This is a genomic window from Dactylosporangium sucinum (assembly GCF_014647515.1).
Taxonomy (GTDB): Bacteria; Actinomycetota; Actinomycetes; order Mycobacteriales; family Micromonosporaceae; genus Dactylosporangium; species Dactylosporangium sucinum.
In genome coordinates, this window is record NZ_BMPI01000026.1 from 8,585 (window position 1) to 60,842 (window position 52,258).

Annotated in this window: 52 protein-coding genes; 27 read left to right on the forward strand and 25 right to left on the reverse strand. The window is 73.5% G+C overall.

Annotated elements, in window-relative coordinates:
• Positions 1-311: 311 nt before the first annotated feature.
• Positions 312-929: a TIGR03085 family metal-binding protein gene (locus tag IEZ31_RS25375; protein ID WP_190252477.1), complete on the reverse strand. Its 618-nt coding sequence runs from the start codon at positions 927-929 to the stop codon at positions 312-314.
• Between the two features lie 125 nt (positions 930-1,054).
• On the opposite strand from IEZ31_RS25375, the gene IEZ31_RS25380 reads away from it, so the two are divergent.
• From IEZ31_RS25380 to IEZ31_RS25390, 3 genes are all read left to right on the forward strand, one after another.
• Positions 1,055-2,929 (forward strand): ABC transporter ATP-binding protein, encoded by a 1,875-nt coding sequence (locus IEZ31_RS25380; RefSeq protein WP_229835847.1) that lies wholly within the window; start codon positions 1,055-1,057, stop codon positions 2,927-2,929.
• Entirely contained in the window at positions 2,926-4,716 is a 1,791-nt protein-coding gene (locus IEZ31_RS25385) for an ABC transporter ATP-binding protein (protein WP_229835832.1), read from the forward strand. Before IEZ31_RS25380 ends, IEZ31_RS25385 begins: the two co-directional genes overlap by 4 nt.
• 783 nt (positions 4,717-5,499) lie before the next feature.
• Positions 5,500-5,940: a hypothetical protein gene (locus IEZ31_RS25390; RefSeq protein ID WP_190252478.1), complete on the forward strand. Its 441-nt coding sequence runs from the start codon at positions 5,500-5,502 to the stop codon at positions 5,938-5,940.
• Here IEZ31_RS25390 and IEZ31_RS25395 read toward each other — a convergent pair.
• The 4 genes from IEZ31_RS25395 to IEZ31_RS25410 form a co-directional block, all read right to left on the reverse strand.
• The gene (locus IEZ31_RS25395; protein WP_190252479.1) at positions 5,937-6,527 is read right to left on the reverse strand and encodes a TetR/AcrR family transcriptional regulator; all 591 of its coding nucleotides are present in this window, start codon (positions 6,525-6,527) and stop codon (positions 5,937-5,939) included. The two genes, IEZ31_RS25390 and IEZ31_RS25395, sit on opposite strands and share 4 nt — an antisense overlap.
• A 22-nt stretch (positions 6,528-6,549) precedes the next feature.
• The gene (locus IEZ31_RS25400) at positions 6,550-7,287 is read right to left on the reverse strand and encodes an ABC transporter permease (RefSeq protein WP_190252480.1); all 738 of its coding nucleotides are present in this window, start codon (positions 7,285-7,287) and stop codon (positions 6,550-6,552) included.
• Between the two features lie 2 nt (positions 7,288-7,289).
• Complete coding sequence (locus IEZ31_RS25405; RefSeq protein WP_190252481.1) at positions 7,290-8,030, reverse strand: ABC transporter ATP-binding protein; 741 nt, start codon at positions 8,028-8,030, stop codon at positions 7,290-7,292.
• A 246-nt stretch (positions 8,031-8,276) separates the two neighbouring features.
• Positions 8,277-10,511: a hypothetical protein gene (locus tag IEZ31_RS25410; RefSeq protein ID WP_190252482.1), complete on the reverse strand. Its 2,235-nt coding sequence runs from the start codon at positions 10,509-10,511 to the stop codon at positions 8,277-8,279.
• A gap of 271 nt (positions 10,512-10,782) precedes the next feature.
• Here IEZ31_RS25410 and hisI point away from each other — a divergent pair, with 271 nt between their 5' ends.
• The 4 genes from hisI to ligD are packed head-to-tail and all read left to right on the forward strand — an operon-like array spanning position 10,783 to position 14,503.
• Positions 10,783-11,154 (forward strand): phosphoribosyl-AMP cyclohydrolase, encoded by a 372-nt coding sequence (gene hisI / locus IEZ31_RS25415; protein ID WP_190252483.1) that lies wholly within the window; start codon positions 10,783-10,785, stop codon positions 11,152-11,154.
• Entirely contained in the window at positions 11,151-12,686 is a 1,536-nt protein-coding gene (locus IEZ31_RS25420; protein WP_190252484.1) for an anthranilate synthase component I, read from the forward strand. Before hisI ends, IEZ31_RS25420 begins: the two co-directional genes overlap by 4 nt.
• Complete coding sequence (locus IEZ31_RS25425; protein WP_190252485.1) at positions 12,683-13,228, forward strand: Trp biosynthesis-associated membrane protein; 546 nt, start codon at positions 12,683-12,685, stop codon at positions 13,226-13,228. Before IEZ31_RS25420 ends, IEZ31_RS25425 begins: the two co-directional genes overlap by 4 nt.
• Before the next feature lie 9 nt (positions 13,229-13,237).
• Positions 13,238-14,503, forward strand: coding sequence for a non-homologous end-joining DNA ligase (gene ligD, locus IEZ31_RS25430; RefSeq protein WP_190252486.1), 1,266 nt, complete (start codon positions 13,238-13,240; stop codon positions 14,501-14,503).
• Here ligD and IEZ31_RS25435 read toward each other — a convergent pair.
• On the reverse strand, positions 14,494-15,600 hold the full coding sequence (locus tag IEZ31_RS25435) for a serpin family protein (RefSeq protein WP_190252487.1): 1,107 nt from the start codon (positions 15,598-15,600) through the stop codon (positions 14,494-14,496). The genes ligD and IEZ31_RS25435 overlap by 10 nt on opposite strands.
• Positions 15,601-15,773: 173 nt before the next feature.
• On the opposite strand from IEZ31_RS25435, the gene trpC reads away from it, so the two are divergent.
• The 4 genes from trpC (at position 15,774) to IEZ31_RS25455 (ending at position 19,980) form a co-directional block, all read left to right on the forward strand.
• Complete coding sequence (gene trpC, locus IEZ31_RS25440; protein ID WP_190252594.1) at positions 15,774-16,577, forward strand: indole-3-glycerol phosphate synthase TrpC; 804 nt, start codon at positions 15,774-15,776, stop codon at positions 16,575-16,577.
• The gene (gene trpB / locus IEZ31_RS25445; protein ID WP_190252488.1) at positions 16,574-17,794 is read left to right on the forward strand and encodes a tryptophan synthase subunit beta; all 1,221 of its coding nucleotides are present in this window, start codon (positions 16,574-16,576) and stop codon (positions 17,792-17,794) included. Before trpC ends, trpB begins: the two co-directional genes overlap by 4 nt.
• Positions 17,791-18,585 carry a tryptophan synthase subunit alpha gene (trpA, locus tag IEZ31_RS25450; protein ID WP_190252489.1) on the forward strand — a complete coding sequence of 265 codons (795 nt, stop codon included), beginning with the start codon at positions 17,791-17,793 and terminating at the stop codon, positions 18,583-18,585. Before trpB ends, trpA begins: the two co-directional genes overlap by 4 nt.
• A gap of 138 nt (positions 18,586-18,723) precedes the next feature.
• On the forward strand, positions 18,724-19,980 hold the full coding sequence (locus IEZ31_RS25455) for an outer membrane protein assembly factor BamB family protein (protein ID WP_190252490.1): 1,257 nt from the start codon (positions 18,724-18,726) through the stop codon (positions 19,978-19,980).
• A gap of 361 nt (positions 19,981-20,341) precedes the next feature.
• Here the strand turns inward: IEZ31_RS25455 and IEZ31_RS25460 are convergent, their stop codons facing one another.
• Both IEZ31_RS25460 and IEZ31_RS25465 read right to left on the reverse strand, forming a co-directional pair.
• Complete coding sequence (locus IEZ31_RS25460; RefSeq protein WP_190252491.1) at positions 20,342-20,995, reverse strand: SGNH/GDSL hydrolase family protein; 654 nt, start codon at positions 20,993-20,995, stop codon at positions 20,342-20,344.
• 45 nt (positions 20,996-21,040) lie between these two features.
• The gene (locus tag IEZ31_RS25465; RefSeq protein ID WP_190252492.1) at positions 21,041-21,529 is read right to left on the reverse strand and encodes an NUDIX hydrolase; all 489 of its coding nucleotides are present in this window, start codon (positions 21,527-21,529) and stop codon (positions 21,041-21,043) included.
• 124 nt (positions 21,530-21,653) lie between these two features.
• Between IEZ31_RS25465 and lgt the strand changes: the two genes are divergently transcribed.
• Together lgt and IEZ31_RS25475 are read left to right on the forward strand one after the other, a co-directional pair.
• Complete coding sequence (gene lgt, locus IEZ31_RS25470) at positions 21,654-22,697, forward strand: prolipoprotein diacylglyceryl transferase (protein ID WP_190252493.1); 1,044 nt, start codon at positions 21,654-21,656, stop codon at positions 22,695-22,697.
• Positions 22,697-23,866 carry an FAD-dependent oxidoreductase gene (locus IEZ31_RS25475; protein ID WP_190252494.1) on the forward strand — a complete coding sequence of 390 codons (1,170 nt, stop codon included), beginning with the start codon at positions 22,697-22,699 and terminating at the stop codon, positions 23,864-23,866. The genes lgt and IEZ31_RS25475 overlap by 1 nt, the downstream gene beginning before the upstream one ends.
• On the opposite strand, the gene bsaP is transcribed toward IEZ31_RS25475, so the two are convergent.
• Together bsaP and bioB are read right to left on the reverse strand one after the other, a co-directional pair.
• Positions 23,856-24,035, reverse strand: coding sequence for a biotin synthase auxiliary protein BsaP (bsaP, locus tag IEZ31_RS25480; protein WP_190252495.1), 180 nt, complete (start codon positions 24,033-24,035; stop codon positions 23,856-23,858). The genes IEZ31_RS25475 and bsaP overlap by 11 nt on opposite strands.
• Complete coding sequence (gene bioB / locus IEZ31_RS25485) at positions 24,032-25,015, reverse strand: biotin synthase BioB (protein WP_190252496.1); 984 nt, start codon at positions 25,013-25,015, stop codon at positions 24,032-24,034. Before bioB ends, bsaP begins: the two co-directional genes overlap by 4 nt.
• Positions 25,016-25,120: 105 nt before the next feature.
• Between bioB and IEZ31_RS25490 the strand changes: the two genes are divergently transcribed.
• From IEZ31_RS25490 to IEZ31_RS25500, 3 genes are read left to right on the forward strand one after another with little or no spacing between them, the layout of a single operon-like run.
• Positions 25,121-26,269, forward strand: coding sequence for an 8-amino-7-oxononanoate synthase (locus IEZ31_RS25490; protein ID WP_190252497.1), 1,149 nt, complete (start codon positions 25,121-25,123; stop codon positions 26,267-26,269).
• Positions 26,266-27,009: a dethiobiotin synthase gene (bioD, locus tag IEZ31_RS25495; protein ID WP_229835833.1), complete on the forward strand. Its 744-nt coding sequence runs from the start codon at positions 26,266-26,268 to the stop codon at positions 27,007-27,009. The genes IEZ31_RS25490 and bioD overlap by 4 nt, the downstream gene beginning before the upstream one ends.
• A 39-nt stretch (positions 27,010-27,048) precedes the next feature.
• On the forward strand, positions 27,049-27,447 hold the full coding sequence (locus tag IEZ31_RS25500; RefSeq protein ID WP_190252498.1) for a PIN domain-containing protein: 399 nt from the start codon (positions 27,049-27,051) through the stop codon (positions 27,445-27,447).
• 121 nt (positions 27,448-27,568) lie between these two features.
• Here IEZ31_RS25500 and IEZ31_RS25505 read toward each other — a convergent pair whose 3' ends face one another.
• The 4 genes from IEZ31_RS25505 to pdxR are packed head-to-tail and all read right to left on the reverse strand — an operon-like array spanning position 27,569 to position 31,248.
• Positions 27,569-28,243, reverse strand: coding sequence for a sensor histidine kinase (locus IEZ31_RS25505; protein WP_190252499.1), 675 nt, complete (start codon positions 28,241-28,243; stop codon positions 27,569-27,571).
• Positions 28,244-28,285: 42 nt separating this feature from the next.
• Complete coding sequence (locus tag IEZ31_RS25510; protein WP_229835834.1) at positions 28,286-28,918, reverse strand: dTMP kinase; 633 nt, start codon at positions 28,916-28,918, stop codon at positions 28,286-28,288.
• 42 nt (positions 28,919-28,960) lie between these two features.
• On the reverse strand, positions 28,961-29,803 hold the full coding sequence (locus IEZ31_RS25515) for a L,D-transpeptidase (RefSeq protein ID WP_190252500.1): 843 nt from the start codon (positions 29,801-29,803) through the stop codon (positions 28,961-28,963).
• A gap of 35 nt (positions 29,804-29,838) precedes the next feature.
• Positions 29,839-31,248, reverse strand: a complete 1,410-nt coding sequence (pdxR, locus tag IEZ31_RS25520; RefSeq protein WP_190252501.1) for a MocR-like pyridoxine biosynthesis transcription factor PdxR — start codon at positions 31,246-31,248, stop codon at positions 29,839-29,841.
• Positions 31,249-31,320: 72 nt separating this feature from the next.
• Here pdxR and IEZ31_RS25525 point away from each other — a divergent pair, with 72 nt between their 5' ends.
• Complete coding sequence (locus tag IEZ31_RS25525) at positions 31,321-32,655, forward strand: APC family permease (protein ID WP_229835835.1); 1,335 nt, start codon at positions 31,321-31,323, stop codon at positions 32,653-32,655.
• On the opposite strand, the gene IEZ31_RS25530 is transcribed toward IEZ31_RS25525, so the two are convergent.
• From IEZ31_RS25530 to IEZ31_RS25550, 5 genes are all read right to left on the reverse strand, one after another.
• Positions 32,544-32,987 (reverse strand): DUF5709 domain-containing protein, encoded by a 444-nt coding sequence (locus tag IEZ31_RS25530; RefSeq protein ID WP_190252503.1) that lies wholly within the window; start codon positions 32,985-32,987, stop codon positions 32,544-32,546. The genes IEZ31_RS25525 and IEZ31_RS25530 overlap by 112 nt on opposite strands.
• A 69-nt stretch (positions 32,988-33,056) precedes the next feature.
• Positions 33,057-34,415 carry a GH1 family beta-glucosidase gene (locus IEZ31_RS25535; protein ID WP_190252504.1) on the reverse strand — a complete coding sequence of 453 codons (1,359 nt, stop codon included), beginning with the start codon at positions 34,413-34,415 and terminating at the stop codon, positions 33,057-33,059.
• Between the two features lie 25 nt (positions 34,416-34,440).
• Positions 34,441-35,280 (reverse strand): carbohydrate ABC transporter permease, encoded by an 840-nt coding sequence (locus IEZ31_RS25540; protein WP_190252505.1) that lies wholly within the window; start codon positions 35,278-35,280, stop codon positions 34,441-34,443.
• On the reverse strand, positions 35,273-36,277 hold the full coding sequence (locus IEZ31_RS25545) for a carbohydrate ABC transporter permease (protein WP_190252506.1): 1,005 nt from the start codon (positions 36,275-36,277) through the stop codon (positions 35,273-35,275). The genes IEZ31_RS25540 and IEZ31_RS25545 overlap by 8 nt, the downstream gene beginning before the upstream one ends.
• A 4-nt stretch (positions 36,278-36,281) precedes the next feature.
• Positions 36,282-37,568 carry an ABC transporter substrate-binding protein gene (locus tag IEZ31_RS25550; protein ID WP_190252507.1) on the reverse strand — a complete coding sequence of 429 codons (1,287 nt, stop codon included), beginning with the start codon at positions 37,566-37,568 and terminating at the stop codon, positions 36,282-36,284.
• Positions 37,569-37,640: 72 nt separating this feature from the next.
• Here IEZ31_RS25550 and IEZ31_RS25555 point away from each other — a divergent pair, with 72 nt between their 5' ends.
• From IEZ31_RS25555 to IEZ31_RS25575, 5 genes are all read left to right on the forward strand, one after another.
• Positions 37,641-38,933, forward strand: a complete 1,293-nt coding sequence (locus IEZ31_RS25555; protein ID WP_229835836.1) for an ROK family transcriptional regulator — start codon at positions 37,641-37,643, stop codon at positions 38,931-38,933.
• Positions 38,934-39,806: 873 nt separating this feature from the next.
• Positions 39,807-42,470: a pectate lyase-like domain-containing protein gene (locus IEZ31_RS25560; RefSeq protein WP_373294686.1), complete on the forward strand. Its 2,664-nt coding sequence runs from the start codon at positions 39,807-39,809 to the stop codon at positions 42,468-42,470.
• Between the two features lie 266 nt (positions 42,471-42,736).
• Positions 42,737-43,345 carry an ArsR/SmtB family transcription factor gene (locus IEZ31_RS25565; RefSeq protein WP_190252508.1) on the forward strand — a complete coding sequence of 203 codons (609 nt, stop codon included), beginning with the start codon at positions 42,737-42,739 and terminating at the stop codon, positions 43,343-43,345.
• Positions 43,342-44,082 (forward strand): SRPBCC family protein, encoded by a 741-nt coding sequence (locus IEZ31_RS25570; RefSeq protein ID WP_190252509.1) that lies wholly within the window; start codon positions 43,342-43,344, stop codon positions 44,080-44,082. The genes IEZ31_RS25565 and IEZ31_RS25570 overlap by 4 nt, the downstream gene beginning before the upstream one ends.
• Before the next feature lie 19 nt (positions 44,083-44,101).
• Positions 44,102-44,749 (forward strand): pentapeptide repeat-containing protein, encoded by a 648-nt coding sequence (locus tag IEZ31_RS25575; RefSeq protein WP_190252510.1) that lies wholly within the window; start codon positions 44,102-44,104, stop codon positions 44,747-44,749.
• Here IEZ31_RS25575 and IEZ31_RS25580 read toward each other — a convergent pair.
• Positions 44,717-45,166, reverse strand: coding sequence for a YdeI/OmpD-associated family protein (locus IEZ31_RS25580; RefSeq protein ID WP_190252511.1), 450 nt, complete (start codon positions 45,164-45,166; stop codon positions 44,717-44,719). The genes IEZ31_RS25575 and IEZ31_RS25580 overlap by 33 nt on opposite strands.
• Positions 45,163-46,284, reverse strand: a complete 1,122-nt coding sequence (locus IEZ31_RS25585) for a geranylgeranyl reductase family protein (protein WP_190252599.1) — start codon at positions 46,282-46,284, stop codon at positions 45,163-45,165. The genes IEZ31_RS25580 and IEZ31_RS25585 overlap by 4 nt, the downstream gene beginning before the upstream one ends.
• A gap of 91 nt (positions 46,285-46,375) precedes the next feature.
• On the opposite strand from IEZ31_RS25585, the gene IEZ31_RS25590 reads away from it, so the two are divergent.
• Positions 46,376-46,864 (forward strand): beta-class carbonic anhydrase, encoded by a 489-nt coding sequence (locus IEZ31_RS25590; RefSeq protein ID WP_190252512.1) that lies wholly within the window; start codon positions 46,376-46,378, stop codon positions 46,862-46,864.
• Complete coding sequence (locus tag IEZ31_RS25595; protein ID WP_308429441.1) at positions 46,789-47,598, forward strand: SDR family NAD(P)-dependent oxidoreductase; 810 nt, start codon at positions 46,789-46,791, stop codon at positions 47,596-47,598. The genes IEZ31_RS25590 and IEZ31_RS25595 overlap by 76 nt, the downstream gene beginning before the upstream one ends.
• 39 nt (positions 47,599-47,637) lie before the next feature.
• On the opposite strand, the gene IEZ31_RS25600 is transcribed toward IEZ31_RS25595, so the two are convergent.
• A complete protein-coding gene (locus IEZ31_RS25600) occupies positions 47,638-48,399 on the reverse strand; it encodes an NAD(P)H-binding protein (RefSeq protein ID WP_190252513.1) in 762 nt (253 codons plus the stop codon).
• 76 nt (positions 48,400-48,475) lie between these two features.
• Between IEZ31_RS25600 and IEZ31_RS25605 the strand changes: the two genes are divergently transcribed.
• Together IEZ31_RS25605 and IEZ31_RS25610 are read left to right on the forward strand one after the other, a co-directional pair.
• Positions 48,476-48,898 (forward strand): winged helix-turn-helix transcriptional regulator, encoded by a 423-nt coding sequence (locus IEZ31_RS25605; RefSeq protein ID WP_190252514.1) that lies wholly within the window; start codon positions 48,476-48,478, stop codon positions 48,896-48,898.
• A gap of 18 nt (positions 48,899-48,916) precedes the next feature.
• The gene (locus IEZ31_RS25610) at positions 48,917-49,504 is read left to right on the forward strand and encodes a hypothetical protein (protein WP_190252515.1); all 588 of its coding nucleotides are present in this window, start codon (positions 48,917-48,919) and stop codon (positions 49,502-49,504) included.
• A 7-nt stretch (positions 49,505-49,511) separates the two neighbouring features.
• Here the strand turns inward: IEZ31_RS25610 and IEZ31_RS25615 are convergent, their stop codons facing one another.
• A complete protein-coding gene (locus IEZ31_RS25615; protein ID WP_190252516.1) occupies positions 49,512-49,943 on the reverse strand; it encodes a hypothetical protein in 432 nt (143 codons plus the stop codon).
• 120 nt (positions 49,944-50,063) lie between these two features.
• Positions 50,064-50,891, reverse strand: coding sequence for an isocitrate lyase/PEP mutase family protein (locus IEZ31_RS25620; protein WP_190252517.1), 828 nt, complete (start codon positions 50,889-50,891; stop codon positions 50,064-50,066).
• A gap of 67 nt (positions 50,892-50,958) precedes the next feature.
• On the opposite strand from IEZ31_RS25620, the gene IEZ31_RS25625 reads away from it, so the two are divergent.
• Positions 50,959-51,891, forward strand: coding sequence for a helix-turn-helix domain-containing protein (locus tag IEZ31_RS25625; protein WP_229835837.1), 933 nt, complete (start codon positions 50,959-50,961; stop codon positions 51,889-51,891).
• A 52-nt stretch (positions 51,892-51,943) separates the two neighbouring features.
• On the opposite strand, the gene IEZ31_RS25630 is transcribed toward IEZ31_RS25625, so the two are convergent.
• The coding region (locus IEZ31_RS25630; protein WP_190252519.1) for a hypothetical protein at positions 51,944-52,258 on the reverse strand (315 nt) is incomplete at its 5' end.

Consider the following 52,258-nt stretch of genomic DNA (forward strand, 5'->3'; position numbering starts at 1 on the left):
CCTGCCGCCAGGTGAGCCAGACGGGGTCGCCGGCGTCACCGGGGGCGGGGCTGCCGAAGGCGGGTTTGTCGGGGGTCTCGGCCACGCGGTGCAGGAACATGTCCGGGATCGAGCGGTACGGCAGTTCGAGCCGTTGCTGGGTCTGGGTCATGTCGGTCGGCCTCCGAGCCAGGCTTGGACGAGCACGTGACTGCGGTCACGTGCTGTCGGTTACCAGACGGTAAACCGTCGATCCCGTTACCGGCTAGACCCGAAACCGAAACGTGTTCTCCTTGTCTAGAACCAGTTTTGAGACTCAGCCGTCGCCGTCCTCACAGTCCGAGGCGCGCGGTCCGGAGGCGTTCGCCGGTCTCTGCCGGGCCGTCGATCTCGACCCGGGCGTGCTCCTGGCGGCCCGTGAAGAAGAGGAGCAGTTCGCCGGGGGTGCCGGTGACGGTGACCTCGGGACCGCCGCGACCGACCCGGGTCCCCTCATGGCCGGGAATGTCGACGATGATCGTGGCCGGGAAGCGGCGGGCGCTGAGCCGGGCCGACCCCTTGGCGCGGCCGGCGAGTGCGGCTTCGTAGGAATCCGGTAGGTCGCGTGGGGTCCAGCCGGGCCGGGCGCGGCGGACGTCCTCGTGGTGGATGAAGTACTCGACGATGTTCATCGCCTCGTCGACCGGCTTGATCCAGGCCGGCGGCGTGCGGACCCTGCCGACGAGCGCGGTGTAGTCGGTCTTCGCGAGTCGTTCCTGGACGCGCCGGGTGTGGCCGGCCAGAGGCCTGAGCAGGATGCCCGCGGCGGCGTCCGGGCGGCGCTCCCGCAGCACGAGGTGCGCGGCGAGGTCACGGGTGGCCCAGCCGGCGCAGAGCGTGGGCGCGTCGGGGCCGGCGGCGAGGAGCGAGTCGGCGAGCGCCGCGCGCTCGGCGCGGGCGAAGGCGGTCATGTGCGTAACGCTATCGCTGCGGCTGCCGCGCTCGGTTCGGCGGCGAAAACTTGTCGGTGGGTCTCTGTAAGGTTGCCGTGCGGCGTTGACGACTTACCCGGGGGGCGGACGTGACCAGTGGCAAGGTGCTCCTGAAAGGACTGCGGGTCCTGGGGCACGCCATCCGTGACGAGCCTCACATGTTCGCGATCTCGGTCGTGGGCAGCGTGCTGTTCAGCCTGCTGACGATCGCGACGGCCTTCGTCTCCGGCGCCGTCGTCGGCCGGGTCGCGGTCCCCGCCATCGACGCCCGCCACGTCGTCTCCGGATCCCTCGCGCTCGGCGCCTCCGCCGTCCTCGCGGTCAGCCTCGGCAAGATCGTCGGCATCGTCGCCCGGCGCCTCGGGGCCGGGGCGATGCAGTTCAACCTCCAGGCGCGCTACCGGCGGGCGGTGACCCGGCGCTACCTGCGCCTGCCGCTCGCCTGGCACCAGCGGCACCCCACCGGCACCCTGTTGTCCAACGCGAACGCCGACGTCGAGTCCGCGTGGTATCCGATCGCACCGTTCCCGTTCGCGGTCGGCACGGTCGTCATGCTGGTCGCGGCCGTCGTGTCGCTCTTCGTCACCGACTGGGCCATGGCCCTCGTCGGCGTCGCCATCTTCCCGGCGCTGCTCGGCGCCAACGTCGCCTACTCGCGGCGGATGGCGCCGCGCGTGGCCACCGCCCAGCAGCTGCGGGCCGACGTCAGCGCCGTCGCGCACGAGAGCTTCGACGGCGCCCTGGTCGTCAAGACCATGGGGCGCGAGGCGGCGGAGACCGAGCGGTTCGCCGCGAAGGCCGCCGAGCTGCGCGACGCCACGATCCGGGTCGGCCGGGTGCGGGCGATGTTCGACCCGGTCCTCGACGCGCTGCCGAGCATCGGCACGCTCGTCGTGCTCGTCGTCGGCGCGTGGCGGTTCCGGTCCGGCGCGGTCGGCGTCTCCGAGGTCGTCAGCGTGACGTTCCTCTTCACCGTGCTCGCCTTCCCGGTCCGGGCGATCGGCTGGGTGCTCGCCGAGCTGCCCCGCAGCGTCGTCGGCTGGGAGCGGATCCGGCACGTCCTCGACGCCGAGGGCGACACCGTCTACGGCGCGACCGAGCTCACCGACGCGCAGAAGCCGGCGGCGCTGCGCTTCGACGACGTCCACTTCGCCTACCGTGACCCCGACGGCGACCGGGCCTCCGACGTGCTCAGCGGCGTCACGTTCGACGTCCCGGCCGGGCGCACGGTCGCCCTCGTCGGGCCGACCGGGTCCGGCAAGTCGACGATCGCCGCGCTGGCCGCCCGGCTCGTCGACGCCGACACCGGGTCGGTGTCGCTCGACGGCGTCGACGTGCGCGAGCTGACCCAGGAGTCGCTGGTGCGCACGTCGGCGCTCGTCGCGCAGGTGCCGTTCGTGTTCGACGACACGGTCCGCGGCAACATCACGCTCGACCGGGCCGGCGTCGACGACGACGCGGCCTGGGCGGCGCTGCGCCTCGCGCAGGCCGACGGGTTCGTCGAGAAGCTCGCCGACGGGCTCGGCACCACGGTCGGCGAGCGCGGCACGTCGCTGTCCGGCGGCCAGCGGCAGCGGCTCACGATCGCGCGGGCCCTCGCGGGCGCGCCGCGGCTGCTCGTCCTCGACGACGCCACGAGCGCGGTCGACCCGCGCGTCGAGGCGGCGATCCTGGCCGCACTGCGGCGCGACGACGCCCAGCAGGCGTCGATCCTCGTCGTCGCCTACCGGCGGGCCACCATCGCCCTCGCCGACGAGGTCGTCTACCTGGAGCGCGGCCGGGTGGTCGCGCGCGGCACCCACCAGGAGCTGCTGGCGACCGCCCCCGGCTACGCCGAGCTGGTGACCGCCTACGAGAAGGCCGAGGCCGAGCGGGAGCGCGACGGCACGTTCGACGAGGGCGAGCGCGCCTCCGGCGGCGGCCTCGCTTCCACCGAGGACGGCGAGCGCGTGCTCGACGAGGGGAGCGTGACCGCGTGACGACCGCCGTGCCCACCGGGCCGATCGACGCCCCGGCGACCCGGCTGGGCGTGCTGCGCCGCGGCCTCGCCCTGTCGCCCGAGCTGTTCACCGGCCTGGCCGGCACCCTCGGCCTGGCCGTGCTGGCCACCGCCGGGCGGGTCGCCGTGCCGGTCGCCATCCAGCAGGGCATCGACAAGGGCCTGCTCGCGGACGGCGGCCCCGACCTCGGCGTGATCACCCTCGTCGTGACGGTCACCGCCGGCGTGCTGCTGCTGACGATGGTCTGTGCCTACCTGATGAACGTGCGGCTGTTCACGGTCAGCGAGACCGCGCTGGCCGGCATCCGCGTGCGCACGTTCCGGCACATCCACGATCTCTCGATGCTGCACCAGCAGTCCGAGCGGCGCGGCGCGCTCGTCTCGCGGGTCACCGGCGACGTCGACCAGATCAGCCAGTTTCTGCAGTTCGGCGGCCTGCTGTTCATCCTCAGCGTCGGCCAGCTCACCGTCACCACGGCGGTCATGCTGATGTATTCCTGGCAGCTCACGCTCGTCGTCATCGCCGCCTTCGCGCCGCTCATCGTCGTCGTCCGGATCTTCCAGCGCCGCCTCAGCGTCATGTACCTCCACGTGCGCGAGAGCGTCGGCGCCATGCTCGGCGTCATCGCCGAGAGCGTCGTCGGCGCGCCGGTCGTGCGGGCCTACGGCATCCAGCGCCGCACCGCCGACCGCCTCGACGCGGCCATCGACCGCAACCGGCGCATGCAGTTCCGCGCCCAGAAGAACAACGTGACCAGCATGGGCTTCGGCGAGCTCGCCGCCGGCCTGGCCCTCGCCGGCGTGATCGTCGCCGGCACGATCCTGGGCGCCGGCGAGCAGCTGACCGCCGGCCAGCTCACCGCGTTCCTGTTCCTGGCCACGCTGTTCGTCCAGCCGGTCCAGGTGGCGACCGAGGTGCTCAACGAGGCGCAGAACGCGATCGCCGGCTGGCGCCGCGTCCTCGACGTCATCGAGACCGAGCCCGACGTGGCCGACCCTTCCGGCGCCGGCCGCGACCTGCCCGACGGCCCGATCGACGTCACGTTCGAGCACGTCCACTTCGCCTATCCGGGCGGCCCCGAGGTCCTCACCGACGTCGACCTGACCGTGCGGGCCCGCACCCGCGTCGCCGTCGTCGGCGAGACGGGCAGCGGCAAGACCACGTTCGCGAAGCTCCTCACCCGCCTGATGGACCCGACGACCGGCCGCGTCCTGCTCTCCGGCGTCCCGCTGCCGGAGGTGCGCTTCGACTCCCTGCGCCGCCGCGTCGTCATGGTCCCCCAGGACGGCTTCCTCTTCGACGCCACGGTCGCCGACAACGTCCGCTTCGCCCGCCCCGACCTGAGCGACGTCGACCTCGAGCTGGCGTTCACCGAGCTGGGCCTCATCGACTGGGTCGAGTCCCTCGCCGACGGCCTGCACACCGAGGTGGGCGAGCGTGGCGAGGCCCTGTCCGTGGGCGAGCGCCAGCTGGTCGCGCTGGCCCGCGCCTACGTCGCCGACCCCGACCTGCTGGTCCTCGACGAGGCCACGAGCGCCGTGGACCCGGCCACGGAGGTCCGCCTGCAACGCACCCTGGACGCGGTCACGCGCGGCCGCACCACGATCGCGATCGCCCACCGCCTGTCCACGGCCCAGTCCGCCGACGAGGTCATCGTGGTCGACCGCGGCCACGTCGTCCAACGCGGCCCGCACGCCACCCTGGTCTCCGAATCCGACTCCATCTACGCCCGGTTGTACGCAAGCTGGCTCGAACAAACCCGCTGACCCGCCCACCTCACCCCGCCACCGGCGTCGCCCCCCACACGCCGGCGCCGATGCACACCGTGCGGCCGCGGCTCACGCACCGTGCGACTCACGCCCGGGGGCCTGCGCGGGGTTGCCGTGTGGGGGTTTGCGCGGGGTTGCCTTGCGTGGGGCTTGCGCGGGTCCGGACGGGTTGACCTGGTCGGCCGCTTGTCGTCAATGCGGTCGCGCCTGGCTGCCCCTCCGTGCCTCAGCGTCGTTGTGCCTTCGTTCCGCCGGCTCTCTGGTCTCCGCGCCGCCGGCTTTCCGCGTGTCCATGCCGCCGGGTCTAGGCTCTGCACCGCCGGCTCTCCGCCCGCCGCGCCGCCGGCTCGCCGCCCTCCGCCTCCGCGCCGCCGGCTCTCCGCCTCCGCCTCCGCCTCCGCGCCGCCGGCTCTCCGCCTCCGCCTCCGCCTCCGCCTCCGCGCCGCCGGCTCTCCGCCTCCGCGTCTCCGCGTCTCCGCGTCTCCGCGTCTCCGCGTCTCCGCGTCTCCGCGTCTCCGCGCCTTCGGGTTCCCGCGCCTTCGGGTTCCCGTGCTGCCCTCCGCGCGCCCGAAATTTCGGATATTTACGGCCTGCGTGCCGCCGGGTTCGGTGGGCGGTCGGGGTGCCTTCATGATCCAGGGAGAGTTCTGGCTGTCGGGGCAGCCAGATGTTGCCATCGATCATGGCGCCGCCCGGGTGAGGAGGAGCGGCGACAACGGGTGGTCGAGTTGTCACCCTTCCCGGGTGGTTCAGCCGTGTCGATGGCCTACCCTCGGAGGCATGGTTGCCGGGGGGCGCCGGCTCGTGCCGATGCAGGTGCGGGTCGCGGTGACGGGGTTCAACGCTATCGGTGGGGTCATGCTCACGCTGACGCTCGCCGCCATCGGGGTGCTGCTGTCGGGGATGCAGGTCGACCCGGCCCGGCAAGGGGGCACCGCCTACCTCGACTTCGTCCTCTTCTTCAACGCGATCCTGTTCCTGTTCCCGCTCGCGGTCGTGCTGGTGTTCCTCGGCGTGCGGATCAAGCGGGGGGAGCACTGGGCCTGGCTGGCGAGCCTCGTCTTCTGGGCGTTCGTCGGGACGATGGCGCCGCTGCTGACCTGGCTGCTGCCCGCGCCGCTGCTGTTCGCCGTGGTGCCGGCCGGGTGTGCCGGCGGGCTGCTCGCGCTGCTGCTGACGCCGCAGGCGCGGACGCACTGCGCCGACGTGGACCTCGACTAGGGAAGCGGGCCTTCGAGGTACCGCTGGATCGTCGGGCCCACGTTCAGCACGAGCTCGTCGGCGGGCATGGTGGCGATCGGTTCCAGCTTCAGGAGGTACCGCGTCATGGCCAGGCCGACCATCTGCGAGGCGACCAGCCCGGCGCGGATGGGGGCCTCGGCCGGGTCGAGGCGCAGCTGGGTCGTGGCGCGGCGGAGGATCTGCGTGACCAGGAGCTCGCGCAGCATGCGGGCCGACCAGTCGTGCTGCAGCGCGCTGCGGACCAGGGCGGCGGCCGCGGAGCCGGCGGGGGAGTCCCACACGCCGACGAAGCCGCGGACGAGGCGCTCGCCGACGCCGTCGAGGCCCGGCTCGAAGATCTTCGGCAGGAGTTCGCCCGGGTCGATCGGCGCCTCCATCGCGGCCAGGAACAGCTTGTCCTTCGCGCCGAAATAGTGGTGCACCAGCGCCGGGTCGACCCCGGCGCTGGTCGCGATCTGTCGGATGGACGCTCCGTCGTACCCGCGTTCGGCGAAGGCCGCGCGGGCAGCGGCCAGGATGGCCATGCGCGTGTCCTGGTTGCCGGGGCGTCGACCGGTGCGGGCCATGACTCTCTTTCAGCCGTGGGACTCAGGCGGTACGGCGGCGCAGCGTCGCCGCCCCGAGCAAGAGTGCCACGACCACGCAGCCGACAATGATGCCCAGGTCGCGCCACATGATCCCGGTCGGTTCCGTGTTCTGGCCCAGCTCGGTGAGGGCCTGCACGGCGTACGACATCGGCAGGACGTCGCTGATCGCCTGCATCCAGCCGGCCATCTGATCGCGGGGCTGCAGCAGCCCGCACAGCAGGACCTGCGGCAGGACCACGGCCGGCATGAACTGCACGGCCTGGAACTCGCTGTTGGCGAACGCGCTCACCAGCAGGCCGAGGGCCATGCCGAGCACCGCGTTGCCGACCGCGAGCACGCCGACGAGCCAGGCCGGGCCGAGGGTGTCCAGGCCGAGCAGCCAGAACGCCAGGGCGGACACGATGGTCGCCTGGACGGCGGCGGCGACGGCGAACGCGACGCCGTACCCGAGCAGGATGTCGACCTTGCCGATCGGCGTCGTGAGCAGCCGCTCCAGGGTGCCGCTGGTCCGCTCGCGCAGCATCGCCACGCTCGTCAGCAGGAACATGATCACGAGCGGGAACACGCCGAGCATGATGAGCCCGACGCGGTCGAACATCAGCGGGTTGTTGTCGTAGAGGTACCGCAACAGTGTCAGCAGTACCGTGGGAACGACCAGGATCATCGCGATGGTGCGCCGGTCGTGGCGCAGCTGCCGGAGGATTCGGCCGGCGGTCGAGAACGTGAGCCGCAGCGACATCGTCAGGCCACCTTTTCCTTCTCGGTTCCCTGCTGCTCGGACTCCTGGACCAGGCGCAGGAACGCCTCGTCCAGGTCGTCGGTGCCGGCCCTCGCTCGTACCGCGGCCGGAGTGTCGTCGGCGATCAGCAGGCCCTCGCGGATCAGCAGCAGCCGGTCGCAGCGCCCGGCCTCGTCCATCACGTGGCTGGAGACGAGCAGCGTCGAACCCTGCCGCGCGAGCTCGTGGAACCGCTGCCAGAGCTCGTTGCGCAGGACCGGGTCCTGCCCGACGGTCGGCTCGTCGAGGACGAGCAGCCTGGGCTTGCTGACGATCGCGCAGGCCAGCGAGGCCCGGGCGCGCTGGCCGCCGGAGAGCTGCCCGACGAGCTGGTTCTTGGCCTCGGCGAGCCCGACGTCACGCACGGCTTCATCTGCGGCGTTCGATCCCAGTCCGTACAGCGACGCGAAGTAGCGCGCGTTCTCGCGCACGGTGAGGTCTGCGTACACGCTCGGTGCCTGCGTGAGGTAGCCGACCTTGTCGCGCAGCGGCTTCGAGCCGGCGGGGTGGCCCAGCACGGTCACCGTGCCGCTGACGGTCTTCTGCACGCCGACGACGGCGCGCATGAACGTGGTCTTGCCGCTGCCGCTGGGGCCGAGCAGACCGGTGACGCTGCCGCTGGGGACGCTGCAGGTGAAGTCGTGCAGCACCCGCCGCTTGCCGCGTGCGATCACGAGGTGCTCGACCTCGATCGCATTGCTCATGGCTGGTTCGCCTTCTTCCGGGTTCGCTTCTCGTGGTGGCTGAGCCTGTGCGGACTTTCCGGTGCGGGTGGTGCCGCTGTGGCTTGCTGCTGTGGCCGCTCGCTGTGGCGGGGACTCTTGCCGCGGCCCGAAACTCAACGCCTGATGAACTCAACGGTAGATGAAATCTTGGACCAGCGTCAATGCGCAGACGCGACAGGGGGCGGACCGATCCGGTCCGCCCCCTGAGGCTGTGGCTGATGACGACTAGAGCGCGAGGACACGCTCCAGGAAGTCCTTGTACTGCCGGAGCGCCACCCGCAGCGACTCGGTGTCCGGGTGCTTCGACGTCTTCCGCGGGTCGAGCGCGTGCTGCTGCTCCTGCAGCTTCTCCGCGAGCGTCTCGATCGCGTCACTGACGACCGCGGACGCCTTGGCGACCGCCTTGACCGGGTCGTCGACAAACTTCGACTCGGCCTTCATCAGCCGAGACCGGAACTTGTCGGCCCGCTTCTGCTTCCAGAGCACGATCCGCTGCTCGACAACATCCCCGGGCCGAAGCGGCGCCGCAGCCGCAGCCGCGGCCAACTCGGTCTCCTCGTCCTCGTCGTCGTCGGCCTCGGCGACAGCCTCGTCCTCGTCCTCTTCTTCCTCGTCCTCATCGGACTCAGCTTCGGCGGCGGGCTCGTCGTCCTCGTCGTCGTCCTCTTCCTCGTCGGATTCGGCCTCAGCGACGGGCTCCTCGTCGTCCTCGTCCTCTTCGCCGTCCTCGTCCTCAGCCTCGTCGGCTTCGGCAGCGGGCTCCTCGGCCTCGTCCTCGTCCTCGGCGTCGTCCGCCTCGGCCGCAGGCTCCTCAGCGTCCTCGTCCTCGGCGTCGTCGTCCGAGGCCTCCTCGGCGCTGTCGGCCTCGCCGGTCAGTTCCTCGACGTCGGCAACGAGGTTGACCTCGTCGGCCGCAACCTCCTCGGCCACGTCCTCGGCAGCCACCTCCGCCGCCGCGTCCTCGACCTCAGCAGCATCCTCGTCGTCCTCGTCGCCAGCCTCGGCGGCCGGCTCGTCGCCCTCGCCCTCGGCAGCAACTTCCTCGACCTCAGCAGCGTCCTCGTCGCCCGCGTCCTCGTCGGCGGCAGCCTCCTCAGCCTCGGCGGCGGGCTCGTCGGCCTCCCCGGCCTCCGCCTCCTCAGCCTCGGCAGCGGGCTCGGCAGCCTCGTCGTCCGCCTCGGCGGCAGCCTCGTCAGCCTCGGCGGCCGGCTCGTCGCCCTCGCCCTCGGCGGCGACTTCCTCGACCTCAGCGGCCTCCTCGGCCTCAGCCTCAGCGGCAGGCTCCTCAGCGTCCTCGTCGGCGGCCGGCTCTTCGTCGCCCTCAGCCTCGGCGGCCACCTCTTCGGCAACGGCCTCCTCGGACTCCCCGCCCTCGGCCTCAGCGTCGTCGGCCTCGGCGGCGGGCTCGTCGGCCGCCGAGTCCTCCTCCGCGGCAGCTTCCTCGACCGCGACGGCCTCGGCCTCGCCGGCCTCCTCCGCCTCGGCTTCAGCGGCGGCCTCCCCGGCCTCGGCGGCCGGCTCCTCGTCGCCCTCGGCCTCAGCAGCCGGCTCCTCAGTGGCTTCCTCCGCGCCAGCCTCCTCGGCCTCCGCCTCAGCGGCCGGCTCCTCCGCCTCCTCGGCGGCGTCCTCGGCCTCGGCGGCCGGCTCAGCCTCGTCGGCTTCCGCGGCGGCCTCCTCGACGGCGGCTTCCGCGGCGGCGGGCTCCTCCCCAGCCTCGGCCTCGGCGGCGGGCTCGGCGTCGGCCTCAGTGGCGACCGGCTCGGCCTCGGTGTCCTCGGCGGCGGTCTCCTCGACCGCGGCGGGTTCGGCGTCGGCGTCCCCAGCGGCCGCGTCCTCGGCGACCGGCTCAGTCTCGGCGGCGGCTTCCTCGGCCACGGCCTCCTCGGCAACGGCCTCGTCAGCCGCCGCCTCCTCGGTCTCGACGGCCTCGGCCTCGGTGGCGTCCTCCGCGGCAGCTTCCGCGGCCTCGACGGCCTCGGCCTCCGTGGTCTCGACAGCCTCAGCCTCGGCGGCCTCGGCCCCAGCGGCGTCGTCGGCCGCGGCCTCCTCGGTCTCGACGGCCGCGGGTTCGTCGGAGGTGGACTCGGCGGCCGGTTCGGCCTCGGAAGCGTCCTCGACCGCAGCGCCGGTCTCGGGGTCGGTCTCGGCCGGGGCCTCGCCGACGATGGCGGAGATGTCGTCCGGGACCGCGACCGTGATCGCGTCGGTGTCGGCGAGGGGCTCGCCGGCCGCCGGAGCGACCTCGACGGCCTCGGCCGTGTCCGTGGCCTCCGCGGGCTCGGCCACGGCGGTGGTCTCGGCGGTGGTCTCGACGGCCGGCTCGGACGCCGCCGCCGGCGGCGGGGAGTCGACCGGCTGGCGCTGCTCCGGCACGACGGCCTCGGCGGGGGTGTTCTCCGGGGCGGTTGCCTCCGGGGAGGGACCGGACTGGTTGTTGGGCGGGGTGAAGTTGGGATGCATCGGGGCGGGTCCTCCGTCCGCTCGGTCTGAGCGGGGCTGCCACCCGCTCAGACTGCTGGTTCGCTCAGCGCTGGGGTCGCGGACGCCGGGAGGCCGAACGGCGCCCGGTCCAACGCCGCGACACCGACGGCAAGCGGGACCCCGGGCGGTACGGGCGTAGGGTCAGCCGACGGCAGGCGGGGAAGGGTGGGCGACCGCAGATCTTCCGTGCGGCGCACCCCGAAGGTACTCCCTCAACACCACCAGCCATAGACCCCAAACCGCCGAGTCTGTGCGGTGCGGGAGAATTGCCACTGTGTCGTCGAACCTTGATCCAGAAGTCGCCAACCGTTTACGCCGGAACGAGGCCGGGCTGGTGCCCGCGATCGTCCAGGAGCACGGCACCGGGCAGGTGCTGATGCTGGCGTGGATGGACGACGAGGCGCTGCACCGGACCCTGACGACGGGCCGGGCGACGTACTGGTCGCGCAGCCGCAACGAGTACTGGGTGAAGGGCGAGACGTCGGGCCACGCCCAGCACGTCAGGGCGGTGGCGGTCGACTGCGACGGCGACACGGTCCTGGTGACGGTCGAGCAGGTCGGCGCGGCCTGCCACACCGGCAACCACACCTGCTTCTACTCCCCGCTGGAGGTGACCTCATGACGACCGGTGCCGTCGCCCCCGACGAGGCGACCTTCCGTGAGCTGGCCCGCACCCGCCGGGTCGTCCCCGTCACCCGCCGGCTCCTCGCCGACGGCGAGACCCCCGTCGGCGTGTACCGCAAGCTCGCCGGCGGCCCCGGCACGTTCCTGCTCGAGTCCGCCGAGCAGGGCGCCGGCGCGGCCGGGGCGGTCTGGTCGCGGTACAGCTTCGTGGGCGTGCGCAGCCTGGCGACCCTCGTCGAGCGCGACGGTCGCGCCCACTGGCTCGGCACCCCGCCGGCCGGGCTGCCCGCCGACGGCACCCCGACCGACGTGCTCGCCGCCACCGTCGCCGCGCTGACCGCCGACGACAGCGACCTGCGCGACCTCGACCTGCCGCCGCTGTCCGGCGGTCTCGTCGGCTTCCTGTCGTATGACGCCGTCCGGCGCTTCGAGCAGCTGCCCGAGCTGGCGATCGACGACCTGGGCCACCCCGAGCTCGGCATGATGCTCGCGACCGACCTCGTCGCCCTCGACCACTTCGAGGGCGCGGCCCTGCTCATCGCCAACGCGGTGCTGCCGGCCGCCGGGGCCGACGACGCCGCCGTCACCGCCGCATACCACCAGGCCATCGGCCGGCTCGACGCGATGACCACGGCATTGTCCCGGCCCACGCCGCCGCTCGTGTCCACTGTGGACAGAGTGCCGCTCGGCGACGTGGTCAGCCGGACCCCGGCGGGGGAGTACCCCAAGGCGGTCGAGGCCGCCAAGGAGGCCATCCGCGCCGGCGAGTGCTTCCAGATCGTCGTCGCCCAGCGCTTCGAGCGGCCCACCGACGCCGACCCCCTCGACGTGTACCGCGTGCTGCGCACCACCAACCCCAGCCCGTACATGTACCTGCTGCGCTTCGACGGCTTCGACGTCGTCGGCTCGTCGCCGGAGGTGCACGTCAAGGTCGACGGCCGCCGGGCCCTGCTGCACCCGATCGCCGGCACCCGCTGGCGCGGCGCCACCCCCGAGGAGGACGCGGCCCTGGCGGCCGACCTACTCGCCGACCCGAAGGAGCGGGCCGAGCACGTCATGCTCGTCGACCTGGCCCGCAACGACCTCGGGCGGGTCTGCCGACCCGGCACCGTCGAGGTGCCCGAGTTCATGACGGTCGAGCGATACAGCCACGTCATGCACATCGTGTCGACCGTCGTCGGCGAGCTGCACGACGACCGCACCGCCTTCGACACCCTCGCCGCCACGTTCCCGGCCGGCACCCTGTCCGGGGCCCCGAAGGTGCGCGCGATGGAGATCATCGAGGAGCTGGAGCCGACCCGGCGGGGCCTGTACGGCGGGGTCGTCGGGTACTTCGGCTTCGGCGGCGACATGGACACCGCCATCGCCATCCGCACCGCCCTGATCCGCGACCGCGTCGCATACGTGCAGGCGGGCGCCGGGATCGTCGCCGACTCCGACCCGGCCGCCGAGGAGACCGAGACCCGCAACAAGGCCGCCGCCGTCCTGGCCGCGATCGCGACCGCCGAGACGCTGAGGCCGGCGCGGTGAGGCTCGACGGCCGGCGTGGCCTGACCGTCGTCGCGCTCGCGTGCGGGGCCGCCGCGGCCGTGGTGCTGCTCGCCGCGACCCGCGGCTGGCAGGAGGTCGTCACCGAGCGGGTCGCCCCGCTGCCGCCGGCCACGACCCACCGCACCGGCACCGACCTGGCGCCCTGGCTGCCCGCCCTCGGCGCGGTCGCCCTGGCCGGCGCCGGCGCCCTGCTGGCCACCCGCGGCGCCGCCCGGCTCGTCGTCGGCGGGCTGCTGAGCGTCGCCGGTGCCGGCATCGCTGCCGCCGCGCTGCTGACCCTCGGCGACGGGGTCACCGTCGCCTGGCCGGTGCTGTCGGCGCTCGCCGGGATCGTCGTCGCCGCCGCCGGCGTGGCCACCGTCCGGTCCGGCCGGACCTGGCCGGCCATGGGCGCCCGCTACGAGCGGCCAAAACGACCCGACGCCCCGGACGGCGCACCCCGCCGCCCGGCCTCGCAGGCGGAGCTCTGGGACGCCCTCGACCGGGGTGAAGACCCCACGACCCGCGACGGCGGCGGTTAGGGTCGGCCCATGGCGAGCAGCAAGGAAGTCCTGGAGATCGCCGGCCGTGAGGTGACGGTCACCAACCCCGACAAGGTCTACTTCCCGAAGTCCGGCCGCACCAAGCTCGACCTCGTCCGCTACTACGTGGCCGTCGCCGACGGCGCCCTGCGCGGGGCGGGCGGCCGGCCGATGGCCCTCAAGCGCTACGTCAACGGCATCGACGGCGAGGCGTTCTTCCAGAAACGCGCACCCGAGAAGCGGCCCGACTGGATCGAGACCGCCACCCTCCGTTACCCGTCCGGCCGCACCGCCGAGGAGATCGTGCTGCGCGACGCGGCCCAGCTCGCCTGGGTGGTCAACCTCGGCTGCCTCGAACTGCACACCCACTCCGTGCTCGCCGAGGACGTCGACCACCCCGACGAGCTGCGCATCGACCTCGACCCGGTGCCCGGCGTGCCGTGGGGCCAAGTCGTCGACGTGGCCCTCGTCGCTCGCGAGGTGCTGGAGGAATACGGCCTGGCCGCCTGGCCCAAGACGTCCGGCTCCCGCGGCTTCCACGTCTACGCCCGCATCGAGCCCCGGTGGACCTTCGCCGAGGTGCGCCGCGCCGCCGAGGGCTTCGCCCGCGAGGTCGCCCAGCGGGTGCCCGACCTGGCCACCGGCGCCTGGTGGAAGGAGGAGCGCCACGGCGTCTTCCTCGACTACAACCAGAACGCCAAGGACCACACCACCGCCTCCGGCTACTCGGTGCGCCCGTCCGGCGAGGCCCGCGTCTCCATGCCGCTGACCTGGGACGAGGTCCCCGGCTGCGACCCCGCCGACTACACCATGGACACCGTCCCCGGCCGGCCCGACGCCTGGGCCGGCGTCGAGGACGCCCGCGGCTCCCTCGAACCGCTCCTGGAGCTCGCCGCCACCTTCAAGAAGCAGGCGCCGGCGAAGAAGGGCACCGGCCGCCGCCAGCCGACCATGCCGCTCATCGAGATCACCCGCACCGCCACCAAGGAGGAGGCGATGGCCGACCTCGAGGCGTGGAAGGCCCGCCACCCCGGCGTGTGGCCGCTGCTCGAGGAGGCCGACGTGCTCGTCGACTCGATGCGGGGGATCAACAGCGTGTGGTATCGCATCCGGCTCAACCTCCGGCACGTGCCCGAGGCCGACCGTCCCGCCCAGGAGCCGCTCGCGCACGACTTCGACCCCTTCGCGAAGTGGAAGGAGATGCAGGCGCGCGGCGAGATCCCGCAGCGCTGGCGCCGCCCGGCGAAGGAGTCGCAGGACGGCGGTCATGACTGACGCCGCGGCGCCGGCTCGGGATCGCTGACCCAGCCCGCGACCAGCACCAGGCCGGTCGGGCGGTGCACGGCCAGATAGCCGAACGGCCGGTCGAACGTCACCGTCAGCCGCAGCTTCCGGGCGCTCGGCGGCGTGAACGCCACCGGCACCAGCGCCACCGCGGCCACCGCCGCCGCCCGGAACCCGCCGGCGGTGAACGACGCCACGCTGTGCTCCACCGCCGCGCCCACCCGCAGGTCCGCCGGACTGATGCCCGGGAACGGGCCCGTTGCGGCGGCGGCCGCCAGCCCGAACAGCTCCGGCTCGGCGAGCAGGTCGTGCGACGCCGTGGCCGAGAACCGCGGAACTTTCACCACCAGCTCCGGCACGTCGTCGTCGGCGTCCACCTCCGCCGCCACGACCCCCGGCCCCTCGGCGGGCGGGCCGTCGGCCCCGCCACCCCCTCCGCCGGCACCGCCGGTCCCGGTGGCCTCCACGGCGGCGGCCAGCACCTCGCCCGGCGGCCGGTCCGCCCGGCCGAGACACAGCAGCACGTCCAGGTCGCCCGAACCGGCGACGGTCACCAGCGTGAGCGGGCCCGCCGGGGACTCCACCACCCGCAGGCCGGCCACGTCGGTCGTCCGCCGATGCAGGGACGCCAGCCGGCGTCCCGCCCACCGACCGTACAACGGGCGCATCACACCATCCGTGAACGCCTGCCGCCACTCGGTCACCACCGACAGCGCCGACGCCAGGACCAGGCCCGTCTCCGGCCCCACCGACACCGGCATCGCCGAGATCAGGCCGTCGGTGTGCGCCGACGCCCACCCGTCCAGCAGCGCCCGGTCCACCGCCGCGTCGCCGGTCAGTCGCGGATCCGCCCGCGCCGCCCAGTCCAGGGTCAGCGGCACCCGGTCGCGCGTCCAGATGCCCAGCGCACCCCGCACCGGCAGCACCAGCGGCGTCGGCGCCACCGCCAGCAGCTCGGACCGGGCCGCCCCGCCCGCCACCGTCGCCAGGAGGGCCAGCAGGGGATAGACGCTCGCCGCTGAAAGTGCCGGCGCCGGGAACCGCCGGACCCAGCGTGCCGTCAATGTGTTGCAGGCGGGGACGCTCATGGACGTCACGCTAGAACAGGGGTACGACAAAACCGGCGGCGAGGCATTATGCCCTAGCCCATCAGGTGACGTCGGCCATACCCCCGCGGCCGTCCACTGACCGGGGGCCTCCTAGCATCGGTCGCATGACCACCGGAGAGGGGAGCTCCTTGATCAACGCGGAAAGTGGCCGTGTGCTCGACGAGATCCTCGCCGGAGTGCGTGAGGACCTGGCCGCCCGCGAGGGACAGGTGCCCCTGGAAGAGATCAAGCAGCGAGCCGCGCAGGCGCCACCGCCACAAGACGCCTACGCGAAACTTCGCGCCCCCGGCGTCGGGGTGATCGCCGAGGTCAAGCGCAGCTCGCCGTCGAAGGGTCAGCTGGCCGAGATTCCCGACCCGGCCGAGCTCGCCAAGGAATATGCGGCCGGCGGTGCCCGCTGCGTCAGCGTCCTCACCGAGGGCCGCTGGTTCGGCGGCAGCCTCGACGACTTCGCCGCCGTGCGCGCCGCCGTCGACGTGCCCCTGTTACGCAAGGACTTCGTCGTGTCCTCCTACCAGGTGCACGAGGCCCGGGCGTTCGGGGCCGACCTCGTCCTGCTCATCGTCGCCGCCCTCGACCAGAACACGCTGTCGGGCCTGCTCGACCGCATCGAGAGCCTCGGCATGACCGCCCTCGTCGAGGTCCACGACGAGGAGGAGACCGACCGCGCGCTGGAGGCCGGCGCCCGAGTCATCGGCGTCAACGCCCGCAACCTGCGCACCCTCGAGGTCGACCGCACCGTGTTCGAGCGCATCGCGCCCGGCCTGCCCGCCGAGGTCGTCAAGATCGCCGAGTCGGGCGTGCGCGGGCCCCACGACCTCATCCGCTACGCCTCCGCGGGGGCCGATGCGGTACTGGTCGGGGAGGGTCTCGTCACCCAGAAGAGCCCCCGCGACGCCGTCGCCGAGCTCGTCACCGCCGGCAGCCACCCGGCCACCCCGAGGGCCGCCCGGTGACCGGGCAGTTCCTCTCCGCCGCCGGCCTCCTGCCCGACCAGACCGGCCACTTCGGCCCGTTCGGCGGGCGCTTCGTCCCCGAGGCGCTCATCGCCGCCCTCGACGGCCTCGACGCCGCCTACCGGCACGCCCAGGCCGACGAGGCGTTCCAGGCCGAGTTCGGCCGGCTCCTGCGCGACTACGCCAACACGCCCAGCCCGCTGTACCGCGCCGACCGGCTCTCCGCCCACGCCGGCGGGCGGATCTACCTCAAGCGCGAGGACCTCAACCACACCGGCGCCCACAAGGTCCGCAACGTCCTCGGCCAGGCCCTACTCACCAAGCGCATGGGCAAGACCCGGGTCATCGCCGAGACCGGCGCCGGCCAGCACGGCGTCGCCAGCGCCACCGCCTGCGCCCTCCTCGACCTCGAATGCGTCGTCTACATGGGCGAAGAGGACACCCGTCGCCAGGCCCTCAACGTCGCCCGCATGCGCATGCTCGGCGCCACCGTCATCCCCGTCGCCACCGGCTCCAAGACCCTCAAGGACGCCATCAACGAGGCCCTGCGCGACTGGGTGACCAACGTCGACACCACCCACTACCTCCTCGGTACCGCCGCCGGACCGCACCCCTTCCCGGCCATGGTCCGCGACTTCGTCAGCGGCATCAGCGTCGAGGCCCGCCAGCAGATCCTCGGCCAGGCCGGCCGCCTCCCCGACGCCGTCGCCGCGTGCGTCGGCGGCGGCTCCAACGCCATCGGCGCCTTCCACGCCTTCGTCCCCGACGACGACGTGCGCCTCTACGGCTTCGAGGCCGGCGGCGACGGCGTCGAGACCGGCCGCCACGCCGCCAGCATCACCGGCGGCGCCACCGGCGTCCTGCACGGCGCCCGCACCTACCTGCTGCAGGACGAGGACGGCCAGACCGTCGAGTCACACTCGATCTCCGCCGGCCTCGACTACCCGGCCGTCGGCCCCGAGCACGCGTACCTCCACGACACCGGCCGCGCCGTCTACGAGCCGGTCACCGACGCCGAGGCGATGGACGCGTTCAAGCTGCTCTGCCGCACCGAGGGCATCATCCCGGCCATCGAGAGCGCCCACGCCGTCGCCGGCGCGCTGCGCGTGATCCCGAAGCTCGCCGCCGAGCTCGGCCGCGAGCCGCTCGTGATCGTCTGCCTCTCCGGCCGGGGCGACAAGGACATGGACACTGCGCGCGAATGGTTCAGCGTATGAGCGTTTCGGTGGCGTTCGAGAAGGCCCGCGCGGAGGGCCGCAGCGTCCTCATCGGCTACCTGCCGGCTGGCTTCCCGACCGTCGACGTCGCCGTCGACGCGATCAAGGCGATGATCGACAACGGCGTCGACGTGGTCGAGGTCGGCCTGCCGTACTCCGACCCCGTCATGGACGGCCCCGTCATCCAGCGGGCCACCGAGGCCGCGCTGCGCGGCGGCTTCCGGGTCGCCGACGGGCTGCGGACCGTCGAGGCGGCCGCCGCCACCGGCGCGCCCATCCTCACCATGACCTACTGGAACCCGGTCGAGCGGTACGGTGTCGAACGCTTCGCCCGCGACCTCGCCGCCGCCGGCGGTGCCGGCCTCATCACCCCCGATCTCATCCCCGACGAGGCCGAGCCCTGGCTCGCCGCCTCCGACGCGCACGACCTCGACCGCGTCTTCCTCGTCGCGCCGTCGTCCACCGACGCGCGGATCGCGCTGACCGCCGAGGCCTGCCGCGGCTTCGTCTACGCCACCAGCGTCATGGGCGTCACCGGCGCGCGCAGCACCACCAGCAGCGCCGCCCCCGCCCTCGTCGCGCGCGTGCGACAGTTCGCCGACCGGCCCGTCGCCGTCGGCCTGGGCGTCTCCACCGGCGACCAGGCGGCCGAGGTGGGCGCCTTCGCCGACGGCGTCATCGTCGGCAGCGCCCTCGTGCGGTGCCTGCTCGACGCGCCCACACCCGCCGAGGGCGTCGCCGCCGTGGCCGCGCTCAGCGCCGAACTGGCCGAGGGCGTCCGCCGCCGCTGAGCGACCTTCCCCGCCGCACGTCGTTGTCTTGGCGTGCGGCGTTTTTCCGATTTGGTACTGCTGGTGCTGTTCGCGGCCGGCGCACCTTTTGTGGGACCCTTCGCGGGGCCTGCCGGCGCGGTCGGTACCGGCCCGACGGTGGCCGTCGATGCGGGCTGGCGCCAGGACGGCGGCGACCCCGGCCGCTCCGGCCACCAGCCCGTGGCCGCCCCGGCCCGCGGCCTTTCGGTGCGGTGGACCGCGCCGGCGAGCCGCGACGAGGAGCAGGTCGGCGGCGCCGTGGTCGTCGACGGCACCCTCTTCCGTTCGGCCGGCGGCCCGAGCGGCCAGGTGCGCCGGTACGACGCGGTGACGGGCGCCGACCTCGGCCCGATCGTCGACGTGCCCGGCCGCCGCTTCGGCCGGCTGGCGGTGGTCGACCGCACCGTGATCGTCGAGTCCGTCGACGTGGGGTCCGCGGTCCGGCGTCTCGCCGCGTACAGCTTGACCGGCCACCAGCGGTGGGAGACCGTCCTGCCGGATGCCGTGTCGGGCGGCTATACGGTGGGTGACGGGTTGATCTTGCGGAGTGCGGGGTCGGAGGTGGCGGCGTACAGTGTGGCCGACGGCGCGGTGGCGTGGACGGCCCGGCTCGGCGGGGAGGCAGGCCTGCACCCGCCGGTGATCGGGGACGGGCTCGTGCTGCAGGCGAGCGAGGACCCGCCCGTGCTGTCGGCGTTCGACGTCACGACGGGCCGGCCGGCGTGGCGGCGGGCGGTGAGCGGTGCCGAGCTGGTGGCGCGCGCCGGCACGGTGTACGCGATGGGCGACGGTGGCGTCTGCGCGTACGCGGTGCGGGACGGCGCCGACCGCTGGTGCGCGCACAACCCCACGACCACCGTGGGTGACAGGCCAGGCGGGGGCGGGGCGGGCCCACATGCGGGTGCCCAGCAGGCGGCGAAGCGCTCGAACGGCATCGATGCCGTTGCCCAGCGGGCCACGAAGAGCTTGAGCCGCGTCGACGTCGTCGGAGTTGGGCGGCCGCGGTTCGGTACCGTGTCCGATCGAGCGCTGTTCGTGGTCGGCGACGCCGGGCGAGTTGCCGCCATCCTGGTCGCCGACGGCAGTGTCGCGTGGACCGGCCGGTACGGGCTGGGGTGGGAGGTCGACACCTCCTACTGGGCGCCCGTCAACGGAGGCGGTGTCGTGTACGTCGTCGCCTACCACTTCGATGTTCGTGGCGATGACGTTCGGCATCGGACCGATCTCACGGCGTTCTCCGCCGCCGACGGGCGAGTGCTGGATCGGGTCGAGCTCGGGTTCGACGCACTGCAGGGGGCCGAGCCGCTGCTGTTGGCCGGGGAACATGTGTACTTCGCGGCGCTCGAACGGCTCTACGCGCTCGCCGTGCGCTGACTCCGCTGCGCCGTGCATGATCGCGGACCTTTCTGTGTCGTATGAGGACGGAAAGTTCCGTGATCATGCGCGGCCCGCGTGAGGTCGTGGACCTGGTGCCCAAAACTGGCGATCACTCCGGCCAGTTCCATGATCGAGGGAAGAATCTGGCTGTCGGGACAGCCAGATGTTTCCCTTGATCATGGAGCGACGAGCCTGGAGCGGCGCCCGCGGAGCAGACGGCCGCGCAGCGAGGGCCGTGGAGCGAGGGCCGTGGAGCAGCGACCGCGCAGCGAGGACCGTGCAGCGAGGGCCGCGCAGCGAGGGCCGTGGAGCAGCGACTGTGCAGCGAGGGTCGTGGAGCGGCGGGCGAACTGCGCGGCTAGGCGGCGGACTGCAGCGCTCGGCGCCACGTGTTGCGGATCGCCTGGGCGCCCCATGCGTTCGGTTCGATGTGGCCGCAGAACCACAGGTTGCGGTTGGCCGGGCGGGAGTCGGGGGTCGAGATGTCGCCCGCGCTCGTGCCGTGCCCCAGGAACGCCGCGTGGACGTCGGCCAGGGCGGCGCCGTGGCGGGTCGCGGCCTCGCGGATGAAGGTGTTCAGCGTGTCCAGGACCGCCGCGCCGCCGGCCATCTCCGGCAAGCCGATGAGGGAGAGGTCGCCGGTGCCGTCCGACGGGTCGTACACCGTCGTGGCGATCACGCGGGCACCCGTGGCCGTCAACGACGTGAGCGCGGTCTCGTAATTTTCAGCGATCCGGGTCACGGCGGCCGACAGGGCGGCCGGGGCCGGGGCGGAGACGAGGGTCGTCAGGAGGTCGTTGCCGCCCATCGTCAGCGTGATCAGCGCGGGGCGGCCGTGGACCTGGCCGAGCTGGCGTCGCACCACGTCGTCGCTGGTGGCGCCGTCGGCGGCCAGCATGGTCAGGTCGATGCCCAGGTCGTCCGCGAGCAGGGAGGCCGCGCCGAGACCGGGGCCGCCGGCGTAGGCGTCGATCGACATGGAGTCACCGAGCGCGATGTACCCGGAAGGCATGCAGAGATCATCGCGGATGTGCGGGCCCGCTCGCCAACGGGAATTTTACGCGGCGTCGGCGACCTCGGGCTCCTTGTCGCGCTCGATCTCGCGGAGCACGCCGGTGCGCCCGGCCGCCGCGTCGGCGATGGCGGTGCGGGTGGTGGCGGTCAGCGGCTGGGGGAGGGTGGCCGGGTCGTGCCAGGCCAGGCGGCTGATCCTGCCGGGGGCGTTGAGCGCGGGGCCGCCGCCGTCGAGGCGGCCGCGGAAGACGTGGACGAACAGGTCGGGCATGGACTCGCCGCAGCCGTCGCCGGTCAGCTGGTACATCCCGATGATCTCGACGATCTCGGTCTCCAGGCCGGTCTCCTCGCGGATGTCCCGGATGGCGGCGTGCACCGGGCTCTCCGCCGCCCGGATCTTGCCGCCGGGCAGGCCCCACAACTGGTGACCGCCGGCCTGCTGGCACAACAACACGCGGCCGGCCGAGTCCTCGATGACCGCGGCGACCGCCTGTGTGACCTTGCTGCCGTTACTCAGCTCTGAGTAGCTCATTCCCAGACTGTATGCGCCACCGCGGACGGTTGCGAGAGCTTCGCTGCTGGTGATCTTCCCACTTCACGGACGGGGCAGGGGCAGGGCATCGCGTTTCGGCGGATCGGCGGTAGCGTGTGCACCCGTGGATGCTGCCCTTTTCCCGCTGGCCGAGATCCCCAGCCCGACCCGTGGTGTCTGGGACATCGGTCCGATCCCGCTGCGGGCCTATGCACTGTGCATCGTGCTGGGCATCGTGGCCGCCTGCTTCATCGCCGACCGCCGCCTGCGCGCCCGGGGCGCACCCCCGTGGGTGATCCTCGACGTCGCGATCTGGGCGGTCCCGGCCGGCATCATCGGTGCCCGTCTGTACCACGTGCTCACCTCTCCCGAGGCGTATTTCGGCGACGGTGGCTCGATCGTCAAGGCGTTCAAGATCTGGGAGGGTGGCCTCGGCATCTGGGGCGGCATCGCCGGCGGCGCGCTCGGCGCGTTCATCGCCTGCCGGCGGCTCAACCTGCCGTTCGCGATGACCGCCGACGCTCTGGCCGTGGGCCTGCCGGTGGCGCAGGCGATCGGCCGCTGGGGCAACTGGTTCAACAACGAGCTCTACGGCAAGGAGACGACCCTGCCGTGGGGCCTCAAGGTGTACCAATGGGACGCGGCCGCCGGACGGGCGCAGGAGATCGCCGGTGAGCCGAACGTCGCCGGCATCTTCCATCCGACGTTCCTCTACGAGTCGCTGTGGTGCATCGGTGTCGCGCTGGTGGTCTGGTATGCCGACCGCCGCTGGTCCCTGGGCAGAGGGCGGGCGTTCGCGCTGTACGTGATGCTGTACACGGTCGGCCGGTTCTGGGTCGAGCTGCTGCGCATCGACGAGGCGCACCACTTCCTCGGCATGCGCCTGAACAACTGGACGTCGATCATCGTCTTCGCCGCCGCGCTGGCCTACTTCCTGCGGGTCCGCGGGCCGCAGGAGCGGGTGACGTACGACGAGCAGGGGCGCATCACGCTCGTCGGCGCGGATTCCCCAGCGGTGCCGGAAAAGTCCGAAACGTCCGAGAAGGACGAAGCGGCGGAGAGCGCGGACGCGCAGGAAGCGGACGCGGCGGCCGACGACGAACCGGAAGACGAGGACGAACCCCGCACGAAGACCGAGAAGGCCGAGGAAGAAGCGGGTAAGCCCTGATGCGCACCGCAGTCGTGGTGGGCGCCGGCGTCGCCGGGCTCGCCGCGGCCGGTGCGCTGGCCCGGACCGGCTGGTCCGTCACCCTGCTCGAGCGCGAGGACCGGCTCCGCGCCGGCCGCTCCGCGGTCGTGCTGTGGCCCAACGGCGTGCGCGCCCTGCGCGCCCTCGGCCTGGCCGGCGGCCTCGACGGCATCTCGACGCCGGTGCCGCCGACGGGCATCCGCCGCCCCGACGGGCAGTGGCTGGTCCAGCCCGGCGCGGCCGAGCTGGAGTCGCCGCCGGTCGTCGTGCACGGCGAGGACCTGCACGACGCGTTCATCGCCGGCCTGGGCGACCAGGTCGACGTGCGGGGCGGCATCGCCGTGCAGAGCGCACGGGTGACCCGGGACCGCCCGGCGGTCGGTGACGGCCGGGTCATGTTCGAGGCCGACCTGGTCGTGGCGGCGGACGGTGCGGACAGCGTCGTGCGCCGCCGGCTGGCCGCGGGCACCACGTTCGCGAGCGCCGGGTTCGCGGCCTGGCGGGCGGTGATCCCGTGGTACCGCGCGCCGCAGCTGCCCGAGGAGCTGCCGCCGCACGGCGAGACGATGGGGGCGGGGCACCGCTTCACGTACGCGTCGCTGGGCGAGCAGGGCCACCAGGGGCACACGAGCCGCGGCGGCATCGCCTGGACGGCGACCGTGCCGGGCGCGCTGCGGCCCGAGCCGCCGGCCGGGCAGCTGGCGCTGCTGCGCCGCTGGTTCGCCGGCTGGCATGCCCCGGTGGGGCAGCTGCTGGCCGCGACCGAGGCCGACGACCTGCTGCAGGAGCCGGTGGGGGAGCTCAAGCCGCTGCCGGGGACGTTCGGGGTGCCGGCCGGGCCGGGCGGCTACGTGCTGGTGGGCGACGCCGCCCACGCGATGCCGCACCACCTGGCCCAGGGCGCGTGCCTGGCCCTGGAGGACGTGGCCACGCTCCAGGCGGTGCTGGTGAACGGCAGCCTGGCGGCGGGTCTCCAGGAGTACGACCGCCGCCGCCGCAACCGCGTGCAACGGGTCCTGCTGCAGACGCGCAAGGCCGGCTCGGTGCTGCAGCCGCGGGGGCGGCTGGCCGCGCTGAGCCGGGTCAACCCGAGAACCCTGGACAAGGCCGCCGCCATCGCGACGGAGTGGCCCGGGCCTACCGGCTGAGCACGCCGTGCTCGACGCAGGCCGCCGACCAGCCGGCCGGGAGCACCTGCACCTTCATCCGCCGCCGGCACTGCGGGCAGTATCGCGGCGGTTCGAGGGCGCGGGCGGCCGCGCACGCCTCGTGGGAGCCGCCGGCGAGCGGCTCCCCACACCGGTCGCAGTAGGTCACAGCGTCGCCGACAGGGCCTTGACGGGCATGCGCAGCTCGTCGAGCAGCGCCAGGTCCTCCGACGGGGCCCGGCCCAGCGTCGTGAGGTAGTTGCCGACGATCACCGCGTTGACCCCGCCGAGCAGCCCGTCGCGGGTGCCGAGGTCGCCGAGCGTGATCTCTCTTCCGCCGGCGTACCGCAGCAGCGTCCGCGGCAGCGCCAGCCGGAACGCGGCGATGGCCCGCAGCGCGTCCTTCGGGTCGAGGACCGGCTGGTCGGACAGCGGCGTGCCGGGCCGCGGGTTGAGGAAGTTCAGCGGCACCTCGTGCGGGTCGAGCTCCTGCAGCTGGATCGCGAACTCGGCGCGCTGCTCGACGGTCTCGCCGAGGCCGAGGATGCCGCCGCAGCACACCTCCATGCCGGCGGCGCGGACCATCCGCAGCGTGTCCCAGCGCTCCTCCCACGTGTGGGTGCTGACGACCTGCGGGAAGTGCGACCGGGCGGTCTCCAGGTTGTGGTTGTAGCGGTGGATCCCCAGCGCCGCCAGCTCGTCGACCTGCTCCTGGGTGAGCATGCCGAGCGACGCGGCGATGTTGATGTCGACGGCCGCCCGGATGGCGGCGACGCCGTCGGCGAGCTGGGCCATGAGCCGCTGGTCGGGGCCGCGGACGGCGGCGACGATGCAGAACTCGGTGGCCCCGGTCGCGGCGGTCTGCTTCGCCGCCTCGACGAGCGACGGGATGTCGAGCCAGACCGCCCGCACGGGGGACGTGAACAGGCCGGACTGCGAGCAGAAGTGGCAGTCCTCGGGGCAGCCGCCGGTCTTGAGCGACACGATGCCCTCGACCTCGACCTCGGGCCCGCACCAGCGCATCCGCACGTCGTGGGCGACGGCGAGGTACTCCGGGAGCTCCTCGTCGCTGCAGCGCAGGACGGCGAGGACGCCCTCGCGGTCGAGCCCCACACCGGTGTCCAGGACGGTCTTGGCAGCATCAAGCATGGTCGTACCTTACAAAGCGTTCAGGACCCCCGCGGGGCCGGATGGTTTGTCGACGTTGCACAATCGGCATCGTAGAGGTTCTACAACGACTCGGGGAGGCCCCACGTGGAGTGGCTGAACGCGCTCGACGACGACGCCGCGGCGCGGCACGCCGCGGGCCTGCGGCGCGAGCTGCGCCCCCGCGGGGCGGCGATCGACCTCGCCGGCAACGACTACCTGGGCCTGTCCCGCCACCCCGAGGTGCTCGCCGCCGCGGCCGGGGCGCTCGCCGAGTTCGGGCTCGGCGCGACCGGCTCGCGGCTCGTGCGCGGCACCACCGCCGTCCACGAGGCCCTGGAGACCGGGCTGGCGGACCTGCTGGGCGCCGAGTCGGCGCTGGTGTACTCCTCGGGCTACCTGGCCAACCTCGGCGCCGTGCGGGCCCTCGTGCGGGACGGCACCCTCGTCGTCTCCGACGCCCACAACCACGCGTCGATCGTCGACGGCTGCCGGCTCGCCTGCGCCGGCCGGGCCGGGCGCGCGGGCGCGGCCACCGTCGTCGCGCCGCACGCCGACCCGGCCGCGGTCCGCGACATCCTGGCCGCCCACCCGGGCCGGCCCGCGGTCGTGGTCACCGAGAGCGTCTTCTCCGTCGACGGGGACCTGGCGCCGCTCGCCGAGCTGCACGCGGTCGCCCGGGCGCACGGCGCGCTGCTGCTCGTCGACGACGCCCACGCGCTCGGCGTGCTCGGCCCGCGCGGCGCCGGCGGGGTCGCCGCCGCCGGGCTGGCCGGGGAGCCGGACGTGGTGGTCACCGCGACGCTGTCCAAGTCGCTGGGGGCGGCCGGCGGTGTCGTCGCCGGCCCGCGGCAGCTGCACCGGCTGCTCGTCGACACCGGACGCACGTTCATCTACGACACCGCGCTGCCGCCGGCCGTCGCCGCCGGCGCCCTCGCCGCCCTGCGGCTGCTCGCCGGCGGTGACGCGCTGCGCGCCGAGCTGCACGCCCGCACCGCCCGGGCCGTGGCGCGGCTGCGGGCCGAGGGCCTGGAGGTCTCGGCACCCGACGGCGGGGTCGTCTCGGTCGCCGCGCCCAGCCCCGACGAGGCGTTCGCCTGGGCGGCGGCCTGCCGCGAGCGCGGGGTCGCGGTAGGCTGCTTCCGCCCACCGTCCACACCGGACGGTCGCGCGCGGCTGCGGCTGACCGTCGGCGTCGGCGTGCCGGCCGAGGACTTCGACCACGCGCTCGACATCATCATCAAGGAGCGCCCGTGACGGACCTCTTCGAGGGTTCGACCGTCATCCCCGTCCCGCTCACCGGCCCCGTCGTCGTCACCGGCACCGACACCGGCGTCGGCAAGACCATCGTCACCGCCGCCATCGCCGCCACGGCGACCGCCGCCGGGCTCAGCGTCGCCGTGGTGAAGCCGGCCCAGACCGGCACCGCCGACGGCGACGAGCCGGACGCGCGCACCGTGGCCCGCCTGGCCGAGCCGGCGAGCGTGCGGACCCTCGCCGAGTACCCGGACCCGCTCGCCCCGCTCGCCGCCGCCCGCGTGGCCGGGGAGGACGCGCTCACGGCGGTCATGGCCCAGCTGGCGATCCGCGGCGCCGCCGAGAACCACGACCTGACGCTGATCGAGGGCGCGGGGGGTCTGCTGGTACCGATGGGCGAAGGCGGCTGGACCGTCCTCGACCTCGCCGCCGCCCTCGACGCGACGGCCGTCGTCGTCGCCCGCGCCGGGCTGGGCACCCTGAACCACACCGCCCTCACGCTGGAGGCGCTCGCCCGCCGCGGCGTCCCGGCGCTGGTCGTCCTCGGCGCGTGGCCGGCCGACCCGGAGCTGGTCCACCGCACCAACCTGTTCGACCTGCCGGGCGAGCTGGCCGGCGCGGTGCCCGACGGCGCCGGCGCCCTCGCCCCGGAGCTGTTCCGCCGGGAGGCGCCGCACTGGCTGGCGGACCGGCTGCACGGTCGGTTCGACCCGGTCGCTTTTCGCTCCCACAGCAAGTAGGGACGACGAAGATCGATCAAAGCCGGTACGGTCGGCGCCATGGAAGCGATCGTGGGCGACCTCGTGCTCGACACGTCGGCCATCCTGGCGTACACACAGGGCAAGGCGGGGGTCGAGGAGCTGGTCGCGAACGTGGTCGCCGGCGGCGGCACGGTCGTCGTCCCGGCGGTCGCCGTCGCCGAGACCCGCGGCGAGCTCGACTACCGTGAGGAGCTGGGCCGGCTCGACGCGCTCGTGGCCACGACCGGCGTGCGGGTGGCGCCGCTCGACGGCGCCGACGCGGTCGACCTCGGCCGGCTCGCGTCGCGCCTGAACAGCACCGTCGGCCTGGCCCACGCGGTCGCCGAGGCCCAGCGGCACGAGGCCCGGCTGGTCACCGCCCACGGCGCGCACGTGCGCCGCTCGCTGGGCGACCTGAACGGCATCGTCGACCTCTAGCAGCGCCCCGCTGCTCCCGGGAAGCTGCTCCCCGTGTCGATCTTGCAGTTGTGGTGCCTGACAAACCTGGACATTCCTGGAGCGTCGCGGCACCACAACTGCAAGATCGACGCAATGGGGGCTAGCGGGGCGACGGGGCGAGCACCGTTGCCGGCAGGGTGAGGCGGAACGACGTGTCGTCCAGGCGGACGTCGCCGCCGCACAGCGCGGCCACCGCCCGGGCCACCCGCAGGTCGGCGGCGCTCGGCAGGGCCGGCGCGTCGTCGGCCGGGCGGCGCGGCGCGGCACCGAGCGGCGTCGTCAGCTCCGCGTGCGGGACGATCCGCGCGTCGATCGCCGGGGCCGGGTCGCGGCGCAGCGTGACCGCGACGTGCGCGCGGGCCGGCGCGGCCGTGGCCAGCCAGAGGACGAGCTGACCGACCAGGTGCCGGCAGACCATCTCGTCGGCCGCGACCGGCACCGTGTCGGGCACGTCGGCGTGCACGCTCACCCCGCCGGCCACCGCCACCCGGCGGGCCAGGTCGACCGCGTCGCGCAGCACCGCCACCAGGTCGGTCGCACCGGACCGCGGTGCGGCCCCGCCGGTCGCCGCCAGCGGCAGTACCACGGTGTCGACGTACCGCTCGAGCCGTATCGCGTTGCGGTCGATGGCGTCCAGGCAGGCCGCGCCCTCGCCCGGCCCGCCGGGGTCGTCGCGCAGCAGCCGGGTGTACGCGAGGATCGAGGTCAGCGGCGTGTGCAACTCGTGCCGCATCCGCGCCGCCGTGTCGTCACCGGTGGAGAACAAGGTGCTCATCGACCTGACAAACCCCGGCGGCGGGCGGGAAGGTGTGCCGGTTCACCCGATCGGGAGCAGGTGCCGCGGCGCCCGCGGCGAGTGCGGCACCGGCTGGCGCAGCACGGCGCGGCGCAGTTCGGCCTGCACGGCCGGCGGCTCGCCCGACGCGTCGACGATCGTGAAGCCGGCGGCCTCGGGCAGCGCGCGGTACGCCGCGTCGCAGGCCGCCAGGTAGGACAGCTCCTCGTGGTCCTTGCCGCGCGCCTCGACCCGCTCCTGGGCGGTCGCCGGCGCCACCGCGAGGTACAGGACCAGGTCCGGCTTCGGGAAGGCGGCGAACAGGGCCCGCGCCCAGCGCTGCCTCCCGCCGCGCACGGTGATGCTCGTGTACTGGCAGTAGGTGTACCGGTCCATCACCGCGACCGTGCCGGTCAGCCGGGACAGCAGCAGCGCCCGGGCGATGACCAGCCAGCGCAGCAGCGTCTCGACCAGGAGGAAGCCCCGCACGCCGAGGAGGTCCTCGGCGTCGCGCCGCCCGAGCCGGCGGGCCACCTTGCCGAAGAAGACCCGGCCGGCGGCGTTGCGGTGGTAGCGCGCCGGGGTCCCGGTCGCGGTCAGCCAGTCGGCGAGCCACCGGGCCTGGGTGCTCTTGCCGGCGCCGTCGATACCAATCAGTGCCACTGTACGGATCACCCACCCAACGATAAGCCCGCGGATGTGAAACCGCTGTGAGCGCTACGGGAGGACGATCACACTCGTGCCGCTGGCGACCTGGTCGAGCAGCACCTTCTGGGCCGCCGGGGGCATCCGGACGCAGCCGTTGGACTTCTTGTAGCCGAACTCGTTGCGGTACCAGGCGTGGATCCCGGTGTGCGCGTCGTAGAGGCCCTCGTCGACGGCGTTCTTGTCGTCGGGCACGGCGCCGAGGGCGAGCACGTCCAGGCCCGCGTAGACCTTGCTCGGCAGCGACGAGCGCCCGAGCACGAACGTGCGGCCGAGCGGCGTCGGCGTGGACGGCGCACCGATCGTGACGGTCCAGGTCTGCTGGGTCACGCCGTCGCGCAGCCAGGTGAGGGTGAACGCGGAGCGCCGCACGACGAGCTGGTCGCGCAGCGGCCGGGTGGTCCAGCCGCCGGCCGGCAGCCAGCCGACGCTGCGGTTGATCGACGGCAGCAGCACCGCCACCCAGCCGTCGCGGCGCGCGACGATCGGCATGACCAGGTCGACGCCGCTGATCTGCGGGGTCAGGTAGGCGCGGGCCTGCCCGCCCGGGGCGTCGTAGACCGGGCTCTTCGCGGCGAGCTGCAGTCCCTCGGTGAGCGCCGTGGTCGACGCCTGGTCGGGGTCGGCCGGGAAGCCGGTCGCCGCCTGTGTGTAGGTGATCGTCGGCAACCCGGCGGCGGGCGCCGCGGCCGGCGGGGTGCTCGCCGCGGCCGGCGGCGCGGGGCTCGCGGACGCGGCGGCCGTCGGCGCCTGGGACGCCGGCGGTGCCGCCGTGGGAGTGCTGGCCGGTCTGCCGCCGCAGGCGGTGAGTGTGGCTGCGAGCGCGGTGAGGACGGCGACCCGGCGCAGGAGCATCCGCCCAGCGTAGCGGGGCCACCTGGCGGTCCGCGTCAGGCGTTCCGGCAGGCGGCCTCGATCCGGAGGATGGCCTCCGGCAGGTTGGCGGTCGGGATCGAGCCGTAGCCGACGACCAGCCCGGGGTCGGGACGGGGCGGCGGCTCGGCGTAGAACGAGGCCAGGGGCTCGACCGCGACCTCGGCCGCGCGCAGGCGGGCGACGATCGCGTCCACCGGCAGGCCGGGCACCGCGCGGAAGGTCAGGTGCAGGCCGGCCGAGGAGGGCACCGGCGTGAACCACCCGGCCAGGGGACCCCGGGCGGCCGCCGTGAGCAGCTCGTGCCGGGCCGCGTAGACGCGGGTCACCGCGCGCAGGTGCCGGGCCAGCCGGCCCTCGTCGAGCAGCGCCGCCAGGGCCAGCTGGGCGGCCGGGTCGCCGTGCCAGTCGGTGAGCCGCTTCGCGGCCCGCAGCGCCGGGCGCAGGGTGGCCGGCGCGACCAGGAAGCCCAGCCGCAGCGCGGGCAGCAGCGTCTTCGAGAACGAGCCGACGTAGATCACCCGGCCGGCCCGGTCGAGGCTCTGCAGCGGCTCGAGCGGCCGGTCGGAGAAGCGGAACTCGCTGTCGTAGTCGTCCTCGACCACCGCCGCCCCGGTCTCCTCGGCCCAGGCCAGCAGCGCCGAGCGGCGGTGCAGCGACATCGCGATGCCCAGCGGGTACTGGTGGGACGGCGTGACGTAGACGAGGCGCGCGGTGCGCGGCAGCGCGCCCACCACGATCCCCTCGGCGTCGACCGGCACGCCCACGACCCGGGCGCCGTGGGCGGCGAACAGCCGCCGGGCCGGCCGGTAGCCGGGCTCCTCGACCGCGACGACCGCCCCCGGCTCGACGAGCACCCGGGCGACGAGGTCCAGGGCCTGCTGGGCGCCGTGCGTCACGAGCACGTCGTCGGGCGCGGCCCGCACCGAGCGGGACAGCCCGGCGTGCCGGGCGATCGCCGCCCGCAGCTCGGGGGCGCCGGCCGGGTCGCCGTAGTCGGCCCGGGCGGCGAGCGAGCGGCCCAGCAGCCGGCGCCAGGTGGCGAGCGGGAACAGCGCCGGGTCCGGGTGCCCGGCGCGCAGGTCGAAGCGGGCCGGTTCGGCGGGCGGGGGCTCGTCGAGCAGCTGCGCCCAGCGCCGCGCCGGCCGCAGCGCACCGCCCGGGGCGCGCCGCTGCGCCGGGCGGGCCGGGCGGAACGCGACGAACGTGCCGGCGCCGGCCCGGCCCTCCAGGAACCCGTCGCCGACCAGCCGGTCGTAGGCGGCGGCGACCGTGTTGCGCGCCACCGACAGCCGGCGGGCCAGCTCGCGGCTCGGCGGCACCCGCTCCCCGGCGCGCAGCCGGCCGTCGAGGATCGCGTCGCGCAGCTGCCGGTAGATGCGGTCGGTGCGGTCGCCGCGCCCGTCGAGGCTGATGTGCAGGTCCACGATGCTTGGCCCAATCGGGATGGCCTGGATTGGCGCTTCTGGACGGCCAAACCCCAACCTAGCGTGATCGGTGTGCTGACCGTCAAACAGGGCGCCGCGCTGAACATCGGCGCGGTGCTGGGCACCGGGGTGATCGCCCTGCCGGCGCTCGCCGCGCAGGTCGCCGGCCCGGCGTCGCTGCTGGCCTGGCTCGCGCTCATCGTGCTGTCCGCCCCGCTCGCGCTGACCTTCGCCGCGCTCGGCGCCCGCTACCCGGACGCCGGCGGGGTGGCGACCTACGTGGCGCGGGCGTTCGGCGCGCGGGCGGCCGCGGTCGTCGGCTGGACGTTCTTCTTCGCGGTGCCGGTCGGCGCGCTGCCCGCGGCCACGTTCGGCGGGGCGTACGTGACGGCGGTGGCCGGCGGGGGGTACCGCACGACGCTGCTCACCGCCGGCGCGCTCGTCGTGCTGGTCGCGGCGGCGAACCTCGGGGGCGTGCGGCTCTCCGGCCGGGTCCAGCTCGTCCTGGCCGCCGTGCTCGTCGCCCTGCTCGTCGCGGCCACGGCCGCCGCGCTGCCGTCGGCCCGCTGGGACAACCTCACCCCGTTCGCGCCACACGGCTGGGCCGCCATCGGGCCGGCGGTCGCGGTGCTCGTCTGGGGCTTCGCCGGCTGGGAGGCGGTCACCTCCCTCGCCGCCGACTACCGCGACCCGGCCCGGGACGTGCCCCGCGCCGCCTGGATCGCCGTCGGCGTGGTCGGCGCGCTGTACCTCGCGGTCGCCGCCACCAGCCAGCTCGTGCTCACGACACCCTCCGAGGCGCCGCTGGCCGACCTGCTGGCGCTGCGCCTCGGGCCGGGCAGCCGGGTGGTGACCGCGGTCGTGGCGCTGCTGCTCACCGCCGGGGCGATGAACGCGTACTTCGCCGGCGCCGCCAAGCTCGGCGCCGCCCTCGCCCGCGACGGCGCGCTGCCGGGCTGGCTGGCCAAGGGCGCCGGCGCCGGGCAGGTGCCGCGGCGCAGCCTGGCCGTCGTCGCGCTGCTCGCCGGGGCCACGCTCGCCCTCGCGGCCGGAACCGGGCTCGGCCCCCGCCCGCTGCTGCTGCTCACGACCGGCTCGTTCGTCGTCGTGTACGTGCTGGGCACGGCCGCGGCCGTGCGGCTGCTCCCGCGCGGGTCGTGGGCCCGCCGGGTCGCCGGCTTCGCCCTGCTCTCGACGCTCGGGCTGCTCGCCGTCAGCGGCCGGTACGTGCTGTGGAGCGCCGTCGTCGCGGCGGCCGCGCTGCTCTACCAGCAGGCCGCCGCGCGGCGCCGGACTCAGAGGCTGCGGTCGTCGACGATGTGCATGGCGGCTTCCTCGGCCGAGGCCGCGCCGCCGTCGATGCCGACGTCCGAGCCGATCTCGTCCTTCTCGTCGTCCTCGCCGTAGCCCCCGTCGGGCGCCACGAGGCGGCCGGCCCGCCGGTCGCCGACCTCGTCGGCGTCGAAGAACTCGCCGGACTCCGTCGTGTTGCCGAAGTCGTCCTGGTCGAGCCGGGACACCGGGTCGGGCTCCTCCTGGGCGATCCGCCGGTCGAGCGACTCGCCCTGCTGGGCCTCCGCCTGGGTGACGCCGAACGCGTTGAGCCCGCGCGGCCTCTCCGGCGGCGAGTACCCCTCGTCGAGCGCGTCGTCGAGGCCCCGGTCGGACAGGGTGTCCTGGGCGGACAGCTGGCCCTCGTCGTCGGGATCCGGGTCCCAGCTGTCGGTCTCCTGCGTCATGCGCTTCTCCTCGGTGTCTCCGGTCGTGGCGCTGACGGAGTACATACCCCGTCAGCGCCCGACTTGAGCCTAGATCACCGAATCGCGGGACCGCTTGTGTGTGGTGATGACGTCGGCGTACCGGTGCCCGCTCGCCTTGATCGTGCGCTCCTGGGTCCCGTAGTCGACCCGGACGAGGCCGAACCGCTTGTCGTAGCCGTACGCCCACTCGAAGTTGTCCAGCAGCGACCAGGCGAAGTAGCCGTCGACCGGCGCGCCCCGCAGCACCGCGTTGCGGACCGCCTCCAGGTGCTGCTCCAGGTAGTCGGTGCGCTCCTTGTCCTGCACGTCGCCCGTCGGCTCGACCGTGTCGTCCCAGGCCGAGCCGTTCTCGGTGACGAGGATGCTGCGCGGCCCGTACGTCTTGGCCACCGAGACCAGGATGTCCTCCAGGCCCTTGGCGTACACCTCCCACGGCATCGCCGTCTCGACCGAGCCGGGCACCGGGATCTGCCGGGCGAACGGCGCCTGGCCGGCCGGGTCGTCGACGACGACCTGGCGGAAGTAGTAGTTGATGCCGAGGAACTCGGTCGGCGCGGCGATGATCTCCAGGTCGCCCGGGCGGACCGGCGGCTCCACGCCGTAGCACTCGACCATGTCGGCCGGGTAGCCGCGGCCGTGGACCGGGTCCAGCCACCAGCGGTTGACGTGCCCGTCGGCGCGGGTCGCGGCGGCGACGTCCTCGGGCCGGTCGGTGCCCGGCTCGATCGGGCTCAGGTTCAGCACGATGCCGACGTTCGCCGGCAGCTGGGCCGAGGCGTGGATCGCCTGGTTGGCCAGGCCGTGGCCGAGCAGCACGTGGTGCGAGGTGTGCACGGCGCGGGTGAGGTCGCGCTCACCCGGGGCCATCCGGCCCTCCAGGTGCCCGATCCAGGACACGCACAGCGGCTCGTTCACGGTGTTCCAGTCGGCAACCCGGTCGCCGAGCCGGCCGGCCACCACCGAGGCGTAGTCGGCGAACGCCTCGGCGGTGGCGCGGTTCGGCCAGCCGCCGGCGTCCTGCAACGCCTGCGGCAGGTCCCAGTGGTACAACGTGACGAACGGGCGGATCCCCTCGGCCAGCAACGCGTCGACGAGGCGGTCGTAGAAGTCGAGCCCGGCCTGGTTGAGCTGGCCGACGCCGTCGGGGAAGATCCGCGGCCAGGCCACCGAGAAGCGGTACGCGTCGAGGTTGAGCCGCCGCATCAGGGCGACGTCCTCCGGCCAGCGGTGGTAGTGGTCGCAGGCGACGTCGCCCGTGTCGCCGTTGTCGACGGCGCCCGGGATGCGGGAGAAGGTGTCCCAGATGGACGGCTTCCGGCCGTCCTCGGCGGCGGCGCCCTCGATCTGGTAGGCCGCGGTGGCGGCGCCCCAGATGAAGCTGGGCGGAAGGGCGGACAGATCCAGCACGGGACGGTTCTCCTCTGTGTTGCTGCTACTTGACGGCGCCGGCGGTCAGGCCGGCCACAAAGTACCGCTGCAGGGCGAGGAAGCCGGCGACCACCGGCACGCTCACCACCAGGGACGCGGCCATCACCTGGTTCCAGTACACCTGGAACTGCGTGGAGTAGTTCTGCAGGCCGACCGCGAGCGTGCGGCTGTGCTCGTCGGTCATGATCGACGCGAACAACACCTCGCCCCAGGCCGTCATGAACGCGTACACGGTCACGGCGACGATGCCGGGGACCGCGGTCGGCAGGATGACCTTGAACAGCGTACGCATCGGGCCGGCCCCGTCGACCTGGGCCGCCTCGTCCAGCCCGCGGGGGATCGAGTCGAAGTACCCCACGAGCATCCAGATCGAGAACGGCAGCGAGAACGTCAGGTACGTGATGATCAGTCCGAGGCGCGTCTGGTACAGCTCGAGCCCCACGGTCGTGCTGAGGTTGACGTAGATGAGGAACAGCGGCAGCAGGAACAGGATGCCGGGGAACATCTGCGTCGACAGCACCGCGACCGAGAACAGCCCCCGGCCGCGGAACCGGTAGCGGCTGACCGCGAACGCGGCGAACACCGCGATCGCCACCGAGAACACCGCGGCGATGCCGGCCACGGCGATGCTGTTGAGCAGGTACCGGCCGAGCGGCACCGTGCTCCACATGTCCACGAACGCCTGGAACGTCGGCGCCGTCGGGATCCAGGTGAAGTCGTCCTGCACGTCCTGCAGCGGCTTCAGCGCCGAGCTGACCATGACGTACAGCGGGACCAGCACGAACAGCGCCAGCAACGACAGCACGAGCCACCGGAACAGCCGCTCCACCCTCCCCTCACGCATGGTGCCTCCGGCGGTTCGTGATGACGAGGTACGCGGCCGTGACCAGCAGCAGGAACAGCAGCAGGGCCACGGACATCGCCGAGCCGGTGCCGAAGTCCCAGGTACTGAACGAGCTGTCGTAGATGTGGATCGAGATGAGGTCGGCCTCCGGCGGCGCCGACCGGCCGAACAGCACGTACGGCGTGTTGAAGTCGTTGAACGTCCACAGGAACAGCACCAGCAGCAGGACCTGGTTGATCGGGCGCAGGGCGGGCAGGGTCACCGAGCGCAGCCGCCACCAGAAGCCGGCGCCGTCGATCGCCGCCGCCTCGTACATCTCGCTCGGCACGTTCTGCAGGCCGGCCGTGATGCACAGGAACGCGAACGGCCAGGTGCGCCACACCGACACCGTCAGCAGCGCGAGGAAGCTGTTCTCGCCGATCAGCCAGAACGGCCGGTCGCCGCCCGCGCCGCCGGCCAGCCCGAGCTGGTCGACGAGCACGTGGTTGACCAGCCCCGTGTCGCGCTGGAACAGGAAGCCCCAGGTGATGACCGCGGCGTAGACGGGCAGCGCGTACGGGGTCAGGAACAGCGTGCGCAGCAGCGCCCGGCCGCGGAACGGCCGCTGCAGGAACACCGCCGCCGACATCCCGAACAGCCAGGACAGCCCGACCGACAGGGTGGTGTACAGCACGGTGAGCCAGAACGAGTGGAACAGTGCCCGGCCGGCCTCGGTGTCGAGGTTGAGCGTCGCCGTGTAGTTCGCGAGGCCGACGAACGGCGCCGTCGACCAGTCCTGGATGTGGAACTGCGTCAGCTCCAGCAGGCTCATCCAGACGCCGACGAGCATGGGCACGACGTGGATGCCGATCTCCAGCAGTACCGCGGGCGCCAGGAGGAGATAGGGCAGGTGCTTGCGCAACCTCCGGCGGCGCCGCTTCCTCGGCGCGACGTGTGGCCGGACGTCCCAGTTGGCGTGCGCCGGTCGGCGGCTGCGAGTGCTCGTGTAGGTCGTCATCGGCTCAGCCCCGCATCCGCTGCTCGGCCGCCCGCAGCCGGGTCCGGATGATCGCTTCGGTGACCGGCTTGTCGTTGGCCGCGGCCGCGAACAGCTCCTTCATCGCGCTGCCGACGAGCGTCTCGAACTGGCTCTCGGCCGGCACCTGCGGCAGCGGTGCGGCCGTCGCGTTGAGCACGTCGGCGAGCACCTTCTGCTCCGGCGCCTGGAACGCCGGGTCGGCGGCGGCCGCCTGCACCGACGGCAGCGACCCGTACGTCCGGTTCAGGATCACCTGCTCCTCGTCGCTGGTCATGAACTTCACGAACTGCAGGGCGCCGTCGAGGTTCTGGCTGCGCCGGAAGACGGCGATGTTGATGCCGGCGACCATGCTGTTGACCCGGCGGGCGCCGGGCGGCGGCTGGGCGAGGAACGGCACCGGCGCGACGCCGTACTCCTCCGGGCTCATGCCCTGCGCGCGGAACGCCGACCCGGCCGCCTGCCAGAGCAGCATCGCGGCCTTGCGGTTGGCGAAGTCGGACTGCGACTCGTTCTTGGCGTACTCGGCGTTGCTGGGATTGACGATCTTGTCGACCGCCATGAGATCGACGTACCGCTTGATCGCCCGGACGTTGGCGTCCGTGTCGAACGTGGGCTTCCCGGTGTCGTCGAACCATTCCCCGCCGTACTGCTGGCTGAAGGTGAAGGCGTGGTGCGCGTTCTCCGACGGGTTGGCGCCCTCGATCGCCAGCCCCCACTGCCTGTCCTTCGTCAGCCGCTTGCCGACCGCGACCAGGTCCTCCCAGGTGGCCGGCGGCCGGGTGACGCCGGCGTCGGCGAACATCTGCTTGTTGTAGTAGAGCGCGTACGACAGCGAGTACAGCGGCACCGCGGTCGGCGGCTTGCCGGGCGCCCCGGCGGCGGCGAGCGCGGCCGGCACGAACCGCTCCCGCCCGCCGATGCGCGCCATGGCGGCGTCGTCGAACGAGACGAGGGCGTTCGTCGCCTGCAGCGAGGCCGACCAGGTGTTGCCGATGTTCACCACGTCAGGGCCCTTGCCCGAGGTGGCCGCGGCGAGCAGCCGGTTGAGCAGGTCGGACCAGGGCACCACCTCGAACCGGACGTGGATGCCGGTGCGCTGCTCGAACTTGTCCAGCTCCGGCTGCAGGGTCTGCTTGTCGAACTCCAGGCTGCTGCCCTGGTTGCTCGCCCAGTAGGTGATCGTCCGTCCGTCGGACTCGGTGCGCAGGTAGCCGCAGCCCGCGAGGAGGGCGGCTCCGGCGAGCGCGGCGAGTTGTCGGCGGGTGGGCACGCTCGTCTGCCTTCTGGTGCGCTTTCGGTGCGGCGGTGGGGGTGTGGCCGCGTTTCCATCGAGACTTAATTAATGTCGCCATTAAAGTGGGACGTCGCGGAGCGCGTCAAGGGCGGGCTCTACAGTGGCGCGCAGGCATCGAAGACGGGGAACTGGCGGGAACTCGGCGTGGAAGTGGAGCGGGCGACCAACCGCAGCGTGCGGCAGCAGAACCGGTCCGCCCTGCTCACGAAGCTGTTCCTCGACGGGCCGCTGACCCGCCAGGACCTGTCCCGCAGCACCGGCCTGAGCCAGCCCGCGGTGAGCAACGTGGTCGGCGACCTCATCGACGACGGCCTCGTGGTCGAGGCCGGCGCCCTGGAGTCCGACGGCGGCCGCCCGAGCATGATGCTGCGGGTCGCGCCCCGCTACGGGGTCGTCGCCGGCGTCGACGTCGGCGAGACCCGGGTGCGGGTCGAGCTGTTCGACCTCGCGATGAGCCAGCTGGCCTCGGTCGACCACCCGATCGACCCGTCCAGCGCGTCGCCGGCGACGGTCGTGCGGCACATCGCCGCCGGCCTGCGCACCGTCACGTCGCCGTACCCGGACGTGCTCGGCGTCGGGGTCGGCGTCTCGGGCATCGTCCAGCAGGGCCCGGCCCTGCAGGTGTACGCCCAGACGCTCGGCTGGGACGGCGTCCCCCTCGGCGCGCTGCTGCGCGAGGTCACCGACCTGCCGCTCTACATCGACAACGGTGCGAAGACGCTCGGCCAGGCCGAGATGTGGTTCGGCGCCGGGCGGGGCAGCCGGCACGCGGTGTTCGCCCTGGTCGGCTCGGGCGTCGGCGCCGCCGTGGTGACGAACGGCGCGACCTACCGCGGCGCGTCGAGCAGCGCGGGGGAGTGGGGGCACACGACGCTGGTCTACGGCGGGCGCCCGTGCCGGTGCGGCTCGCGCGGCTGCCTGGAGGCGTACGTCGGCGCCGAGGGCATCCTGGACCGCTACCGCACCGCCCGGCGCGGCCGCCCGGCTCCCGGCGACGACGAGGAGTCGCGGCTCACCGCCCTCGTCGCCGCGGCCGCGGAGGGTGCCGGCCCGGCCCGGGCGGTGCTGGACGAGACGGCCGGCTACCTGGGCGCCGGCGTGGCGAACCTGATCAACCTGTTCAACCCGGAGCGGGTCGTGCTGGGCGGCTGGGCTTCGATGACGCTGGGTCCGCTGCTGCCGCTGATCCGCGAGTCGGCGTCGCGGCACGCGTTGCGGCAGCCGTTCGAGCAGGCGCGGATCGAGCTCGGTCAGCTGGGGGTGGACGCCGTGGCGCTGGGGGCGGCGACGCTGCCGGTGGCGAGGCTGCTCCAGGAGGGCGGCGCCCGCCCGGTGCCCTGACCCCGCCGCGCTCCCTCGTAGACGTTGGTCGATCTACCCTCACGTTCCGAGATCGACTTGAGGGTTGATCGACCAACGTCGAAACGTGACCCGGGTTGGGTGCTCGCCGGCGTGATCCATGGAGCCGTTTGGCTGTCCGGGCAGCCATTCCTCTCCATGGATCATGGGCATGCTGCTTGGGCGCGGTGCGATGGGGTGGGGCGCGCGGTGCGGCGGGCGTGCATCCGGCTCTTTTGGAGACGTTGGTCGATCTACCCGCGCCTTTCGCGATCGACTTGAGGGTGGATCGACCAACGTCGAAACGTGGCCAGGGTTGGGTGCTCGCCGGCGTGATCCATGGAGTCGTTTGGCTGTCCGGGCAGCCATTCCTCTCCATTGATCATGGGCATGCTGCTTGGGCGCGGTGCGATGGGGTGGGGCGCGCGGTGCGGCGGGCGTGCGAGGTGCGGGTGCGGCGGCGTGCGGGGTGCGTGGGGGACGCTGTGGGGTGCGGCGGCGTGCGGGGTGCGTGCGGGGTGCGTGCGGGACGCTGCGGGGTGTGGCGGCGTGCGGGACGCGGCGCGGCGGGGTGCGGCGGGGGGCTGCGTGGTGCGGTGGGGGTCGCGGTTGCGTGGTGGGTGGTTGCTGGCGTTGGTCGCTCGGTCCCGGGCGGTCGTCGGGGCGGCGGTCTGGGAGAGCGATCTCCCTCGCATCGGGCATCCGGGATAAATTACGTCGTAATTGATTGATGTCTTGACGGGCGGGTGACGGCGGCGTAACACTCGTCTACCTGAGAGAGCGCTCTCTCATGCTCGCTGCGCAGCACGACCGGGAACCGCCAACCCCACCCGGTACGGGAATCCCCGCCAGGTCCCCCGACTGACAGGCAGGATCATGAAATTTCCGCGTTTGTCGCGCTATCCCACGCTCCGGCGCTGGCTCCTCGGCGGCGCCGCCACCCTGATGCTCTCCGTCGGCGTGGTCGCCGTGGCGCTGCCCAACGCCAGCGCCGCGCCGACGCTGCTGTCCCAAGGTAAGCCCACGACCGCCTCCTCGGCCGAGAACGCCGGCACCCCCGCCACCGCCGCGACCGACGGCAACACCGGCACCCGGTGGTCGAGTGCCTTCAGCGACCCCCAGTGGATCCAGGTCGACCTGGGTCAGACGGCCAACCTCACCCAGGTCGTCCTCAACTGGGAGGCGGCGTCGGCCAAGGCCTTCCAGATCCAGGTCTCCGGCAACGGCACCACCTGGACCGACGTCTACTCCACCACGACGGGCGCGGGCGGCGTGCAGACGCTCAACGTCAGCGGCTCCGGCCGCTACGTGCGCGTGTACGGCACGCAGCGCAACCTCACCGCGTACGGGTACTCGCTGTGGGAGTTCCAGGTCTTCGGCGAGCTCGGGCCGACCAACCCGCCGTCGGGCACCTGCGGGCCGGTCAACCGCGCGATCAACCGCCCGGTGACCGCCTCCTCCACCGAGAACGCCGGGACGCCGGCCTCCGCGGCCGTCGACGGCAACACCGGGACCCGCTGGTCCAGCGCCGCGAGCGACCCGCAGTGGATCACCGTGGACCTCGGCGCGTCGTACGCGATCTGCCGGGTGGTCCTGCGCTGGGAGGCCGCGTACGCGAGCGCCTTCCAGATCCAGACGTCGAACGACAACGCCGCCTTCACCAACGTCTACTCGACGACCACCGGCACCGGCGGTACCCAGACGATCGATGTCACCGGCACGGGACGCTATGTGCGCGTGTACGCCACCGCACGGGCGACCCAGTGGGGTGACTCGCTGTGGGAGTTCGAGGTGTACGTGCGCGACAACACGCCGCCGACCAGCAGCAGCCCGCCCACGAGCAGCGGCCCGGTCGAGCCGACCGACCCGAAGAACCCCAACTTCGGCCCGAACGTCTTCGTCTACGACCCGTCGCAGGCCGCGGCGGCGCAGACGAAGCTCAACCAGATCTTCACCCAGCAGGAGACCAACCAGTTCGGCACCAACCGCTACGCGGTGCTGTACAAGCCGGGCACCTACACGCAGGACGTCAACCTCGGGTTCTACACGACCGTCCACGGCCTGGGCATGTCGCCCGACGACGTGAACCTCAACGGCCACGTGCGGGTCGAGGCGACCTGGTTCGGCGGCAACGCGACGCAGAACTTCTGGCGCGGCGCCGAGAACCTGTCGGTGACCCTGCCCGGCACGGGCAACGGCGTCCAGGTCGAGCGCTGGGCCGTGGCCCAGGCGGTGCCGTACCGCCGCATGCACCTCAAGGGCGCCAACAACCAGATCCAGCTGTGGAACGGCGGCGACGGCTGGTCCAGCGGCGGCCTGATGGCCGACACCAAGGTCGACGGCCAGGTCGTGTCGGGTTCGCAGCAGCAGTGGTACAGCAGGAACAGCGAGTTCGGCAGCTGGACCGGCTCGGTCTGGAACATGGTGTTCCAGGGCGTGACCGGCGCGCCGCCGAACAACTTCCCGAACCCGTCGCACACCGTCATCGCCACCACGCCGGTCTCCCGTGAGAAGCCGTTCCTGTACATCGACGGCACCGGCACGTACCGCGTCTTCGTCCCGGCGCTGCAGACCAACTCGTCCGGCACGAGCTGGTACAACAAGACCCCGCAGGGCCAGTCGATCTCGCTCGACCAGTTCTACGTCGTGCGGCCCGGGGCCACCGCGGCCCAGATCAACGCGGCCCTCGCCGCCGGCCGGCACCTGCTGATCACGCCCGGCGTGTACCACCTGAACCAGACCCTGCAGGTCAACAACCCCAACACGGTCGTGCTCGGGCTCGGCCTCGCCACGCTCATCCCGGACAACGGCATCACCGCGATCCGGGTCGCGGACGTCGACGGCGTGAAGCTCGCCGGCATCCTGGTCGACGCCGGCACCACCAACTCGCCCACGCTCGTCGAGGTCGGCCCGGCCGGCTCGTCGGCCAGCCACGCCGCCAACCCGACGTCGCTGCACGACGTGTTCTTCCGCGTCGGCGGGTACATCGCCGGCAAGGCGACGGTCAGCCTCCAGGTCAACAGCAACAACGTGATCGGCGACCACATGTGGATCTGGCGCGCCGACCACGGCAACGCCGGCACCGTCGGCTGGACGGTGAACCCGGCCGACACCGGCATGGTCGTCAACGGCAACAACGTGACGATGGAGGGCCTGTTCGTCGAGCATTACCAGAAGTACCAGGTGATCTGGAACGGCAACGGCGGACGCACCTACTTCTTCCAGAACGAGATGCCGTACGACCCGCCGAACCAGGCCGCCTGGATGAACGGCGCGACCCGCGGGTACGCCGCCTACAAGGTGGCCGACGCGGTGACCACGCACGAGGCCTGGGGCCTGGGCAGCTACTGCTACTTCAACGTCAACACCGCCGTGGTCGGCGAGCGGTCGTTCGAGGTACCGGTGAAGGCCGGCATCCAGTTCCACAACATGGTCAGCGTCTCGCTCGGCGGCGTCGGCACGATCAACCACGTCATCAACAACACGGCCGGCCCGGCGAACACGGCGAACCAGATCGTGTACGTCACCAGCGGGCCGTAGGTCCACCCTCCCGGTAACACCCGTCGAGCCGGAAGACCTCCCGCCCGGGTCTTCCGGCTCGCCGGCTGTCCGGTGGACAGCCGGTCATGCCGGCGGGCGGCGATGGCGTTGCCCCATGATCGTGGGAAACAGCTGGCTGCCCCGGCAACCGGATGTTTCCCACGATCATGCTCGGGCTGGGTGAGCCGCAGCCGGGCGACCGCCATCCGTCGCCGACAACTTTTTTTGTCTTGACAATAAGAATCGTCGGTGCCTAGAGTCGAGGCATGTTCGAAGTGGGAGTCATCGAGGAGGCCGCCGCGGCCGAGGTGGCGCTCGACCCGATCCGGGCGAGGCTGCTGGCGCTGCTCGCCGAGCCGCACTCGGCGACGAGCCTCGCGGCGATCGTCGGCCTGCCCCGGCAGAAGGTGAACTACCACCTCAAGACCCTGGAGCAGCACGGCCTGGTCGAGCTGGTCGAGGAGCGCCGCAAGGGCAACGTCACCGAGCGGGTCCTGCGGGCCATGGCGTCGTCCTACGTCATCTCGCCGGTCGCGCTGTCCGCGGTACAACCGGATCCGTCGCGATCGCCCGACAAACTGTCCGCGCGCTGGCTGCTCGCGCTCGCGGCCCGGCTGGTCCGGGAGGTCGGCCAGCTCATCACCGGCGCCGAGCGGGCCGGGAGACCGGTGGCCACGTTCGCGCTCGACGGCACCGTCCGGTTCGCGTCCGCGGCCGACCGCGCCGAGTTCGTCCAGGAGCTCACCGCCGCGGTCGGCGCACTGGTCAGCCGATACCACGACGAGCGCGCCCCGGGCGGCCGGGAGCACCGCGTCGTCATCGCCATCCACCCGAGCCTTACGAATCCGAGCCTTACGAAGGAGATCCCGTCATGACCGGCCACGAGTTCGAACTGACCCACGACATCACCCTCGAAGCGACCCCCGACCAGGTCTGGGACGCGATCGCCACCGGACCGGGCATCGACTCCTGGTTCATGGGCCGCAACCAGGTCGAGCCCCGCGAGGGCGGCGCCGCCTCGATGGAGATGCCCGGGTACACCGGCACCTCGACGGTCACGGCGTGGGAGCCCGGCCGCCGGTTCCGCTACGAGACCCCGGTCGCCGAGGACGGCTCGTTCATGGCGTTCGAGTACCTCATCGAGGGCCGCGACGGCGCCGCCACCGCGCTGCGCTTCGTGCACAGCGGCATCCTCACCGGCGACTGGGAGGGCCAGTTCGACGCGCTGAAGAACGGCAACCCGCTCTACCTGCGCACCCTCGCCGACTACCTCAAGCACTTCCCCGGCCGCACCGCCGTCCCGGTCACGGCGTTCGGCCCGCAGCAGGCCGACGCGGACGCGGTGTGGGCCGGCATCACGGCGGCGACGGGCCTGGCCAAGGACGTCCGCGAGGGCGACCCGGCGAGCCTCACGGTCGCCGGCCGCCAGGTCGACGGGGTCGTCGACGTCGTGGTGGAGCCCAGCTTCCTCGGCATCCGCACCGACGACGCGCTGCTGCGCTTCGTCGGCCGCGAGGGGTTCGTCCTCACCGGCCACCACGTGTTCGCCGACGTCGACCCGGCCGAGGCCGAGCAGACCTGGACCGCCTGGCTGGCGGCGGCCTACGCCTGAGACGCGGTAGCGTGGCCCCGTGGGGGCTGTGCAGAAGATCGACGAGCTGGCGTACGCCGCGTACCTGCAGGCGCACGCCGAGCCGCTGGAGCCGGACGCCAACTACACCGAGGTCCACCTCGACGGGGTGGACCTCGGTGGCGTCGACGCCGCGCACGCGCGGTTCATCGAGTCGGCGTTCGAGGGCGTCACGTTCACCGAGGGCAACCTCGACCACTGCCGGTTCAACGACGTGTGGGTCAGCCGCAACCGCTGGGTCGGGGTGAAGGCCGCCGAGACCGAGTGGCTCGACGTGTCAGTGCTCGACAGCGTGCTCGCCGGGGTCCAGGCCTACGGCAGCCGGCTGCGCCGGGTCGTCTTCCAGCGCTGCAAGATCGACAGCCTGAACCTGCGCGGCGCCACGCTCGTCGACGTCGAGTTCGACGGGTGCGAGCTGAACGAGCTCGACTGCGCCGGCGCCACCCTCACCAACGTCACGTTCGCGGGCAGCGCCGTCAAGCGGGCCCGGTTCTCCGGCGTCAAGCTCAAGAAGGTCGACTTCCGCGGCGCGCGGGAGCTCGACGTCGCCGACGGCGCCGACGCGCTGCGCGGGGCGATCGTCGACGAGCGGCAGCTGCTGGAGCTCGCCCCCGTCCTAGCCGCCGCCCTCGGGATCGAGGTCAAGTAGCACCTTGGCGACCCGGCGCTGCCGCGTCTCGGCCGTCCTGGCGCCCTCGACCGACAGCACGTGCCGGCGCTGGTTCGAGTACGACAGCTCGGTGAAGCGACGGTGCGCGCCCGGCGCGGCGTCCAGTGCCGCCGCCAGGTCGGCCGGCACCTCGACCGCCCGCGGCGCGGTGTCCAGCTCCAGGTCGACGTCGACCTCGTCGCCGGCCGCGAGCCCGGCGCCGGCGCGCACCTCGGCCGAGACCGGCAGCATGAACTCGCCGCCGTAGACGGCCACGGTGCTGCGATAGGTGTATCCGTTGACGGTCACCGTGACCTTCGGCTTCCTGCCGCTGCCGAGCGACGCCACGACCTCGGCCGGCACGCGCATCCCCGTGGCCGTCTTCCCGCCCAGGAACAGCGTCGTGCGAAACCTCATGCCGACGACAGTAGTCGCAGCGCGGTGCGGACGGGCAGCCGTTCGACCGTGTGCTCGAACGACGTCTCGCCCCGGCAGAACCGCTCGAACATGCGCCAGCCCGGCGGCGTGCGCAGCATCGCGTGGAACAGCCCCGGCCGGCGGGAGAACGTCGCCAGCAGCCGCCGCCCGGCCCGCATCGCCGGGACGAGCTGCGCCTCCACGTCGCGCACGTACCCGTCGAGGTCGCCGTCCGCGGCCGCGGCCCCCGCCAGGGCGCCCGAGCGCACCGCGAAGCTGATCCCCTCGCGGGTCCACGGCTCGAGCAGGCCGCCCGCGTCCCCGGCGACGATCACGCGGCCCTTGCGCAGTGGCGACGCTTCGGTACGGCACCGGGTCAGGTGCCCGGAGTCGTGGATCGGCTCGATCCCGCCGAGCCCGAGGCGGTCCACGAACGCGCGCAGGTACGCCTTGGTGCGCTCGCCGTCGCCGCGGGCCGAGATCACGCCGACGGTCAGCACGTCGCCCTTCGGGAACACCCACGCGTACGAGCCCGGCAGCGGCCCCCAGTCGATGAGCAGCCGGCCCCGCCAGCGCTCCTGCTCGGCCGGGCCGACCGGCAGCTCGACCTCCAGCCCCAGGTCCACCTGGTCGTACGCCACGCCCACGTGCCGTGCCGTGATGCCCGAGGAGCCGTCGGCGCCCACGACCACGCCGGCGCCGACGGCGCCGCCGTCCGCGAGCCGGATGCGCACGCCCGCGTCGTCCTGCTCGACGGCGCGGGCGGCGGTCGCCTGCAGTACCGTGGCGCCCGCCTTCTCGGCCGCGAGCCGGAGCGCGTCGTCGAACTGCGGCCGCTGCACCATCTGCAGCAGCGGCGCGCGCCGCACGGCCCGGGTGAACCCGCGCCGCCCGTCGTGCGTGAACTCACACCGATCGATACGGTCACTGGCCGGGATGGCGATCCGGTCACTCACCGCGGCGACGGTGAAGCCGATCAATCCCCCTCCGCAGGTCTTGTACCGCGGATGCACGGCCTTCTCCAGCACCACCGTCCGCGCCCCGCGCCTGGCGGCCTCGTAGGCGGCGGAGAGCCCCGCCGGCCCCCCACCCACGACCGCCACGTCCCATTCGTCCACCGTCACGTGGAGAGACTAGTCGGCAGGTGACTTTGGCCTCCTGTGACGCGGACATCAACCGTTCGGGTGAAGGATCTGCTTCACTTCGACTATGTCCGTGATCGACCACCTCATCCACGCGAACGAGCGGTACACCGAGTCGTTCCCGGGGCCCCGGCCGCTGCGGCCGAAGTTGCGGCTCGCCGTGGTCGCGTGCATGGACTCGCGGCTCGACCTGTTCGGCGCGCTGGGGCTGGAGATCGGTGACGCCCACCTCATCCGTAACGCGGGCGGGCTGCCGACCGAGGAGGTCCTGCGCTCACTCGCGATCAGCCAGCGCAAGCTCGGCACCCGCGAGATCGTGATCCTCCACCACACCGAGTGCGGCATGGAGGGCTTCGACGACCCGGAGTTCCGGGCCGAGCTGACCGCCGAGAGCGGCCGCACGCCGGGCTGGGACGTGCCGGGCTTCGTCGACCTGCACGACACGATGCGCTCGTCGATCCGCACCGTGCGCGAGTGCACGTGGCTGCCGCATCGCGAGGACGTTCGCGGGTTCATCTTCGACGTCGCCACGGCCAAGATCGAAGAGGTGGTCTGACGCCCGCCCGCTCGTACGTCGTCACCGGCGGTGGCCGCGGCATCGGCCGCGCGATCGCCGAGCGGCTGGCGGCCGACCCGGCCGCGTTCGTCGTGGTGCTCGACACGGCGGCGGACTGGCCGGACGCGGTGATCGGCGACGCGGGGGACGACGCCGTGGCCGAGCGGGCCGCCGACCTGGCCGAGCGCGCGGCGCCCCTCGCCGGGTGGGTGAACAACGCCGCCGTGTTCCGCGACGCCTGGCTGCACGAGACGGCCGCCCCGGCGCTGCTCGGCCTGGTCACCGCGAACCTCGCGCCCGCCGTCGCCGGCTCGGCCGCCGCGGTCCGCCGGTTCCTGGCCGCCGGGGCGGGCGGCGCGATCGTCAACGTGTCGTCGCACCAGGCGCAGCGGGCGGTGCGGGGCGCCCTGCCGTACGCGACGGCGAAGGCCGCCCTGGAGGGCCTCACGCGGGCGTTGGCGGTCGACTACGGTCCGGCCGGCATCCGGGTCAATGCCGTGGCATTGGGTTCGATCGATACCGAGAGATCCATCGAGTACCTCGAACGCCGGCCGGCGGCGGCCGCCGAACTGCGCCGGCTGCACCCCCTCGGCCGCACCGGCACGGCGCAGGAGGTGGCCGCCGCGGTCGCGTACCTGCTCTCGGAGCAGGCGTCGTTCGTCACCGGCGCCGTCCTGCCCGTCGACGGCGGCCGCGCCGCCCGCGGCGCCGACCCCGAGGAGCGTCGGGCGTAGCCGCCGCGGCACCCCGGCGTCGGGCCGGCGCCCGGAGCGTCAGGCGTAGCCGCCCGCGCGGATCGCCCGGCCGAGCAGGACCAGCGCCTCGGCCAGCCCCGGCGGGGCGCCGCCGGCCAGGAGGTGGGCGCGGTAGGCGTCGTCGTCGAGGAGCACCGGCTCGACGGGGCGGCCCAGCTGCGCCGCGAAGCGGGCCGCCAGGGCCGCGGCGTCCAGCGCCACCTCGCCCTTGACCGCCACGACGCCGGCGGGGGCGCCCAGCAGTACCCCTGCCGCGACCGCCGCGCAGTGATCGCGGTCCACGTAGGAGACCGCGCCGCTGCCCGCGTTCGTCACGTGGCGGCCCGTCGCCGCGGCGGCGGCCCGGGCGGTTTCCAGGCCCTCCGTGTACAGGTTGTTGCGCAGCGCGGTCCACGGCACGCCCGTCGCGCGCAGGTGGGCCTCGGTCTCGCGGTGGGCGGCGTTGAGCAGGTCCGGCGGGCCGTCGCAGCCGATCAGCGACGTGTACACCACGTGCCGCACCCCGGCCGCCACCGCAGCGTCGATCGCCGCGCGGTGCTGGGCGATCCGGCGGGCGTTGTCGCGGTGGTCGGTGCTCACGACGAGGGCCGCGTCGACGCCCGCGAACGCGGCCGGGCCGATGTCGTCGAAGTCGGCGTGCCGGACCTGCGCCGCGGCCACCGCATCGGGGCGGCGGGTCACGGCGACCAGCGCCGCGCGGCCCGACAGGTGGCGGAGGACGGCGCCGCCGAGCGCGCCGGCCGCGCCCGTCACCGCCACGACTGGAAATCGATTGCTCACGACGATCATCGTCGGCGAGCATCCCGACCGGCGGAAGAAGGCACTTCGGACTGCCTCAGGCACACGGGAGGTACCAATGGATCTGGAACTGCTGCTGCCGCCCGGGGCGACCGTGACCGAGACGATGAAGACCATCTGCCCGCTGCGCGACACGCTCGACCGGATCGGGGACCGGTGGACCGTCATCGTCGTCGTGCTGCTGCGCCGCGGGCCGTTGCGCTTCACCGAGCTGCGCAAGGCGGCCGAGGGCATCAGCCAGCGGATGCTCACGCACACCCTGCGCGCGCTGGAGCGTGACGGTCTCGTCACGCGGACGGTGTACGCGAGCGTGCCCCCGCGGGTCGAGTACGCGCTGACGGCCGTGGGGGAGGAGCTGACCGGGCCGCTGACCGGACTGCTGCACTGGTCGGTGCGCCACCAGGAGTCGGTCCTCGCGTCGCGGGCGGCGTACGACGGGGGTTCCGCCGAGGGCAGCGGACCGGTTCGCGCGGGTGGCTGATGCGGCACGATCGAACCCATGCGATACGGGGGCCGACTCAACCGCCTCGAGTTCACCGCGCTCATCGACCAGCAGGCCAACCGCATCCGGGCGAACGCGAGCACGCTGCCGCTGTGGGGCCCGGCCGGCCGGACCGGGCCGTGCCGGATCGGTGCGTGGGGCTGGGAGGACGACCGGCTCGTGCACGCCGGGCTGCTGTTCGGCGACGCGGTCGCGGGCGGCGCGTGGATCGAGGTGGTCACCACCGCCGGCCCGCCGATGCCGCTGCTCATCGACGTGCGCATGGCGGCCGCGGACGAGGCGCCGCAGGACCACCGCGACGTCGAGCGGCGGCTGCGGGCGGCCTCGACCCCGGCCCCGCAGCGGGTCGGCATCGCCGTCGACGGCATCCCGAAGCGGTTCGACCACTGGCCGGCGCACGGGCTGGGCCGCGACCTCGGCACCGGCTGGCTGGCCACCCTCGACGAGGTGCCGGGGCTGCTGCTGCGGGTGTCCGGGCTGACCCCGGCCGAGGTGAGCCTGACCCGCGTCGGCGACATCGAGCCGCACCTGGTCGGCACGCGGGCCCACCTGCTGGCCGGCTACGACGCCTACGGCACCGGCTGAGGCGCCGTCACCAGCGGGTGGCGAGGGCCTGCGCGAAGTTGACCCGCTGCAGGGCCTCGGCCGCGTGCAGCGGGGAGTAGACGATCTCCTGGGCCATGTAGTGGTACGGCCCCGACTGGATCGACACGATGAGCGGCCCCGACATCGTGTGCGACTTGGCCGTCAGGAACAGCAGGCCGAGCAGCATGAAGAGGCTCAGGCCGCAGGTGAACGGGGCCATGACGACGCCGAGGACGCAGAAGATGACGGCGAGGGCGATGCCCCAGCCCGCGGTCGTGGTCATCGGGATCGGCTGCGACACCACCATCCACCGGCTGCCCTGGACCGGGAACACGCCGATGGGGGTGTAGATCGCCACGCCGTCGACCCGGACGTCACCGATCTGGATGTCCGGTCCGCTGTACGCGGGGGAGCCGCTGAACGGGATGGGCAGGGTCACACCCTGCATTGTGACCGGCCCATCCATGCCTGTCAGCCGCCGCTCGCCAGGTCCGTCCGGTCGGCCAGGTCGGCGACCGGTCCGATCGGCCGGTGCGCGGTCGCCGGCGTCCCGGCCCGCTCAGCCGTTCGACATCATGGCGTTGAGCTCGCCGTAGCCGATCGCCCCGGCGAGGGCGGTGAAGGTGCCCTCGCCCTGGGCCTCCTCGGCGGCGCGGCGGGCCACCGTGTAGGCGGCCTCGGCGACCCACGAGCCGAGGCTGACCCGCGCGACCCCGAGCCGGGCCAGCTCGGCCACGGGCGGGGTGCCGGGCTGGGCGAGCACGTTGAGCGGGGCGGGGATCGCCGCGACCAGGGCGGCGATCGTCTCCGGATCGGCTACCCCGGGGACGAAGACGCCGGTGGCGCCCGCCGCCAGGAATGCCGCGGCCCGTTCCGCGGTGGATTCGACGGTACCGCCGCCGCGCAGGTAGGTGTCGACGCGCGCGTTGATGTAGAGGTCCACGCCCGCGGCCCCGGCGGCGGCCCGCGCGGCGGCGATCCGCTCGGCCTGCTCGGGGATGTCGCGCAGCCGCGCGCCACCGGCGCGGACGGTGTCCTCCAGGTTCACCCCGACGGCGCCGGCCGCGAGCACGCCGCGGACCGTGACGGCGACCTCGTCCGGGGTCGCGCCGAACCCGGTCTCGACGTCGGCGGTGACCGGGACGCCGTCCGGCACCGCGGCCACCACCCGCGCGAGGTGCTCGAGCATCGCCTCCCGCGACAGCGCGTCGCCGTCGGGCGCGCCGAGCGTCCACGCGACCCCGGCGGAGGTGGTCGCGACGGCCTTCGCGCCGGTTGCGGCGACGATGCGGGCCGAGGCGGCGTCCCAGGCGTTGGCGAGCACGAGGGGGGCGGCGGCGGTGTGCAGGGCCCGGAACCGGGCGGCGCGCGTCTGCTGGTCGGTCATGCGGTTCAGTGTTGCGGCCCGGCGCGGGGCCGCCCAACGTTTCAGCCAGGGCTAAATTGTCGGGGTGGTGTCGATCGGACTGTCGGCCGGCGCGGTCGCCCGGATCCGCTTCGCGGTGTCGCCGCTGTGGGAGACCGTGGCGAGCGTGCGGGTGCTGCGCGACCCCGGGGCGCACGCGATCCACCTGCCCTGGGCGCGCCGGCACCGGGGGCTGCGCTTCGAGCGGCTGTGGTCGCTGGTGCCGCCGGGCCCGCGGTACGTCCCGGACTATCTGACGCCCGTCCCGCCCGGCTTCGCCCCGGAGCTGGAGGACGAGCTGGCGCTGCTCGCCGCGACCCCGCCCGAGGTGGTCGCCGCCGAGGGGCCGCCGGTGGACCTGCCGGGGCTGGTGGACGAGATCCGGGCGTATTTCGCGGTCGCGCTCGGCCCGGACTGGCCGCGGATCCGCGGGCTGCTGGAGGCGGAGGTCTTCGCGCGGGCCCGCGCGCTGGCCGCGGACGGCGTCGGCGGGCTGCTCAACGACCTGCACGCGCAGGTGAGCTGGGCGGGGGACACGCTGTCGGTGCTGCACCGCTGGTGCACGGCGGCGGACGTGCCGGAGGGCGGCGACCTGGTGCTGGTGCCGTCCGTCTTCGTGTGGCCCTCGGTGCTCACGGTGTTCGGGCCGGCGGCGCAGCTGGCCTACCCGCCGCGGGGCGTGGGCGCGCTGTGGGAGGCGCCGCCGCCGGCGCCCGCCGCGCTCGCGTCGGTGCTCGGCCGGGCCCGCGCCCGGCTGCTCGTCGAGCTGGCCGCGCCGGCGTCGACGTCGGCGCTGGCCGAGCGGACCGGGCTCACCGCCGGGGGCGTGTCGCAGCACCTCGGGGCGCTGCGGGCGGCCGGGCTGGTGCGGGCGCACCGGGCCGGCCGGACGGTGCTCAACGTGCGGACCGCGGTGGCCGAGGCGCTGCTGGACAGCAGCGCCGGCGGCCACACGCACGACGGCGCCGACCGGCGGGGCTGATCCGCCGACCGGCGCCGTCGCTCTGGCGTTCCGGACGTCACCACATCAGGTTTCAGTTGGCCGGGCCGAGCTCCGCAGCGGGGTTGCCACCCTCGATGACGGTGCCCTCGGCGAACTTGCTGTCGAACTCCTCGCGCAGGGCGTCGAGCTGAGCGAACTCGGCCTGGTGCGAGGACTCCGAGCCCTCGGCCGCGAAGACGTGGTTCGAGTCGTACTGGTCGTTGCTGTAGTTCGTGAACTCCTGCTCCGCGTAGTGCGAGCCGTCCGCGCCGTCGAACTCGACGGAGCGGCCCTGCTGGAAGTCGGTCGACTCGGCCGACTCGGTGTCCTGCTCGTAGACGTTGAAGTTGCTGTCGTAGTCCGACTC

Excerpts from the sequence above, each read along its gene's own strand:
- IEZ31_RS25565 (WP_190252508.1), top strand. The coding sequence starts at position 42,737 with ATGTTCGAAGTGGGAGTCATCGAGGAGGCCGCCGCGGCCGAGGTGGCG.
- IEZ31_RS25475 (WP_190252494.1), top strand. The coding sequence starts at position 22,697 with ATGCGCACCGCAGTCGTGGTGGGCGCCGGCGTCGCCGGGCTCGCCGCG.
- IEZ31_RS25395 (WP_190252479.1), bottom strand. The coding sequence starts at position 6,527 with ATGGCCCGCACCGGTCGACGCCCCGGCAACCAGGACACGCGCATGGCC.
- IEZ31_RS25620 (WP_190252517.1), bottom strand. The coding sequence starts at position 50,891 with ATGACCGACCAGCAGACGCGCGCCGCCCGGTTCCGGGCCCTGCACACC.
- IEZ31_RS25560 (WP_373294686.1), top strand. The coding sequence starts at position 39,807 with ATGAAATTTCCGCGTTTGTCGCGCTATCCCACGCTCCGGCGCTGGCTC.
- IEZ31_RS25545 (WP_190252506.1), bottom strand. The coding sequence starts at position 36,277 with ATGACGACCTACACGAGCACTCGCAGCCGCCGACCGGCGCACGCCAAC.
- IEZ31_RS25500 (WP_190252498.1), top strand. The coding sequence starts at position 27,049 with ATGGAAGCGATCGTGGGCGACCTCGTGCTCGACACGTCGGCCATCCTG.
- IEZ31_RS25590 (WP_190252512.1), top strand. The coding sequence starts at position 46,376 with ATGTCCGTGATCGACCACCTCATCCACGCGAACGAGCGGTACACCGAG.
- trpA (WP_190252489.1), top strand. The coding sequence starts at position 17,791 with ATGAGCGTTTCGGTGGCGTTCGAGAAGGCCCGCGCGGAGGGCCGCAGC.
- IEZ31_RS25555 (WP_229835836.1), top strand. The coding sequence starts at position 37,641 with ATGTCGCCATTAAAGTGGGACGTCGCGGAGCGCGTCAAGGGCGGGCTC.
- IEZ31_RS25405 (WP_190252481.1), bottom strand. The coding sequence starts at position 8,030 with ATGAGCAATGCGATCGAGGTCGAGCACCTCGTGATCGCACGCGGCAAG.
- IEZ31_RS25505 (WP_190252499.1), bottom strand. The coding sequence starts at position 28,243 with ATGAGCACCTTGTTCTCCACCGGTGACGACACGGCGGCGCGGATGCGG.
- IEZ31_RS25465 (WP_190252492.1), bottom strand. The coding sequence starts at position 21,529 with ATGAGCTACTCAGAGCTGAGTAACGGCAGCAAGGTCACACAGGCGGTC.
- IEZ31_RS25420 (WP_190252484.1), top strand. The coding sequence starts at position 11,151 with ATGACGACCGGTGCCGTCGCCCCCGACGAGGCGACCTTCCGTGAGCTG.
- IEZ31_RS25540 (WP_190252505.1), bottom strand. The coding sequence starts at position 35,280 with ATGCGTGAGGGGAGGGTGGAGCGGCTGTTCCGGTGGCTCGTGCTGTCG.
- IEZ31_RS25375 (WP_190252477.1), bottom strand. The coding sequence starts at position 929 with ATGACCGCCTTCGCCCGCGCCGAGCGCGCGGCGCTCGCCGACTCGCTC.
- IEZ31_RS25605 (WP_190252514.1), top strand. The coding sequence starts at position 48,476 with ATGGATCTGGAACTGCTGCTGCCGCCCGGGGCGACCGTGACCGAGACG.
- IEZ31_RS25390 (WP_190252478.1), top strand. The coding sequence starts at position 5,500 with ATGGTTGCCGGGGGGCGCCGGCTCGTGCCGATGCAGGTGCGGGTCGCG.
- IEZ31_RS25460 (WP_190252491.1), bottom strand. The coding sequence starts at position 20,995 with ATGCCTTCCGGGTACATCGCGCTCGGTGACTCCATGTCGATCGACGCC.
- IEZ31_RS25435 (WP_190252487.1), bottom strand. The coding sequence starts at position 15,600 with ATGAGCGTCCCCGCCTGCAACACATTGACGGCACGCTGGGTCCGGCGG.
- bioB (WP_190252496.1), bottom strand. The coding sequence starts at position 25,015 with ATGCTTGATGCTGCCAAGACCGTCCTGGACACCGGTGTGGGGCTCGAC.
- ligD (WP_190252486.1), top strand. The coding sequence starts at position 13,238 with ATGGCGAGCAGCAAGGAAGTCCTGGAGATCGCCGGCCGTGAGGTGACG.
- IEZ31_RS25570 (WP_190252509.1), top strand. The coding sequence starts at position 43,342 with ATGACCGGCCACGAGTTCGAACTGACCCACGACATCACCCTCGAAGCG.
- IEZ31_RS25400 (WP_190252480.1), bottom strand. The coding sequence starts at position 7,287 with ATGTCGCTGCGGCTCACGTTCTCGACCGCCGGCCGAATCCTCCGGCAG.
- IEZ31_RS25580 (WP_190252511.1), bottom strand. The coding sequence starts at position 45,166 with ATGAGGTTTCGCACGACGCTGTTCCTGGGCGGGAAGACGGCCACGGGG.
- IEZ31_RS25530 (WP_190252503.1), bottom strand. The coding sequence starts at position 32,987 with ATGACGCAGGAGACCGACAGCTGGGACCCGGATCCCGACGACGAGGGC.
- IEZ31_RS25515 (WP_190252500.1), bottom strand. The coding sequence starts at position 29,803 with ATGCTCCTGCGCCGGGTCGCCGTCCTCACCGCGCTCGCAGCCACACTC.
- IEZ31_RS25410 (WP_190252482.1), bottom strand. The coding sequence starts at position 10,511 with ATGCATCCCAACTTCACCCCGCCCAACAACCAGTCCGGTCCCTCCCCG.
- IEZ31_RS25610 (WP_190252515.1), top strand. The coding sequence starts at position 48,917 with ATGCGATACGGGGGCCGACTCAACCGCCTCGAGTTCACCGCGCTCATC.